Genomic DNA, 56,830 nt, shown 5'->3' with positions numbered 1-56,830 from the left:
ACCTCGGCAGAGCGATTTCACGCATTGCGGCGAGCCGCAATCCGAGCCCTGAAAGGCGCAATGACCTTGCGTAAGGACTGAGGTGACGCTATTGGAGGCGGCCGCGTTTCAGGGCTGCATCATCTCGGCACGACGCCGAGACTTCCGATTCCTCAGAATGGGGCAGGCTTATGGAAGCTGTGCTCGTTACCGGCGGCGCAGGATTCATCGGCTCACACTTCGTCAAACGCCTGCTGCGAGCAGACGACATCGCCAAGGTGACCGTGCTTGACGCCCTCACCTACGCCGGAAACGTCGAGAACCTGGGCGAGGCGTTCTTCGACCCCCGGCTCACGTTCGTCGCCGGCAACATCCTCGACACCGCGCTCGTCGACACCCTCATCTCCGAGCACACCCTTGTCGTGCACTTCGCCGCCGAGTCCCACGTCGACCGGTCGCTGCTGGCCGGAGGGCCGTTCGTGCAGACGAACGTGCTCGGCACGCAGGTCCTGGCGGATGCCGCTTCCCGCCATGGGATCCAGAAGTTCGTCCACGTATCAACGGACGAGGTGTACGGTCCGCTCGCGGAGGGCTCCGCAACGGAGGAGGACCTGCTGCGGCCAACCGTGCCCTACGCGGCGTCCAAGGCGGCCAGCGACCTCGTCGCCCTCAGCTCCTTCCGCACCCACGGGCTGCCTGTGTGCGTGACGCGATCGTCGAACAACTACGGCCCGGCCCAGTACCCGGAGAAACTCATCCCGCGGTTCGTCACCCGCCTCATCAGGGGCGAGAAGGTCACCCTGCACGGCCGTGGCCAGCACGTACGGAACTGGCTCCACGTGGATGACAACTGCCAGGGCATCGAACTCGTCATGCGGGCCGGCGTCCCGGGGGAGGTCTACAACATCGGGGGCGGGAGGGACCTGACCAATCACCAGCTGACCGGCCTTCTGCTGGGTATGTGCGGCGCCGACTGGGACTCGGTGACCTACATCCCCGACCGGCAGGCCAACGACATCCGCTACTCCATGGTCTGGGCGAAGATCGCCGACAGGCTGGGCTACCGGCCCACGCACGAGTTGGAGGAAGAACTCGCCCGGACCGCGGACTGGTACCGGCGCCACCCGGAGCGGTGGGCGCCACTGGTCCGCATCCCGCAGCCCTCTGCAGCATCCCCGGCTTCGCCGGCCGTTGCGGTCGGAGGGTGACGCCATGCCCACCACACGCACACGCCCTTGGCGGATCCTCGTCACCGGGGTCGGGGGAGCGCCCGGCTTCGACCTGGCGCGCAGCTTGATGCGCCACCGCTGCCAGGTCATCGCCGCCGACTGCGACCCGTACGCCATCGGCCTGCGCCTGCCCGAGGTGACACCGCGCATCACCGTTCCCATCCTTGACCCCGGCTACCAGAGCGGCATGCTCCGGCTCTGCGCCGAACTCCGCCCCGACGCCCTGGTCTCCACCGTCGAGCAGGAGCTGCCCCAGCTCCTCACCCTGTGCCGGCCTCTTGCCGAAGTTGGAGTCACCACCTGGCTGCCCGACCCGCCCGCCGTCGAGGCCTGCACAGACAAGGCCCGGTTCGCCGCAGTCCTCACCGAGCACGGCATCCCGACGCCGCACACCGTCCTGCCGGACGAGATCGATCGGGCCCCCGCCGGCCCGCTCGTCATCAAACCCCGGCACGGCCAGGGCGCCAAGGACGTGCACTTCTGCCAGACCCTGGAGCAGGCGCGCGTCCTGTGCGAGCTGGTGCCCAGCCCCGTGGTGCAACAGCGGGTGAAGGGTGCGGAGTTCACCGCCGACTGCCTCGTCGACCGCTCCGGCCGCGCGTCTGTGGTGCTGCGTCACCGGCTCCTGGTCAAGGGCGGTCTCGCCATGGTGAGCGCCACCTTCTACGACCAGGAGGTAGAGCAGCACGTCCGGGCGGCCCTCGCCGCCACCGGCCTCGTCGGCGCCTGCTGCGTCCAGGGCTTCATCTGCGAGGACAGCCCGCAGCGCGTGGTGCTGACCGAAGCCAATGCGCGAGTCGGCGGCGGGTTCCCCGCCGCCGAAGCGGCCGGGGCCGACCTCATCGGCCAGTTCCTGTGCGGCCTGTTCCGCCAGCCCGTCGACCACCACCGGCTCCAGTACAAGCCGGACGTGTGTCTGACCAAGTACTACGAGACGCTCGCCATCAGCGAGAGGACATGGCAATGACCACCACCAACCTCGGCTTCAACCACAACGCTCGCCCCTTCCTCTACGGGCCGGAAGAGGCCGCGCTGTGCGAGGCCCTGCGCAGCGGCTACTACAACCACTCCGCTGTCACGGAACGGTTCGAGGACGAGGTCGCCCGCTTCCTCGGCGTGCCGGACGCAGTCGCCGTCGCCTCCGGGACCGCCGCACTCCACGTGGCTTTACTGGCCGCCGGCATCGGCCCCGGCGACGAGGTGATCCTGCCCTCGTTCACCTTCTGCGCGACCGCCCAGGCCATCCTCGCCACCGGAGCAACGCCCCGCTTCGCCGAAATCGACCAGCGCACCCTGTGCACGGGCAGCACCCAAGTGCTGGACGCCCTCACGCCGCACACTCGCGCGGTCCTGCCCGTGCTCTACGCCGGCCGCGCCGTCGACCTGTCCGATGCACGCCCCGTCCTCACCGCTCGGGGCATCACTGTCATCGAGGACGCAGCGCACGCCTTCGGCTCCTTCAACGGCCACCGGCGCGTCGGCACCACCGGCGACGTGACCTGCTTCTCCTTCGGGCCGATCAAGAACCTCACGTGCGGGCAGGGCGGCATGATCATTCCCCGCACCCCGAAGGAGGCCGACGCCTGCCGCAGGCTGCGCAGCCTCGGCATTGCCGAATCCGCCACCTCCCGCGCGGACTTGACCACCTACACCGTCGGCGGCTTCGGGCTCCGCGTGCAGATGCCCTCACTCAACGCCGCCATCGGCCTCGCCCAACTCGCCCACTTCGCCCAGGCCGAAGCCAAGCGCAAGGAGCTCTGGCGCGCCTACGCCGCCGCTCTGCACGACATCGACGGCGTGGTCCTGACAGACGTCGACGTCGACCACACCGTCCCTCACCTCTGCGCGGTGCGTGTCCTGCGAGGGCGGGACCGGCTGTTTCGTGCTCTGCGCGAGCGCGGCATCGGCGTCGGCACGCACTATCCGCCCAACCACCTGCAACCCGCCTTCGAGCAATGGCACCGGCCCTTGCCAGTGACCGAGCAGATCGGCCGGGAAATCATGACCCTGCCGTTCCACCAGCACATGACCGAGGCCGACACCGACCGCGTCACGAGCGAAGTGCGGCACACTCTCAGCGCGGAGGCAGCCCGGTGACTGCGGCCAGCCCCAGGCGCCTGCTGACTGTGTGCCTGGGCAACCACTGCCGATCCCCGCTGGCCGCCGCCGTCCTCGCCCGGCAAGGCGGTGCCGCGGTCCAGGCGCTCTCGGCCGGCATCCGCGAGAAGCATGTCGGCCGCCCGGCGCACCCCTTGATGATCACGGCCGCCGCGGCCTGCGGCTACGACCTCACCCCCCACCTCGGCGTACAGGTCAGCCGGGAGTTGCTGGACTGGGCCGACACCGTGCTGGCCATGGACCGCAACAACCTTGCCGCACTCCAAGACCTGGCCGACGAGCGCACCGTGCCCAAGCTGCGCCTGTACCTCGGTGATCAGGACGTTCCCGACCCGTGGGGAGGGGACGACGCCGCGTTCGCCACCGTCGTGAAACTGATCGAAGACGGCGCGGCCCGGCACCTGACCTAAGACCGCGCCGGTCAGCCGGATGCGGCGGACAGGATGACGTCCACCAGCCTGTCGGCCGCGTCCGGCTTCCCGTGCGCGCGGGCCTGCTCGGCCAACGTGGCGCGGCGGGCGGGGTCCGTCAGCAGCGGGCCCACCGTGTCGCGCAGCGACTCAGCCGTGACGTCTCCGAGTAGCGCCACAGCCGCCCCGGCATCTTGCAGGTAGCGGGCGTTGTGCGCCTGCTCGTTGCCCGCCGATGTGGCCAGAGGGATGTACACCGCCGCCTTCCCTAGCGCGGTCAGTTCGGCGAGCGTGCCCGCACCACTGCGCGAGATCACCACGTCCGCCAGCGCCAGGACGTCCGGCAGCTCCGGCCCGACGAACCCGGTGAGGTGGTACCGGCGCGCCAACTCGGCCGGGAGCGCCGCGGTATGCCCACGCAAGGCATCAGCGTTGGCGGTGCCGCACTGATGGATGACGTTGGCGTGGCCCAGCAGCCACGGCAGGCTGTCACGTACAACATCGTTGATCTGCCGGGAACCCTGGGCGCCGCCGGTGACGTAGACAGTGGGCAGCCGACGGTCGAAGCCCCGCAGTCTCAGCGCCTCGACAGCCTTGTCCGCGTGCCCCGTCAGCACTTCCGGCCGCACTGGGTTCCCCGTGACGACGGCGATACTCCGGGCTCCCTCAGGCAGCAGAGGGAGGGTGGACTCGGAGGAGACGGCGATGCGGGTCGCCGAATTGGCCAACTTCCGGTTGGCCAGGCCCAGACGCACCGTCTGCTCGTGCAGGACCAGCGGCCGACGGCAGATGCGTGCCGCCAGGCCGGCCGGGACGGCGACATAGCCGCCGGTAGCGAGCACGACGTCGGGCTGGAAGCCGGCGATCGCCTTCCGGGCCTGCGCGACGCCGAGCGGCACGCGCGCCATGTCCTTCACGTTGGCCGGGGACACCAGCTTCAGCGGGTTGCTGGAGCGGCGGATCTTGCCGGTGGCAACCGCGGCGAAGGGGATGCCCTCGGCCGGAGCGACGCGGGCCTCCAGTCCCTCTGCGGTGCCGATCCACAACACCTCCAGCGCCTGACCGGACTCGGCCAGCCGATCCTGGAGAGTACGGATCGCTGTCAGGGCCGGGTAGGTGTGACCACCCGTCCCGCCGCCTGTCACAGCCAAGCGGAAGCCACGAGTCGAACTGCCGTGACGACCATCGGAATGAGCGCTGTTCACCAAGAGGGTTCCCATCTAGGCCGCGTTGGGGCTCGCTACGTACCGTAGCGGATCCCCACGGTGGAGCCTGCCACCGTGCGCCAGTACCGGACGGTCAATCCGGGTGTGGCGGGTCGACGGCGAACTCGTAGGCCACTTCCCAGGTGCGGTCCGGGATGACGATGTCAGCGGTCTCCACCGCGCGGCCGTCGCCGTCGTAGTACGTCCGCTCGATCGCCAGGACCAGGTCGCCGACGTTGATGCCGAGCAGGTCGGCCTGTTCCTGGGTGGCGCGGGCCGGCCGCGGGATTTCCAACCAGGTTTCGATGTGGACGCCGATGGAGCGCATCCGCTCGACGACGCCCTTGCCTGCAAGTGGACCCATCTCGGGCAGCAGGATGGGGGTCTCGCCGGTGATGGCCATGGGCTCCCAACTGACGGAGAGCTGGGCGGGTTTGCTGTCGGCGAGGAACTCATAAGCGGTGCGCACGGTCGAGTCGCCGGGAGCGATGCCGAGGCGCCGGGCGATGTTCTCCGGGGCGGGTGTGCGGGCCTCGGAGGACGCCTCCCAGGTGCCGCTGCGGCCGATCTCGTACATGTCGGCGCGGAAGGGGCTGCCGCCGCGGCGTTCGCGGTGCCGGGAACGGATCATCCGGCGCCGCTCGCGTGGCTGGGCTACGTAGGTTCCTGATCCCGCGCGGCCTTCGAGGAGCCCTTCGACGATGAGGCGTTCCTGTGCTTTCTGCAGCACGTTGGTGCCCACGCCGTAGTGCTGGGCGAGCTGTGCCCGGGAGGGCAATTTCGCGCCGGCCTCCCACTCGCCGTCCGCGAGGCGACGGCGCAGGTCGTTGGCGACCACCTGGTGCGGCGGCTCGTCGTGGCCCATGCGCGGACTCCGTACTGGTCGGCGGCTTCTCGAAGTGCCGGGTAGCGGCGCTCAATTGACAAGTTAATGCATCAGGTTCAAGCTAATGCATCAGATATACGTTACGTGATCATGCGTGTACGGGGGAGATTCGTGAGCTCGCCGACGACCAAGGCCACCGCGATCGCCTCCATGCTCACCACCGCGCTTGGCGCGCCCCTTGACCAAGACGATCCCGAAGCCGTCCGCATCGAGGAGACCGACGCCGCCCTGCGCATCTCGGCACCGGTGCCGCCCACGCTCAGCGAAGCGGTCCGCCTCGGCCTGCTCGACTTCCTGCTCGGCACAGCCGACCGCTTCGGGCACAACGTCCCGCACGACGGGCCCTCCGTCATCTGGGCCGAGATCGAAAAGGCCGACCCCGGGGGAGAGTCACTGTGATTCCGCCCCACGCGCGAGCGTCCGCTCCGCGCCCGTCGGCTGCACCGCGCCGCATGATCGCCTCGAAGGCTCTGGAGCTGAGGCATGACCCACCCGATCCCCATCACTGCCGGACCACCAGTACCGACCGATGGCGCCACTCAGGCCGGCGCCGACATCGCGCTCTACACGACCACCGTCAACTCCCGGATCGCCGTCCACACCCTCGTGACTCTGGCGGACTTCGCCACCCGCCAGGGATGGACCGTCGTGCACGAGGCGTACGACCTGGCACCGCTGCACGTCTCGGCCCGCCTGCGCACCGGCTGGAATTCCGGCCTTCAGGCCGAGTGTCTCGGCTGGGGCACATGGCTGGGAGTACCCCGCCTCGATGTCACCGAGCCTCCCGGCAGCCACTCGATGGTGCCACCCCGGTACGAGGGCGACCTGTGCCCTCCACGCGCCGTGACGCAACTGATCGCAGCGGGCCTGACCCAGCAGGCCGAGACCTCCCAATCCGGCGAGACCGGAGGGCGGCCATGACGGTCACCGTGGAATACGAGAGCACCGAGCACCAGTCTCTGCCCCTGGACACGGCCCTGGTTGGCGCGGCGATCGAGCGCATCCTCAACACTCGTGAGCCGCGCCCTGAGCGGGAGGAAGCCGACCTCCTCGCCCTGCTGCTGCGCGGCCACCTCGCCATGCTCGTTCCCGAGGCGCAGGCGATCGTGGACGCCTTGCCGAACAAGGAAGAGCGCTCCTCCTTCCTGGCCCAGCGCAGCGTCGACCGGGCGAAACGCTTACTCGCAGAGGCACCGACATACACCGCGCGGGACACGGTAGCCGTAGTCCCCCTCGCGGACTGCTGCCGCGAACTTCGCCTGCACCACGCAGCAGGCTCCCCGACACCGAGCTCATCGTGACCAGACGGCCCGCGGAGAGGGACGAACAGACCATGAACATGGGCCAGTTGGCCGGGCCGCACTGGCTGGTGGAGGCACTGCAGAACCCCGCCGACCGGAACTCTGTATGGCGTCAGTGGGAGCGTCTCGGCAGGCCGGCGCTCATCCCGACCGGCGTCCGGTTCGACGGCATCGTGCTGCCCGCGGTCATGGGCCGCGCGGTACTCGACCGGCTCCGCACCCTCGACGGTCCCACCGGCCCGGTGCTCTACGGCGTCCCGCGATACACCTTCCTCGTACCCTCAGGGACCGCAGCGGCCTGGGAGGAAAGGGGCACCACCCGGACGCTGGGCACCGGCAGTTGGATCGTCGCCCCGAAGCCCGGCGAGCCCCAGGACGGGACGGTCTCGGTGCACAGCCCTTCCTGGCCCATCCCGCCGGACGGAAGCGGCCATCTCCACCACCCCGACGTCCTGCGCGCGGCCATGAGAGCCACCCTCGCCGCCCACCAACGGCCCAGCGCGTTCGGGCAGCAGGACACAGAGGAAGGCGGCCGCTCGTGAAGTGCGCCCCGGCGACAGCCCGTACGGACGCGGATCATCGAGGCCGCCATCACTACCGCGCTCTGTTGCGCTCGCGTCATCGCGTTCGGCGTAGCGCTGATCCACACGCTCCGCGCCCCGTGACACCGCACGGACCTGGCCGCCGTCGACGGTACGGCCACGCCCGCCCCCACATCGAGAGACGGAGCTTTGGTGTACGAGATGCGTCCGGCCGCCGAGGACGACCGCACGGCGGTGACTGACCTCCTGCAAGCGCGCGATGACTGGATACGCCAACGCGGCCTGCCGCCGTCGGACGCCGTCGCCGTCCGCGCCCTTATCGGAGACAGCGGCGACGACATGACGCTGATGGTGCTCGCCGAGGACGACGAGATCGTGGGCAGCGTCGTCCTGTACGCCACCACCCCCTCGTGGGGGTGGACCGCGAGCGAACGAGCCGAGCCCTCGCTCGGCCTGGCCACCATGTACACCCACCCCGCCCACCACGGCGGCGGGCTGGGGCGCCTTATGACCCTCTGGGCGCTCGACTACGCCGCCCGGCGCACCGACCTCCAGCTGCAATGGGTGCGCGGCTCCGTCCACGGCGAACGGCTCATGCACCACTTCCGTGACGAACTCGGCTGGGACGACGTACGCCACACCCGGGACAGAAGCCTCCAGCGCACGTTCCAGATGCAGCAGCGCCCCCGTGAACTGCCTGGACTCCGCGCACTGATCACCAGTGACGACCCGCCCCTGGCGACCGACGTGTGTACCACGGAGCTGGCCCCGGACACGTCCCGCTGGGCAGGGCAGGAGCCGACGTGATCGCCACGCCTCCCACGGAAGACTCAACCCCATACCACCGGCTCTTACAGATCAAGACCGGGCGGACGCCGTACCTCTGCGAGAACATCGCGCGCCTGCCGGGCCGCCCGTTGCTCCTGCAGCGGGCCATCGTGGAGACGCCGAACGACGCACTCCTGTGGCTCGTACGCCGCGCGTGCTTCATTGCTGACCTCCTCGAAGACGACGAGGCGCGCGGCATGCTGGTCGACCACGTCTGCGACGGCGCCTTCCAGGCCCAGGCCCTGGCCGCAGTCGCGTCCAGCGAACGGCTCGTGCTCGAAGTCGCAGATCCCGACGCGGTCATCGAGTTGACCGTTCAGCCAGCCGACCGCCTTGACGATCGGCAAACGGGCAGCGGCGCCACCGCAGTTGATCCCGTGCGACGGAGCCGATCCGCCTCCTGAACCTCCGCCCGGTGGCTGTGGTGCCCCTACACCCAACGCCACCGGGCGGAGCTCGTACGGCGCGCGGCCGCCGCTCGAGCGCGGTGGCTGCCGCTCGAGCGCGGTGGCTGCCGCACCCCTTGCGCGTCCATTCCTCGCCGCGATCCGACGCAACCCCACTCTTAGGACCCGGTGCGCCCGTCGACCGGGACTGGCGCCGGACCTACGCCCTGACCCCGGCGAGCCTGCGCCGCCTCCGGGACGCCGCGCGCATGTCCCTGACCGTGCTGGGATGGCCCGGGGACATCCCCACGGCGGTCGAGGTGCTGTCGCGACTAGCGCACAACGCCACCGTCCACACCCACCCCGACGAGGCGGAGGCGGAGATGACCGTACGACTGGCAGTGGCCGAGGACGACGTGCTGCTCGTCGAAGTAGAGGACCCCCGCCCGGAGCTCCCGGACAGCAAGGCCGCCATCGCCGGGGAGAGGGGCAACGGCCTGATGTACGTAGGCCTTCTGGGCGCGAGGGCCACCTGGTTCCTGTCCGAGGACGCCCGCACCAAGACAGTCCAGGCAGGACTGCTGCCGGGAGAGGTGTCGCCGTGAGACCGCCCCCAGGCTCGCGCGGGCAGAAACAGAAAGCCGGGCGCCCGATCCGTTCCACCGCGCCTTCACCGAAGAGAAGATCCAAGCCCTGGGTTCCGGCTGGGTATTCCGGCAGACGTACTCGCTGAACCGGACGCAGAGGGCAGTCGTACTGCGCGGCTACGGCTGACCCCGCCTCCCAACCGTCCCGCCGTCGGCACGGCGGGAAGCAACTCCCGGCGCCGGGCCACGCTCCTTTCCCCGAGGGCGCACCCGGCGCCGGGTCCATGTGTTCGATAAGGGCGTTCCATTTGCGCCGGATGGCGGGTTAAGGTCTCGTTCCGAGAGGATCTTGTACGGAGGTGCCCGGGATGGAGAACAGCGCGCCAGCACGCCGGGGACGTCCCCCGGGCCCCCGGACCGCGGAGGGAGAGCTGACGAGCCGCCAGTCGGCCATCGTCCGCTACATCACGGAGACAGTCGACCGGCAGGGCTACCCGCCGTCGATGCGGGAGATCGGCCAGGCCGTGAAGCTCGCCAGTACATCCTCGGTCGCCCACCAGCTGATGGCCCTGGAACGCAAAGGCGTCCTGTACCGCGACCCGCACCGTCCCCGCGCCTACTGCGTACGCCCCTCCTGGGCGCCTGACCTGGGAGACAAAACCGAGCCTCCGGTGGACGTGCCGCTCGTCGGGCGCATCGCCGCCGGCGCACCCCTGCTCGCCGAGGAAATGGTCGAGGACGTCTACGCACTGCCGCGCCAACTCGTCGGCGAAGGCGAGCTGTTCGCCCTGACCGTGGTCGGCGACAGCATGATCGAGATGGCGATCTGCGACGGCGACATCGTCATCGTCCGCCGCATGGACAGCGCCGACCATGGCGATATCGTCGCCGCGCTCCTCGAGGACGAGGCCACAGTCAAACAGCTGCGCCGGCAGGACGGCCAGGTGTGGCTCATGCCCCGCAACTCCGCGTACGAACCGATCCCTGGCGACCAGGCGCAGATCCTCGGCAAGGTCGTCGGCGTCCTGCGCCAACTCTGACCGGAAAAGCCTGGGTCGGTACGGAGGCGAGTCTCGTGGGCCGCTTCCCATCGGCGATTGCGTCATACTCGGCACGGAGTTCTCCACATCGGGCATAGGAGAGCAACAAATCCGCACAGGCCCGACACTGACGCCCGAAATCCGGTGGAGACCGGGAGTGCCGGCGTGCCAAGCTGGCACCCATCGAAGGGGTGTAGCTCAGAGAGGCCAGAGCGCCGGTCTCCAAAACCGGATGCCGCAGGTTCGACTCCTGCCACCTCTGCCACTGACTGATCACGGCTCCCAGGGCGTCAGGGCCTCCGCCATCGCCGAGGCGACTCACCAACCCGTCCTAACAACCGATCCCCGGCGACCAGGCGCAGATCCTCGGCAAGGTCGTCGGCGTCCTGCGCCTGCTCCAAGCGGCCGACTGAGAAGACATCGGATGCGGGACGACCGACCGATAGCCTGCCCAAAAGCAGCCGAACGCCAATGGGAAGGGAGATCGCGAGTGGTGGGGGGCCCGTGGCCGACAGCCATCGAACGACTCGCGCATCAGCTCAACCGAGCTCAGGCGGCCCACCGGCGCGTGGAAGAAGCGAAGAAGACCGGGAGCCCCACGAGGCCAAACAGTGACGACCTCGAGCCCGCCGAGTACCGACGCCAGCTCCGCGCCTACGTGCAGACACCCCAGTACAAGGCCGCGGCCCACCAACTCCGGGTCGCTGTGGCCCTGAGCAAGGCACACGACGCCGCCTTGCTGCGCTCGGCCAGCAAGCTGCTCGCCCGACGCGCGGGCGGAAAGCGGCCGCCCCATCGCCTGCCGCAGCCGCGCATCCTGCCCGGCGGCCACGTGCCCCAGTGGTGGATCGACACCATCAACACCACGTACGCCGGCATCTGGCGGGCGATCCCGACGCCCGGGCCCGAGCTCCGACTCGGCAGCCCGGACGACCCGCTGGTACAGGAGGTCGCCAAACAGGCGCGGCTGTTGCAGGCCAGCCGCGTGGGCTACCGCGGGCGCGACAGCCTCTACGAGACGTACCACCCCGACGGCACGAGCGAGGGAGGGGAACCGGTGGAGCCAATCCACGATCTCAGCCTGGAGATGAGCCGCCGCGCCAACCTTCTCCTCGGACGCGGCGAGGGCATCCGGATCCCGCCGGCCCGCATGGAGGAGGCCAGCCAGATGCACACCGACTACTTCGCCGTATGGGAACGATCCCGCGCGTACGCGGCAGCCGTCCTCACCTTGCTGCGGGCCCGGTCGTAACGCATCCACTCGAACGAAGTCGCGCCATCCTGCGGCGACTTCACCCGCAGACCGCGCGTGGCGGGGGCGGGTGTGGCACCGTGGACCTCAGGCCTGGTCCGGCACTCCCCCCGTGGTGGCGGACCAGGCCTCATTGCGTGCCCGCTCGCCTGCGCCCGAAGCGCGACGGTCAGCCCCTCGTCCCAGCCTGAGCGGCCTCCAGTCGGCGGAGCCGGGCTAACCCTCACCGCGTCCGCGTGCGCTGCCTGACCTGTTCCGCTGGACTGGGCTCATGGGCAGCGACGAGGTACCTGTACGGCCGCCGGTCGATGTCGTCCGGCCGGTCGCGGCGCGCGAACTGCCCCTAGAGGATCACTGGCCCAGCGGCCCCACCCGCTACGAGATCAAGGCCGATGGATGGCGGGCGGTCGCCGCCGTCCTCGAGGAGCATCGCCCGGTGCTCGTCTCCCGGCAGGGCGGCGCCCTGAGCGCCATGTTCCCCGACGTCCTGGAGGAACTGCGCCAGTTGCCGGTCGGCACCGTGCTGGACGGCGAGCTGTGCGCGGTGGTCGATGACCGGCTGGACTTCGCCGCACTGGCCCACCGGCGCGCCCGTGACCGCCGCCGGTGGCCGCCGGTCGTCTACCTTGCGTTCGATCTACTCGCCACAACGGGCGAGGACTGGCGCCTGCGACACCTGCAGGAACGCCTCGACCGTCTCGGCGAGCTCCTGCCGCCTCAGCCGAGCATTGTGCAGCCGGTCCTGGCGACCACCAGCCGACCCGAGGCCCTGGCCTGGTACGAGGATCTGCGGCCCCACGGCGTGGAGGGGATCGTCGCCAAGGGACTCGGCACCGCGTATGTGCCCGGCCGCACCCGCTGGCTGAAGGTCCGGCACACCGAGACGGTCGACTGCCCGGTCGTCGCGATCGCAGGCCCGCCCACCCGGCCGATCCGGCTCATGGTGCGGCTGCCGGACGGCACCGCGGCCGAGACCGCCCAGCTCGGCAGCGCGCAGCGCGCGATGGTCGGCCAGGCCCTCACGGGCATGCTCGGCGAGGTGTCGCCGGGAGGATGGAAGCAGGTCACGGCCCTGATGGTGGCCGAAGTAGAGGTGGGCACGACCAGGCACCGGACCATGCGCTTCGTCCGCCTCCGCGCAGACCTGCCATGACGGGCATCACAGCAGGTTTCTATCGAAAGCCTGCAAGGCGCTGTCCAGGTCAGGACACGGTCCACTGACCGATGTTGCGGGCAAAGCCGCTGGCCAGCCCGAACTGAATCCTGGTGATCTTCGAATCGGTCGGGACCTCGAACACGATGAAACCGAGTGCGGTGTCGCCGGGGGTAAGCGTGACGCTCCCGCCGAAGCCCGGGCCCGCAGCTGTCTCCCCGAGCGTGGGGCTGAACTGCTGTCCCTGGGCATCCCGGACGTTCGCGCCATTGTCCGGCGAGTCGTCGTAGACCTGGGTGCCGATGTTCTTCAGCCGGAACTGGACGGCTACGAAACGCTTCCCTGAGTCAGGACTGGAGAACTCGTCCTCGGGCTGTGCTGGATCGACGACCTTGACGACGGTGACGGCGACTTTCTCGTCCTCCTCAATGCCGGTCAGGTTGAGCGTGTCGCCCACCGCAGCGACCGAAGGCGTCTCGCTCGGAGTCGGGGTCGGGCTCGGCTGCTGCGGCGCTGTCGTGGTTTCCTCAGGCGTGCTCGTTTCCGGAGTGGTGGAGACCTCTTTGCCGCCGCAGGCCGCCACGCGAGAGCGAGCAACATCGCGAGTGCGAGGGCAAACAGGCGATTCATCTGCACTCTCCTTGGCTGCTAGGCGCTGCTCTTCGGCTTCCTCGGCTCCGTCTTTCCGGTCGCCTTCTTCTGAGCTGCTTTCTTAGCCGGCTGCCTCTTCGCCGCAGTCTTCTTCGGCAACTCGTGCAGCTCGGCCTCGATGTCCTCACCGCGGGAAGCCTTGGCCTGGGCCACGGATTCGTTCAACGCGGCCATGAGGTCCAGCACCTTGCCCGGCATCGCCGCCGGCTGCGGCGCCGCGGGCAGCTCGCGGTCCTCCCGCTTCGCCTCGATCACCCGCTCCAGCGCCTCGGTGTACTCGTCACGGAACTCATCGCCCTCAAGGCCGTCGCGGGTCATGGTGCCCATAAGGGCCAGCGCGCCCTCGATCTCGTCTTCGGACAGCTCCACGGAAGGCGGCAGCAGCTCGGCGGGGTCGCGGATCTCGTCCGGCCAGCGCATCGCGTGCAGCACGATCACGTCGCCCCGCACCCGCAGCAGGCCCAGCCGCTCCCTGCCGCTCCACGCGTACTTGGCGATCGCCACCTTCGACGATCTCTCCAGAGCCTGCCGCAGCAGCTTGTACGGCTTCGCCGCGACCTGCCCGTCCGGCGCGAGGTAGTAGCCCTCACCAATACGGATGGGATCGATCAAGGAGAGCGGAACGAACGCCACGATCTCGATCGCCTTCGCCGTCGGCAGCGGCAACTCCCGCAGCTCCTCATCACTGATGGGGATGACCTGCGTCTTGCTGAGCTCGTAGCCCTTGCCGATCTCATCGTTCGTGACTTCGCGGCCCTCGGCCTCGCAGTACTTCCGGACACGAACCCGGCCCATGTCCTCCAGGTGGTACTGGTGGAACCTCACTGAGTGGTCCTCAGTGGCGCTGACCACCTTGATCGGCAAGGTGACCAGACCGAAAGAAATGGCGCCGCTCCAGATGGTTCGGGGCATGGCAATCCTCCGCGATAACCCCCAGCAGCATCAGCCTACGAGTGGCGTAGCTGCCCCGCATGCGAGGCAGCCAGCACAGGCCGCACCCTGGTGCCCCAGCACGCAGCCCGTCGGGTTACTACCTGCCCGATATGGCCACCTATCGCTGCGAGTCACACAGATCCGGGGTGGCCGCCTTGATTCATTCGAACCTATGTACGAATATCAACCTCATGGATGCAAGACTGGTGGCGAGCGTGCGAGCGGAGGTCGGCGCCGGCGAGTCGGCGTCGTCCTCGCCGCTCCGTGCTCTGTTGCCGGGCGGGCGGATCCGCCCCGGTACGGCCACCAGCGCCGGTGGGGACATGCCGCTGCTGCTGGCGCTGGCGGCGGAAGCGTCCACGGAGGCCGTCGGCTGGGCTGCGGTGGGCTTGCCGCAGATGGGGGCGCTCGCGGCCGAGGCTGCAGGGCTGGACCTGGCGAGCGGCATGCGGATCGACGACCCGGGCCAGCAGTGGGCGCAGGTCCTGGCCACCGTCGCCGAGGCGGTCCCTGTCATCCTGGTCGGCCCGCTCGGCGCGGTGCCCGACCGGATCGCACGGCGGCTGGCCGCCGTACTGCGGCGCAGCGGGACGGTCCTTCTGGCCGCGGGCCCGTGGCAGGGGGCTGAGGCGCGGCTGCAGGTTGTTTCCGCGCGATGGGAGGGCGTGGGCGACGGGCACGGTCTCCTGCGCGGTCGCCGCGTGAGGGTGGCGGCCGCCGGGCGCGGTGCCGGAGCCGCCCCGCGGTATGCCGAGATGTGGCTGCCCGGACCCGACGGTGCCGTCGCGCCGCTGTCCCACGAGAGCGATGCCACCTGCACGCCTGCACCCGCCACAGCGCCGGGTGCTGGGCGCGAGCGGCGTCCGGTCCTGCGCGTGGTGGGGTGACCCGCGGTGGGCAAGGGCCGCGTTGTCGTCGGCTGGATCCCCGACCTCCCGGTGCTCACCATCGGGGCGCAGGCGGCGGAGGCGGTGGCGGTCATGCACGGGGACGCGGTGGTGGCGTGCTCGGCGGCCGCCCGTGCGGCCGGGGTGCGGCGCCGGATGCGGCTACGCGTGGCCCTCTCCCGCTGCCCCCAGCTGCGCGTCGTCGAGCGAGACCTCGCAGCGGAGATGCGCGCTTTCGAGCCGGTGGCGCGGCACCTTGAGGACACGGTGATGCCGCGCCTGGAGGTGATCCGCCCCGGCCTGATCGCCGCCCCTGCCCGGGGGCCGTCCCGGTACTGGGGCGGCGAGCAGCAGTTGGCCGACCGGCTAGTGGCCGCTGTCGCCGAACTCGACTTTCCCGCCCGCGCGGGCATCGCGGATACCGTCTTCACGGCGGCGCTCGCCGCCCGCGCCGGACAGCTCGTCCCCGTAGGGGCGGACGCAGCGTGGCTGGCCCCGTACCCGGTGGGCGTGCTCGGCCTGCCGCGCCTGACGGAACTCCTCAACCGCCTGGGCATCCACACCGTCGGCCAGTTCGCGGCCCTGCCCGAGGACAAAGTGCTGGCCCGCTTCGGCAGCGAGGGCGCAGCCGCGCACCGCTCCGCCCGCGGAGTCGAGGCCCGCCCGCTCACCGCGCGCGCGAGCTGTGACGACCACGTGGTGACGTACGCCTTCGAGCCCGCCGAGCAACTGCTGGAGCCGGTCACCTTCGTCGCCAAGGCCCTCGCCGAGCAACTCCACGAGCGCCTGGCCGCAGCCGGCGTGGTGTGCGCCCGCCTCGAAGCCGGCATCGAACTCGCCGACGGCCGCACCCTGACCCGGATCTTCCGCCATGAAGGACGGCTGTCCGCGCTGGCGATCGCGGAGCGGGTGCGCGGGGTGCTGCAGGCCTGGGCAGATGCCGGCGCTCTCGATGCCGGCGGCGAGCGCGGCATCGTCCGCCTGGTGCTGCGGCCGGAGCAGTTGAGCGCGGCAACGGGCCGCCAGGCCGCGCTGTTCGGCGAGCGGGACACCCCGGAAGAAGTGGAGCGGGCCGCCGCCCGGGTGCAGGCGTTGCTCGGCCACCGATCGGTGGTGCGCGTCGAGCTCGGCGGCGGCCGCGGCCCAGCCGATCGCGTGCGGCTCGTACCGTTCGGCGACCTCGACACGGGCGATCGGCTGCCGACCGGGCCGTGGCCGGGACGGCTGCCCGCCCCGCACCCCGCCACGGTCTACCCGACCTGGCTGCCCGCCCAGCTCACCGACGAGGACCGACAGCCGGTGACCATCTCCGGCCGCCTCGCCCTGTCCGCCGCCCCGTCCCACGTCGCGGTGGAGGGGCACGGCGAGGCCCAGGTCGCGGGATGGGCCGGACCGTGGCCCGTGCTGGAGCAGTGGTGGGATCGCGAACGCTCCCGCCGGATCGCGCGGATGCAGATCGCGGCCGCCGACGGCCGCGCCTGGCTGCTGCTCATCGAGCACGGCCGGTGGTGGGCGGAGGCCCACTATGGATGACCACCGCGCACCCGTCCTGCCCCTGCCGACGGCACACCGACGCCGTACGACCGTGGGGGAGGGGAGCACGGCCGAGCCGGGTTGGGCCGAACTCCACGTCCACAGCGCCTTCAGTTGGCTTCAAGGAGCCGCGCAGCCGCACGAGCTGATCGCTGAGGCGGCCCGGCTGGGCATCACGGTGCTGGCCGTCACCGACCGCGACGGCCTCTACGCCGCCCGGCGCCTAGCCGAAGCCGCCAAGGCGGCCCGGATCGGCACCGTCTACGGCGCCGAACTCACCCTGAACGACCCCGAGCTGGGCACGCCCGTGGTGCTCGCCCGCGACCTGGAGGGATACCGCCGCCTCTCCGCGCAGATCAGCGCCGCGCAACTGGCCGGCGCCAAGGGAGCGCCCCGCTACGACCTGCAGGCGCTGTCCGCGGCCGCGAGCGACGGCCACTGGGCAGTCCTGCCCGGCTGCCCCAGCCCGGACTTCGACCGGCGGGACGTGAACGCGGTCGCCCACCGACTGCAGCGCCTGGTGGAGGTGTTCGGACCCTGCGTGTACGGCGAACTCGTCGACCACCACCTCCCCGAGGACTCCGTCGCCATGGACGTGATGGCCGTGGCCGCGCGCCGCACCGGCTGCCCGCTCATCGCCACCGGCGCCGTCCACTACGCCGCCCCGCACCAGGCCCGCCTCGCCCAGGCCCTCGCCGCCCTGCGTCGCCGCGAGGACCTCGACCACGCCGCCGGCCACCTGATGCCCGCCCCGACCGCACACCTGCGCAGCCACGCGGAAATGCAGCAGGCGCTCGCCCGCCACCCCGGGGTCCTTGAGACCACGATCGAACTCGGCCGCAACCTGGTGATCGACCTCGACGAACTGCGCCCCGAACTACCCGGCGCCCCCACCCCAAGGGGGTTCACCGAGGACGCATGGCTGCGCTATCTCGCCGAACGGGCCTGCGCCGCACGGTACGGAGACCGCGACGATCCATCTGCAGCCGCAGCATGGTCTCAGCTCGACCATGAGCTGGCTGTGATCGCCGAGTTGGGCATGGCCGGGTACTTCTTGATCGTTCACGACATCTGCCAGTTCGCCATCGGCCGCGGCATCTGGTGCCAAGGCCGCGGCTCGGCGGCAAGTTCCCTCGTCTGCTACGTGCTCCGGATCACCTCGGTCGATGTCCTGCGGCATGGCGGCCTGCTGTTCGAACGCTTCCTGTCGATGGAGAAGGCAGGCCCGCCCGACATTGACATCGACTTCGAGAACGCCCGCCGGGAAGAGGTCATCCAGTACGTCTACGAGCGCTACGGCCGCGCACATGCCGCCCAGGTCGCCAACGTGATCACGATGCGGCCGCGGCTTGCAGTGCAAGGGGCGGCGCGGTCGCTGGGCTATCCGATCGGCCGCATCCGCGAGATGACCCGGCACATCCACCACCACGAGCCCCCGGCACCGGACGCCGACGTACCCGCCGACGTACGAGAACTCGCCGCCCAACTCCACAAGCTGCCCCGGCACTTGGGCGTGCACTCCGGCGGCATGGTGCTTACCCGGCAGCCCCTCGGCGAGATCATGCCCGTGGAGTGGGCTACCGCCGAGGGCCGCTCAGTTTTGCAGGGTGACAAGGACGATGTGGCCGCCGCCGGGCTGGTCAAGATCGATTTGCTTGGGCTTGGGATGCTGTCCGCCTTGCACACCGCGTGCGATCTGATCGCCGAACACCACGGCGTGCACCTGGACCTTGCCTCGATCCCGCAGGATGACCCGGACGTCTACCGCATGATCGCGCGCGGCGACACCATCGGCGTCTTCCAAGTCGAGTCCAGGGCCCAGGTCTCGACTTTGCCGCAGCTGCGGCCTGAGACCTTCGACGACCTCGCCATCGCCGCTTCGATCATCAGGCCGGGCCCGATCCAGGCCGGCTCCAAGCATCCCCTGCTGCGGCGCCGCCGCGGCGAAGAGCCGGTGACCTATCCGCACCCGCTCGCCCAGCGCGCCCTGGAAGCGACGATGGGTGTCGCCCTGTGGCAGGAGCAGGCCATGATGCTGGCGATCGACTGCGCTGGCTTCACCCCGGGGGAGGCGGACCGACTGCGCAAGGCGATGGCCGCCAAGCACGCGTCGGAGAAGGTCGCCGAGCTGCGCGGCCACCTCTTGGACGGTATGGCCCGCAAGGGCATTCCGCGTGCGGCAGCCGAGCAGATCACCGGCATGATTGCGGCGTTTTCCGACTATGGTTTTCCACAGAGCCACGCTCAGTCGATGGCCGGCATCATCTACGCCAGCGCCTGGATCAAACACCACTACCCAGCCGCGCTGCTCGCCGGGATCATGGCAAATCTGCCCATGGGCTTCTACGACTCCCAGACCCTGATCCAGGACGCGAAACGCCGCGGCATCACCGTGCACGGCGTCGACATCCAGGCCTCAGGTGTGCACGCGACGCTCGTCCCCGATCCGGCCAGCCCGTCCGCGCAGCCCGCCATCCGGCGCGGCCTGACCAGCGTCACCGGTCTCAGCAAGGACGCCGCCCGAACGATCGTGACCGCCCGCACGGAGCGGCCGTTCCAGGACCTGGAGGACGTTGCCCGCCGCACCCGACTGTCCGCGCGGCTGATGGAACACCTCGCCACGGCCGGGGCGTTCGACAGCTTCGGCGAGCACCGCCGCACCGCCTTGTGGACGGCCGGTGCCTTCCCTCGCAGCCACCAGCCCTACCTGCCCGGGCTCGGCGCCCTCGCGCCCGCCCCCGATCTGCCTGCGATGACACCAGCGGAGACCACGGCCGCGGACCTGGCTACCACCGGGGCCAGCGCCGCCACCCACCCCATCGAGCACGTACGCGCCTACCTGCAGCAGTGCGGCGCTCTGCCCGCGGCCGCGGCACGCGCCATGGCGGACCAGACCCGGGTACGGCTCGGCGGACTCGCCAAGTACCTGCAGCGCCCGCCCACCGCCAACGGCGTCGCCTTCGGCGCGCTCGAAGACGAAACCGGCATGATCAACCTGGTGTTCGCGCCACCCGTCTGGGACCGCTTCGCGCGCACCCTCCTCGAAGCCCCTGCCGTCCTCATCGACGGCCACACCGAACGCTCGCACGGCGCGTTCAACGTCATCGTGCACCGGGCGGAAGCAGTGTCGGTGCCAGCAGCAGGCCGCCGTCACCGCAGGTGACGCATGCCGCGCTCGGGACGCGACTGAGTGCGCCTCAAGGCCTCACCGACAGGAGGAAGTTGTCTGGCCCCGAGCTGCGGGCGGGTGTCACTGGAATGGGGTACTTGCTCGCCCTGGCCCGGGCACAGGGAGCTCGTCAGGCGGCCCGCTCGACGTCGTCCTGGTCGAGGGCGGGTTCGTCCTTCTTGGGTGCGGGGACGGCGCCCTCGGCGTTCTTGAGGGCCTGCCGGGCAGCGACCAAGTCGGCGCCCTCGACGCCGTACTGCTTGCAGATCTTCCAGTGGTTGTGTCCCTGCACGGCCGCGGCCGCCTTTCGGAGGTCCTCCCACAGCCGGTCGTACGTCTCGGCGGCGGCTGCCTCCCAGCCAGTCGTCTCCGGGCGCCCGGGTCGGTGCCATCGCTCCGGCTCGTCCGGCCATCCGTCGTCTGCCTCACGGGACCAGGGAAGGCGGGCCTGGTGGGCGTGGAGCGCGGCGTACAGCTCGGCGAGTTTGAGCTGAGCGGCGAGCAGGTCCTTCGGGAAGTCCTTCGGATCGAACGGCTTGTCCTCGGCTGCGGAGGCGGGAGTGCTCATGCCTTGGATGCTAGTTCGACTCGCTGACAGCGATGCGCACCCATGTCTCCGGAGCCCGGCTTCGGACCCTGTGGCTGGTCCGCCGTGGACGGCACGCCCTACGTCATCACCCGGGACATCCGATCCTCGAACTCCCGGACTGGATCGCGGACCGGCTCACCATCCCCCGGCGTGGAACTCGCGCCAGGGTCCTGCTCACCGCCGCTCTGCTCAACCGGGCCACGACGCAGTCGTGGCCCGGTTGTCAGTGCTGCCCGGTACGGTGGTTCCCGTAGAAAACGGCATGCCGCGAACCGCCGTTTCCGCTGTTGCCCCGCGCCCACGCCGCACCGGGGCAGCGCCGCCGGACAAGGACCGAAGTTGGGTCCCGCGCAGCACCACCCGAAGGATCCGTCTGTCCGGCTGCGCCCATTCACGCGACGTCCGGCGGGGAGCGTGGGATCCCGCTTGGAGACGACCGTGACCAAATCAGGCAGCGACTACCTCAAGCGCCAGGCCCGGGAGATCGCCAACGCCACCGGCCGCCGGTTCCCCGACGTCCTCGCCGAACTACGCCGCGTACCCCGTACGGCACCGCGGCAGCCCTCTAAGGAACTCGTCCTCGTCTGCAACGGGATGGCCCACCCCATCGACGGCGGCCGATGCGCCCGCGCGGCCGGCCACCAGAGCCTCGACGGCGGCTGGGGCTGGTGCAGCTGGGGACCCAACGACGCCGTGAACGTCTGGGCTGGCTACTACGACGCCCAGAGCCAGGCGCAGCGGGAGCAGGAGGACGCCCGCCGCGCCGCGCTCACCCCGGAGGAGCGGGCCGCCGAGGACGCCGAGTCGGAGGCCGCTTACTGGGCGGACATGGCCGACGCGGCCCGGGAGCCGTACGACCCATACGACGACAAGTACCAGGAGATGGTCTGGGAAGCGCAGGACGAAGAGCGCGGGGAGGCCGAGGCCGACCGCGACGACGTCGGGGCCCCGTACGTCGTCTCGTACCTGGAGGCCTGACGTGACCACCACCACCGCCGCCGCGCTCAAGTCGTACGGCCCCCTGCAGTTCCCCGACCGCGCCGGTCTGGCGCTGTGGCAGTTCACCCGCGCCCAGCGCCTCGGGCTCATCCCCGGCCCCGACGTGGCCGGCGACCGATGGTCGGCCGCCGTCTTCGATGACGCCGTCGCCCGCATCGACGCCATCCGGCAGGCCGTCGGCACGATGCCCGACGTCGGCGCCACCCGCGCCGAGGAACACCTCACTGAACGCTTCAACATGACCGTGCACCCCGGCACCGCCGCCGAACTCGCCCGCCGCGGCCACCTGCCCGTGGTCGGCGACCACAAGGGCCACCCTCTGTACTGCGGGCTCACCCTCGAACGCTTCAAGGACCGGCGGAAGGTCACGCGCGCCTCGAGCGCCGGGCAACTCCACATGCGCGACGCCGCTGCACGCGTTCTCGGCCTCCGGGCATCGGACTTCGACCACCTGGTCCGGGCAGGGCTCCTGACCTACGCGGCCACCGCCCGCTCCGGCTGGAACAAGCACGACGTCGTCATGCTCTACCGCCAGGCCGACCTGGACCGGCTCACCCGAAGCCGCCGTGTTGACTGGGCAGCTGTCCGCGCGACCCCCAAGGGCCACCGATCCCCGCTCGCGGCCCTCCCGACCCAGCCGCAGGCGGCCGGGCGGTGACGGCGGCCGAACCGGGCACCGACTGGTACGCCGAGCTCGCAGCGGGCTGGGCGGCACGGCAGCGCGCCGAGGACGAGAAGTGGCGCATCCCCGCGGGCGGCCTGTTCGTCACCCACTGCGGGCGGTGGATCGACGGAGCCGGCCGTGCCTGTCCCCAGACGATCGCGCACTCCGGGCCGTGCGGACTCCCGCCGGACAACGAGGACGACGGGTGCCGCCACAACTGCCCCGAGGGCGAGTGCTTCTGCCCGATTCCCGGCGAAAGCCCGATCAATGCGGCCTGCGGGCACCTCCAGTCGTCGATGTGCAACTACGGGTGCGGCTGCTGCACCCTGTGCGTCGGATGCCACTGCTGGGAGTAGTCCCGCTCTTGCGACCGGGCCTTCGCGATCCCCGGCGCTGCCCCCTGGTGCCCTGTGGCCATCGGTTCCCGGGCCCGATCGCCGAGCGGTAGGGTGCGGGCAGGGGCCGACACATCGGCCCAAGCCCGCCCCTTGGCCCATGACCAGGGGGGCACCACGGCAAAGGTGCCCGCGGACCCCACACGAGGGTCTGGCCTGTGAGCATCAATGTGAGAGGCACAGCAACTTTTTGGCGGCCGTATAGCCGTTGAGCCTTCCGCATGCTGCTCTTCATCGCGCGCATCGGGTCATGGGGCCGGGCGCGGGAATGCGAGAGCCGTATGACCAAGAGCCACGGCCGCAAGAGCCGGGCGAGAAAGACGAGCCGGAACCGGGGCGCCGCATACGCCGCCGCCAACGCCGGCACCCTCCACCAGCACGACGGCGGCCCGTCGAACAAGGACCTCCAGCCGGCCGTCCCCGCCCGGTGGGGACTGGAGACCGCGCCGGACATGCGAACTGCGTCCGGGCTGATCGGCGCGTGCATCGAGCGGTGCGCTCCGTGCCAGGAGTCCCTCACGGCGAAGCTCCTCGACGACGAGGACCCGATCGTGCTCGCGGTGACAGCCGGGTCCGTCTACAACCTGCACGTGATCCACGAGCCGGACGCGAAAAGTCCCGCCGCCAAGCCCATCCGGATCTTCTGTCAAACACGCCCGTCTCCACGCAGGCGACGCACGGCTGTTGGCGGCCACGGTCGAGAGGATGCCCCGCGCGGACCGCGCGTCGCTCCTGGAGGCCGCGCTGGAACTGTGGACGTACTACGGGCCCAAGCTCCTCGGCCCTATGCCCGGCCAGCGGAGCTTGTCGGACCTCATCACCATCAGTGATCCGGCTGCGGCGCACCCCGGTACGTGTCCGACTACCGGGGCGAGCCGCTCGATGAGGTGCTCGAGCGCTTCAGCCAGTCGTCCGGCAGGGCGCGGGACCTCGCGGGTGACCTGCACAGCAACTTGAGCAGGGCCTACTCCGCCGTCGGGTACGTCGCGTACAAGGAGACGCCCGAAGAGCAGGAGTCGGCAGCGGGCATCTGAGCCTGCCTGTTCGGCGAGATGTGATCGTCTGCGGACGGAGTGAGCGAAGGCCGGGGCCAGGTGATGGCTCCGGCCTTTGTCTTGTCGTGCAGCTGCTCGTCGGTGCCGGGCTGCGAATGCCAAAGCCGTCAACTCATCCCGAAGAGCTTCACGAGTGAGTGTATATCCCATAGAAGTGTGTGACTCGCACCAGTAAAATGAGTTGATTCTGATATCATGATGGTGAGTTGAGTGTTCTAGGAGGGTGAATGAGTCAGTCGCACGAAGATGCCGCGATGAACGCGACCGAAGCCCGTACAGAGCTCTTCTCTCTGGTGAAGCGCGCCGAGTTGGAAGGACGTACCACGCTGATCCACAAGCATCGGGAGCGCGTTCTACTGGCGCCGCTCGACCGGCTTCCGGCAGCCCGGAAGGCCGATGCATTCCCGTCCCACGCGCTGAGTGCGGCGCAGAAGGACTTCGGCGACCTCATCACGCTGGCCGCCCAGGGCCAGCCGCAGGTACTCCGGCGCAGCCGTACCCCGGTCGCGGTGCTGCTCCCCGTCGATACCCCGTCAAGTGCCCCTTCGTCCGACACGACCGCGCACGCTGGCGCGGTGCCCGCAGGAGGTGCGGTGAACAGCCAGGGAACACAGGATCGCGGCAGCGCGCCGCGTAGGCTCGCCACGCTGGGCGACACCATCGGTTCCGTGCTCAGCTCCGGCCCGGTCGGCGGCCCCACGTTCGGGCTGCCCGGCCTGGATGCCGCGACGGGCGGTCTGCAGCCGGGCCTGCTGACACTCGTCGCGGCTCCCCCGGCCGGCGGCGGAAGTCTGCTGGGTCTGGCTGCCGCCAGGAAGACCGGGCTCATCGACAGCCGCAAGGTTCTGTACGCGGCGTCGGGACCGAATCGGGCCGACATCTTCCGCCGGATCCTCGCCGCCGAGACCGGCGGCGACTACCCACGCCTGAAGCAGGGCCGTCTCACCGAGCACGAGCAGCAGTTCGCCGAGCAGCTCCGCCAAAAGGCCTCCGTGCTGCTCATCGATGACGGCAGCGACCTGACTGCCGAGGCGATCGCGGAGACCGCCCCGCATGTCGAGGACCTGGCTCTCGTGGTCGTGGACCGGCTCCAAGCCGCCCACAACGCCCGGCTTCCCCTGTCCGGTGACCTCCTCCCGAATGCCTCGCAGGTCCTGGCCTCCCTCGCGCGCACCCTCCACGTGCCGGTGCTCGCCATCGTGGACAGCGCCGATCCCACACTCCTGGATCTCCTGGACGCCGACGTCATGTTGACGCTCGCACCGACTCAGGACCCCTCCAAGGTTCAAGTGACGGTCTCGGAGCGCGATTTCGGCGCGATCGGCTCGGCGTATCTGCGCCCCGATCTGCTGCACGCCCGCTTCCTCGATGCCGGCACACCCGCCGTCGGCCGTACGGACAGTGGAGAACCCGCGCGTGGTCTGGGCAGCGCGATGGAGCGGGAGTTGGCCGAAGCGGCGCTCCCCTACACGTCCGGCGCCCGGCAAGGGCTGCCAGCCTCCGTCACCCACGTGCTGGCCGCGCTGCGCACCGCGCTGGCCAACGGTGACGAGGAAGCCCTTGACGAACTCGGGCCGTCCCTGGCCGAGACGGCTGCGGCGCCGCAGCAACTGCCGAACGACGCCGAGGGGCGCCGCCTCGCCGCCGCGCTGAACGCCTACACCACCGCCGGGACCACCGGCGCCCCCGGGCAGCCCACCGCTACCGGGCCCGCCGCGGGCAGCGGACACGTCCCGGACGACGAAGACGACGCAGAAGTGGAACTACAGCCTGGGGACGAGGAGGACGAGCCGGAAGACGCGCCCTTCCCCGCGCTGAAGCTCCTCAAGGACGCGGTCGGCCGCTCGAAGATGCACCCGATCAGGGTCATCCGCCTCGAGGAGCGGGAGAGCGGGCCGTGGCCGCTGATCAGTGAGCACATGGACGGCGAACCGCGCTGGGTCCACCCCGACGTCACCAGCACGCGCGTGCCCTTCATCCGGGAGAACGGGAAGCGGGTACGGCGGGATCAGCTCGATGTGCCCGACTCGTTCGGCGACGGGGTGCTGTGCCTGATCGACCGCAACGGCAGCTACCCGTCCGCCTGTTCAGCCGTCCCCCTCGCCCCGAACCGACTGCTGCACACCGGGCCCCTTGAGGCGTTCGACAAGGCCAGCGCCGGCATCTACCTCATCGACATCCCGGAGTGGAACCGCACGGACATGCCGCACCCGCTCGGGCGGATCATCGACCGGCCCGACGAGCAGGGCCGAGTGTGGGTCACCACCCCACACATCAAGCAGTTGATGAAGCTCGTCCGCGAAGACCACCTCGCCGCCATGCCGGCCATCCACGACTCCTGGACGGGGAAGGCCAACGAGTCCCTGTTCAAGCCCTTCTACGAAGCGGCCCGGAAAGCGCGTATCGAGCTCGTCCAGACCGGCGGCGAGCCGTACAAGGAGTACAAGACCCGGCTGTCCATCGCGCTGCGGCTGCTGTGGCCCAAGCGCAAGGAACAGAAGTCCCCGTTCTGGCGGCCGGACTGGCGCATGAGCATGGTCGCCGAGGCCTCCGTCCGCCACTGGACCGTGGCCTTCAAAGCGGTCCAGGAGGGCCACACCCTCATCGCCCTGCGCAACGTCGACGCGGCCGTCTTCTGGACACCCGCGGCCACGCCGCCCGCCACGTACCGCATCGGGACCGGCTTCGGCGAGGTCAAGGCCAAGTTCATCCAGCCCGGCGAGATCATCCCCGAAGGTGACGACTAATGGCTGGCCCCACAGGCCGCGGCGACTCCCTGGGCGCCGCCCTCAACGACCTCCTGCGCTCCCAGGTCACCCCCCGCCACCGGCTGTCGTCGTACAACGCCAAGCATTGGCACGCCCAGCTCAGCCAGCTCACCGCAACCCACCGCGGGCAGCAGGCCCTGGAGGACGCAGGCCTCCACGTAACGACCAAGACTCTGGTCAACTGGCTGTCCGACTCCGAGTACAACGTCCGCCGGAGCTACCTGGACATCATCCACACCGCGTACGAGAACGTCGCCATCGTTCCCGCCGACCCGATCCCCGACCACATCAGACGGGGCCAGTACGAGATCAGCGGCGTCGTCAAAACCGGCGACGACGAACGTACGCGCGGCACCGTGGACGCCGCGCCCCTGCGCATCGACGGCAGCCGGGGCAACTGGGACGAGATCGAGGAACTCTGGCTCGCCGGCGAACTCACCGACGACGAGTTCGAGGACCACTTCATCGACGACGTCATCGTCGAGGACATCGGCGAAGGAACCGACGGATGGGAGTTCCCCGGCGCCTCGTACTCCGTCGAAGTCCGGTAACAGCACGCACGAGCAGCCGAACCACCCACCGCAGCAAGGGAATCCACGCATGAGCCACCACAACGGCGGAAGTTACCGCTGATCGCCGTGTACGGAGAAACAGCCGCGAACGCCAAGCAGCGTGTGATCGAGCTCCTCGACGCCGCGGGCGCGAGCCCGGCTGAGGTACACACCCTCATCGCGGCCATCCAGGCCGGCGCCGTGGAAGGCGCTCAAGGCGAAGTCATCGAGCTGGACACCCAGTCCCCCTCCGACAGCAACGACCAAGTCCACGAAGGCTGGCTTCGCGCTGTCGAGGCGATCACCGACAGGCTCGCCCATATCGCCGACCGCACCGTCCGCCAGGCCCGAGCGAAGGCCGTAGCCGAGCACCGTGGCGGGACGAGGGTGCTCTGGGTGTCACCAAACTCGGACGCGGTTTCCGGTCGCACTGGGAGGCGGCCGAGGCGATGAGGGGGACCCGCCCCGTTGCCTGTGTCTCTTGATTCCGGATCGTGGTGGCATCGGGTGCCTGAATAGGCTTGAGTGATCTCTCAAGTGGCTGTGGATCAGTGGGGAGTTGATGGTGAACGCTGCGGTGCGGGGGACGGTGCTTGCGACGCTACTGGTGGTGGCGATGACCGGATGCGGGGGAGGTAGTGAAGAGAGCGGGCCGGCTGGTGGACAGAACGGTGACTCCTTAGAGGGGCACGAGGGCAAGGCGCCGGTCGCGCTGACTTCGGACCAGGTGCGTATGGCGCTGCCCAGTACCGGCAGTCTCCCCGAGGGGTGGAGGGTGGCGGTCGGTGGCAGCGCCGAGGCGAAAGCCGGGCAGGAAGCGGCGAGCGACTGCGAGAACGACACCCAGTCGAACTGCGGCGGACTGGTCACCATGGGGCGGGCGATGCTTGAAGCGGTGGGCGCGTCCCAGTGGGACAACACGGTGTTCGTAAAGGTCCACTCCTTCGACTCTGTCGAGAACGCGGGCGTGGCCATGAAGAGTCTGGTGGCGGCGGCACGCAAGCAAGCAGGTACCGACGCAGAGCCGATGAAGGTCTCGGCGGGCGCGGAAGAGACTGACGCGTTCTCCGAAGAGATCAGCGACTACTACAGTGCCGACGTGACGATGCGCGTCGGCACGGTCGTCGTTCACCTGTCGGGAACGGACCTGGCCAAGACGGACGGCATAGACGCGCTCGCCAAGTTCCAAATCGACCGGATCAAGCAGGCGGCTTCGGGTAAGAACCCGGACGCGTGACAGCGCTTCGGAGCCGATGAGCCTGGATGAAGAAGACCACCCTGGTGGTCGCCGGGGAGAACGCCGGATCCAGGCGGGCCAAGGCCGAAGACCTCGGCATACACCTGGCCACCCCCGACGAGTTCGCCATCCTGGTCGCCGACCACCTGGCCTGACCCGACATGCTCCCGGCGCCTTCAAGGTACTGACCGGCGGCTGCCACTCGTGATCGTTCCCGTCGGCGTCCGCAGGAACAAGCCTCATGGTGGCGGCCAACTCGTCGGTCAGCCGCGTGACTTCGTCGGCGTCCTGCATGTTCCACCACCTGACCGAGGCAACGCTCAGGCTGTTCAGCCCGGGAGGGAATACGGCGTACTTGATGAGACCGGCGGTCCGTCCGCGGCCGAGTCCCAGGCGCCTGCTCTTGTTCTTCACATCGGCTCGAACGCGAACCGCGGGACCGACAGCCAGATCCAGATACCGGACGTCAGGCTCGCCGACGATCTCCGCATCGGCGAGGTCCAGGAGCAGCGGCACCACCTCGGCCGGCGACGGCCGCGGCGTCTCCTCCTCGCCGTAGGTATCGAGCCTGAAGTCCGCGAGAGCCCGCCCTTCGGGTGTGTAATAAGCGGCTGCGAGATTCGACTCGTCCCTGTTCAGAGCAAGGGCGCGTTTCCTCAAGTCCCTGACCAGCGTGCGGTTTTTGACCGTGACCTTGGCGGAGTCGAACTGCGTTGCCGCGGCCACGGTGGCCGACGCCCAGGCTTCGACCCAGTCCAGGTCGTCCAGCGTCAGGTCGACCCAACCCGGCTGGAAGTCGAGCCGGTACACGTGGTCGTCCACCGGCTCGCCGGCCTCAGGAGCGTTCAACACCATGCCCTCTCAGTCTCGCGGGCTTCCGCGATCACGGTCTCCCGAAGCGCCACGAGCCCCGGTTGCCCACCGTCTCCGCGCGCAACCTCATCTCTCCAGGGGGCCATGCGGCGTGGACGGTTGGGGTTGTTCGTCCCGCGAGTCACCGTTCCCACGGGGCGGGGCGCTGCGCGGGGTGTCACGGGTACGAGGGTATGCGGTGTCTTCGAAGCTCCCGCCGCCGGTCGTCGCCCCCCGGTTCCGGCGGGACCACCGGGTCAGTCGGCGTCTGCCCCGATGTCGGTGCGCATTGCCGCCCGAAGGCGCGTCAGCGCGTCCTCGTACCGGCCCCTTCCCTGCGCGTAGTCGTCGCTGTCCGACAGGGCGCCTTCGGCCGCCAAGTTCCGGACATCCCGAAGTCGGCGGAAGGCGTCCTCTGAGGCCTCCACCACGGCGTGCGGGGCGGTGATCGTCATTTGGTAGCGGAGCCCGTAGCACGGGGCGAAGCAGCCGCGTGCGGCAACGGCGCGATCCTGTAGTGGAAGGGATGTGTCGCGGGCCAGGCTGCGGAATCCGTTGCGCGCCTCGGATAAGCACGCCAGATACTCCCCGTAAAGGACCCTCCGTGCGGCCGTCTCGCGCTCCCGGCTCTCGCGGCGCCAGCGGCCGCGCTCGAGAACAGCCGCGGAGGCGGTGGCGATGATGGCACCCACGCCTGCACTGACTAAGGTCATCCACTCCATGGCCCAAGTCTGGCCACCGTGCGAGGCATCGACACCGCCGGGCAGTGCCCAGCGCCGCCCCGGAGGTAGACGCACGATGACGCCCGAGCCCGAACCTGCCGAGAACGGCCTCGCCGCGGCCTCAACGGGCTGCCCCGCCCCCCTGACACGCGCGACGCTGGCCGAGCGCGGCTTCGTCGGCTTCGTGCCGTTCGCCGGCCTCCCGCACAGCACCGTCCCCGCCGGGGAGGGCATCTACGTCGTGCTGCGCCCCGCCGCCTCACCCCCGGTCTTCCTCGCACGCAGCCCCGCCGGCCACCGCAAGGGCCACGACCCCACCACGACGGCCGCTACCCTGAACAGCGCCTGGGTGCCCGGTGCCACAGTGGTGTACGTCGGCAAGGCCGCTGGCCGCCAAGGGCTGAGTAAACGGCTGAACGCCTACCGCCGCCAGGGCCAGGGCCGCAACGCCGGCCACAGCGGCGGCGAGTACATCTGGCAGCTTGCCGACTCCGACACGCTCCTGGTCGCCTGGCGCACCGTGGCCGATCCGCCCGCCGGCCAGGCCGAGGCGAAGCTGATCGCGGAGTTCACCGCGCTTCACGGAGCGCTCCCCTTCGCCAACCGCAACCGGGGGCTCCTCGATCTAAGGAACCGTAAGCACCCCTCCGGAGCATGATCGTTCTCAGTGCCAACGGCTATGCAGTGAGGCCACTAAAAGAGCGGTCTGTCCCGGCGGAACCATGAGGTCGATCATCGCGAGGTGGATTATGGCCTCGGAGCGGTGGGGGTGAGTTTCGTAGTCGCGGGCGAGACGGCGTGGTGCATGAGCCAGCCAAAGGTCCACTCGACGACCCGGCGTCGCGGGATCACCTTGAAGCCCTTAACGGCAGGCTTGCGGCGCGCGCAGTCTCGGCGAGTCTGTCCACCCCCGTCCGGCAGGCCGCGAATACCCGGGAGGCGCTGCGGTCGCTCGTCTCCAGCCGTTGCGGTCAGTGCCGCCGGGCACCGCGATCACCCTCCTCGCCGGGACGGCGACCTTGCCCAAGCCTGGGCGAACTGCTCGTGCAGCGGGAGCGGGGAGATCAGGCGGCAGAACGGGCCGTATACGTGCGTGCCGTTGGAGTTGGGGGCGCCGTACGGGGTGAGTTTGGCCGTCTCCAGGGGGAGGTGCGGGGCCTTGAGGTCGGTCCAGGGGCCAGGGACGAAGGCGGTGCGGCCCGCGCGGGGGCGTTTGGCGGTCTCGGTGAGGCCGGTGGCGGCGAGGGCGGACTGCGCGGCCTTGTGGCGGGCCGGAGACCAGGCGTTCCAGCGGCGGATGTTGCGGTCTGTGGGGTGGGCGAGGGTGAGGAGCTGGAGATGGAGGGCCGCGGCGTCCTCGTCGAGGGAGAGGGTGGTGGCGACCTCGCCGACCAGGGACGGGACGCTGAGGAGGGGATTGGCTTCGTACGAACCGGGCGGCACCGGGGTGGTGGCGGCGCGCTCAATCATGCGGGCCAGGCCGCCGTCCGGGGTGTAGAGCTGCGTTGCGTCCGGGACGGAAGCGCGGAGGAAGACGTTGCCGTTCGGGACGGTGACGACGAGGCTGCCGTTGTCGTACGCCGACGGGAGCGTGGGGCCGCCCGGTTGGTAGGGCCTGCTGCGCAGGTGGAACCGGCCTTCGTACGGCTTGAAGGACGGGTCCGTCGCCACGGACGCAGCCAGGTCCGGGCGGAGGGCCAGGGGGACGAGGTAGGTGGGGGAGTCCAACAGAGTGCGGAGTTCTCCGTAGAGGCCGGTGGTCCAGGCGATGGACGGGTCGCCCACGGGGCGTTCGGTGAGCGCCCAGGCCAGGGCCGTCGCCGGGACTACGTGCGGCAGGTCGTCGGGGTTGATCCAGGAGCCGGTCGTGCCGTCGGACTCGTCGCGGCGCAGGGAGAAGTGGCCCGAAACGCTGCCCTCGACCAGCGCGAAGTCCTTGTCCTGGGCGGGGATCGCCTCGCCCGTCGCGAGGCGGTGGGCCCAGTCGCCGGTGATGGCGAGGTCGGTCTCCAGGCCATCGGCGAGGTCCTCGTCGACGTAGGGGGTCCGCCCGACGCGCCCGGTCCAGGCGTCCGCCATGCGCTCGGCGGCGGCGACCATGCCGTCCTCCGTCCAGAGGCCGGGCAGTTCGGCCGGGTCGTCGGGCAGGCCCGCCGCGAGGACGGCCAGTCTGCCGGAGGACCCGAGCCGGTATTCGCCGTATGCCCAGGCCAGGCTCTGGCTCGCGTTGTACGGCGCCGACCGCAGCAGTTTGTCGTACTCCTTCCCGGCGCCGTAGGGCAGGCCGCCCAGCGCGAGGGCGGCGATGGCCCGCCGGACTCCCGTACGGCGGGAGAACGCCTCCACCGCGGCAGGGGAGAGGGGCAAGGGGCCCCGTGCCGCGAGGAGTTCGAGCAGTCGGCCGAGACGGGCGCAGTCGTCACGGGTGAGTGTGACGGTCGTGCACCCGGTGGCCTCCGCGCATGCCGGATCGGCGGCCCGCTGCACGAAGCGCTCCCCGGCATCACCCTTGACACCCGGGTCGTCCGGTGGACCGGATGCGATCACCCATCCCTCCGCCCGGTGCGCGGCGAGCGAGGACGCCGGTGCCTGCCCCGTGCGCCAACTGCTGCCGCGCTCCGCGAAGGGCTGTTCGCGCCAGGTCTCCAGCAGGGCCAGCAGACAGGCCCGTTCGGAATCGGCGGTCGTGGACATGAGCGCTCGCCAGGCCACCGCCTCGATCGAGCCGAGCAGCACGGTCCAGTCGACGGGCCGGGCCGGAGGCGCGAGACGGCGGGTCTCGTCGTCGATCTCGCCACGCAGATGGCGGCCGTCAGCGGCCAGGGCGGTGAGCATGGCGGGCTGCGGCTGGGGCCTGGGAGCCTTGTAGTGAACAGGTTCGTCCCGCAGGCCGCGCAGCGCGGTGGTCAGCTCCGTGTCCGGTACGGGGTTCTTCAGCGTGACCGCGGGTCCGGACCGCATGACGCCGACGCGCCGGGAGAGCTCCTCGCGGCGGCGCCGCACGTCGGCGGCCAGGCGGACCGCGCGCCGCACGCCCTCACGGATGTGGGGACTGGTCAACTCCGGTATCACCGCGGGCAGCACGTCGGTGAGGCCGGCAGGGGAGTCGAGGAGACTGCGTACGGTCTCGTCGCCGACCGCACGCAGCGCGGCCGAGGCCGCCGGGTCCCGGGGGACGAGGAAGTGCCAGTACGCGGGCGGGGGGAACGGCAAGGGGCCGGCGGCGGCCGACGGCCTGTGCCACGGGTGCTTGGGGTCCGGGAACCCGCGGACCTCCCACAGCAGCGAACCGTCTTCGACTGCGACGCATCGGACGTTGATCTGCTCCGCGAGCACGCCGTCCTCGCCGCCCTGGGGCAGCCGCAGTATGCCCCACGGGTCCTGGCCCTGCCGGGAGACCTGGTAGGTCCCCTCGCGCCCGTCGATTCCCTCCAGGACGAAGCGGTCGGGTGCGTTGTTCCGGTACTTCGTGCGGCACAGCACCCGGAAACCGACCAGGGAACCGGCCTGTCCCAGCGGGGACTCGGGGGCGCCCGGCGGCATGGGTGCCAGGGAGAGGGTGTCCGTGAAGACCGCTGTGCCCGGGGGCAGGTCGCCCGTGCCGGGGAAGTCCGGCAGGGCGGTGTCGTCGGTGCGGGCGCCGGTCAGCGGGTCGACGCGGGCCCAGCTGTCCCCGTACACCTCCGCGCTCCACACCCGCTTGCCGTCCGACATCTGCAGTTCGTGGGCGTCGATGCCCTCGCGGCCGCCGGGGCGCAGCACCCGCTTGCCGTCGTGCCGGCCGTCGCCGTCGGAGGTCTCGAACTGGAAGCCGAGGGCGCCGTCGATGGATCCGCCGTACGGCACCATGCCGCTGGCGTTCTGCGGATGGAAGACCTCGTCGGGGGCGTCCGCCCAGAAGGCGGTGTCGCTGCAGTAGGGGTTCGCGTCCGTCGTCCAGCCGACCAGGAACTTCCCGCCCACGTAGTGCACGGTGTGCAGGGTCGCGTCGTCCGGGACGCGGAAGGTGCAGGAGGTGCGGCGGCCGGCGTGGTCGACGGCGATGGCCCGGTCGCGGGAGTAGAGCGTGAGCACGGGCCAGGTGCAGGTCACGGCCGTGATCTCGGCGAGAGGCAGTTCGGTGAGGGCCTCCTCCAGCGCAGGCCAGCCCAGTTCCTCCGGCAGCCCGGCGCGCAGGGCGCGCAGCAGCGGGCCGGTCAGGTCGAGGGAGGCGAGGGCCTCCTCGATGCCGTCCAGCGCGGTGGCGGTAGGGCGGTCCAGGAGAGTGGTCAGCTCGTCGACCGCCTCGTGCGCGGCGCCGAGCCCGCCGCCGCGCAGGGCGTCGAGCAGGCCGTTGATCCGGGTCAGGACCTCGGCCGCGATGCCCTCGTTGCCCGGCAGCCGGGTGATCGCCGTACCGCCTCCGCCTCCGCCCCATTCACGGCTGTGCAGGCCCTCGTGGACCGTGCCCTCCAAGCGGCGGCCGAAGACCGGATGCGCGGCGACCGCCTTCAGATCGCGGCGCGAGCGGTCGCCCCAGAACTGCAGCAGGACCGTCTCGCCCGGGTCGTACACCTCGATGCCCTCGGCCAGGCAGGCGTCCAGCAAATCCGCGTCAATGTCGGTGTGGTGCGCCCACTTGGTCTCGTGCAGCCGCACCGGCTCGCCCGCCGCGCGCAGGCGCGGGGCGAACAGCGCCAGCAGCTCGAACAGCTCGGGCGGCATGGGCTGACGGGAGACACCGCCGTACGGAACCTGGAGGTACGCGTACTCCCGGGCGAACCGGCTCAGCCAGGTGGGCAGCCCGCCCTCCGGGGTGGCGCGCCCCGCCGCCACCGACTCGGCCGCTCCGGAGCCCCGCAGCAGACGCACCCAGGGGGCGGCGTCCGCCCGCGTCGGCGGGAACAGGTCCAGCAGCACCGCGTTCACGGCGTCACCCTGCGGGTGCTGGGCCAGTACGACCGCCGCCGCGTCCAGCAGGGCATTCGGCACCGCCTTGCCGCGTGCCCCGCGCAGCGCCACGCCCAGCAACCGGGCCTCCTCGTCCGTGCCCAGCCCGGCAGCCCGGGCGGAAGCACGGATCAGCTTGGCCAGGTCGGCGGGGAGGTCACCGGGGGAGGCCGCCCAGGCCTCCAGCAGCCGTACGATCTCCTGGTGCGCCCGCTCCGGCGGCAGCGTCGCCGCCAGCCGGCGCTGCTGCGACGTCAACTCCTTGGCGGGCAACGCACCGGCCCGCGCGAACAGCAGCACGTTCTCCCGGTGCCGGTCCGTGTCCACGGGCAGCGCGTGGTCCTGCTCAGCCTTCCGGGCGAGGGCGTAGGCGCGGCTCGCCTGCTTGGGGAACGAAAGGCTCATGCGGTGGGCGACGGAGTCCCAGAACGGCGGCAGGTGTGCCGGGGGCAAGCGCCGTGCCTGCCAGGTCATGTCGTCCAGAAACCGGCCCGGCTTCTCGTACGCCCGGAACAGGCCCGACTCGACCGCCTCCATCAACTCGCGCGCGGCCGGCTCGGCGCCCGCATCGTGAGCGAGGACCCAATCGACGTACGGCACCAGGGAGTTGGGCTTCGGAGGCAGCGTGACGGTCATGCGGACGATCCTGACACGCACCACTGACAGGCAGGCACGATCCCTCGTGGCCGAACTGCAGGGTCGGCGACTCAACGCACCTTAGGTGTGCGCCGGGGGCGTGGTAAATGCCGTGGCGTGCGCCGAAGTACTTTCGTGTCTGCCCTGACGTGGGCTGATGCCGGTCCGGGACGCTGGTGGGGTTCGTTCCGACCGAAGCCGATTGCGAGTGACGTGATCGGGGCCGGGGTGATCGACGCCGGGCACCATGGGGTTCTCGTAGTCGAACTCCACCTTCCCAAAGGAATCGCTCGTGATGGGTGGGGGGCGTTGGCGGCGGTGATCAGTAGGCGTTCGCCGTATGCGTCAGCCAGGGTCGTGGGCTTCGTAGTTGAGAGCGATCTCGAATGGGCCGCGGGTGCCGGCCCGCGAGGATGGGCAGGGTGAAGTCGGCGCGCGATCCCGGGGGTGTGACCCGGCCCGGGTGGGCCGTGCCGACCATCCTGGGGAGGGGACCGTATGAGGTTCACACGGAGCACACCGGACGGCGACAACGACGGCGTGGGGCAATGGCTCCGGCACGCGGCGGTCGGGGAAAGCGTCTTTGACAGGGCGGAGTTCGTCGACGGCTACGCGGTGCTGCGGTGGGAGACCGGCCGGGGCGGCGTCGGCTTAGTGCACTCACTTATCGACGGCAACGCCAGCCCCGGGGCGGTCATCCGCGCCCTGGGTCGACGTCACGGTGAGCGTCTCGCTGACAGGTACGCATGCGTGGTAGTGGCGCAGACCGGCACACAGGTGACACAGCCGTATGTGCCCAAGCTCCTCGCTTACGACGTCGACGGGTCCGGCAAGCAGTACGAGACGACCTGGGCCCAGCTGGCGGCCGCGCTCGGGCAGCCAGCGCCGTACTGGTTTCACACGCTGCGCGACCGCGACGCGATCGCCGCCTGGCGCCCGGGTACACCACCGGCGGTTGTGCCCGCACGCGACATCGTCACCCCGGTCACGGCGCTCGTAGAGCTCGCCGCCGACGAGCCGGACGGGTCACCGGCCGCCGAGCTGTGCTGGTACCTCGCCCGGGAAGTCCGCCGCCGCGGCCACGCCTCGGCCACCCGCAACATCGCCGAGCTGCGCAAGAACGCGGCCGACGGCGGTGATGGTGCCCACCTTGCCCTCGGCGCCGTGCCAGCACCCTTCACCCGGCCCGCCCCGCAAGAGCCGCCGGAGATGGTCCGCCGCGCCGGCTGGCTGACCATCACCGAACGCCGCGACGTCCTCGCGCACCGAGTCGCGGACTTCGCCCAGCGCTGGGACGGCGGCCAGGACTGGCACACCGGCGCCGTGACCAGCGTGTATCCAAGCTCCTGCACCACCGCCCAGGAGTGGGCCCAGCGCCTGGTCCCCGCCGCTTCCGGCCATCCCCCCACCGTCCTGGAGAAAGTCCTGCTGGACAACGGCCGCGACACCGACACAGACGTCCTCCTCCACGACCCCGTCGCCGGCATCCCCGTACTGCACCGCGCCCCGCGCACGCGCAACGCGAACCTCTTCACCTATGCCCTGCAGCGCCTGCCCACCCGCTCGCAGCTCGCCGCCCTCATCCTCAGCAGCAGCACGTGCTGGATCCGCACCCAGGACGACACCCTGTGGTTCGCGCCCGAGCGGGAAGGCTGGGGAGTTGGCTTCGGCTACTCGGGCAACGGCTGCCAAACCCTCGCCCGCCTCGTCGACGTCCTCCTCGACGACATCTCCGCCCCCGCGGCCCACCCACAGGACCCTGCAGCCCCACGCGGCCTGTTCGAACTGCTGCGTGACACCCCTAGGGACGGCACGACCACCTACACCCGGGCCCAGTTACTGGCCGCCCGCGCCGACTGACGGCACCCGGTCAGCCGCAGTCGTTGCGGTTGATCTTCAGGGAGCGTGTCTGGTCATTGAGGTTGTAGGAGCGCAGATCGTGGATGGAGCCGCCGCTGCGGGTCACGCATACCCAGCGCCCCGGCGTGGTGGCAGTCCCAGCAGACAGGGCTGGTGATCGGAATTCACCTGCGGGTGAGTTCTCGGCTTGGGAGGCTGTGTGCTCACGTTGGAGCACTGGAGAGACGGGGCCATCTGCCTTGATCATCTTGGATACGAACATCTTGTGGGGTGTCACGCCGGACAACGCGAGCACGGACCTCTTGAAGACCATCCGGGCGGCTGGGGTGGAGGGGGTCGCCGTGCCGTGGATGGTGATGGAGGAGCTTGCGGCGCAAAGGGCGCTGAGGCACCGGGAGAAGTTCGACGCTGCTTATTCGGCTCTCCAAGCGCTACGGCAGAACACGCCATGGCCCCTGGCGACGCGGCTGCCGGATTACGAGCCGGAGCGGCTGAGGCAGCACTGGAGGGACGCTTACGCCGCCGTTGTTGACGTGCTGCCGCTCAGCGAGTCCGCGCTGCGAGAGGCTGCTTTCCGGGAGGCGAACGTCCTCCCGCCATGCAAACGACTGGAAGTCAAGGGGTCCACGAAGCCGGTCAAGACCGGGTCACGTGACGCCACCATCTGGCTGAGCGCCGTGGAGTACGCGCGCGAACACCCGGACGAGACGGTGTACTTCGTCAGCAAGAACACGGATGACTTCGGCGACGGCACCTCGTACCAGCCGCCCATGAGTACGGACTTGCAGGGCGTCGAGGATCGGTTCGTGCACTACACCTCCCTGGCTGAGGTCGTGTCCCGGTTCACCGAGTCCACGGACATCGACGAGGACGCGATCCGGGCGCAACTGGCCGGAGAGCCTGCAACGGAAGCGATTGCCCAAGAGGCCTGGGCCAAGTGGAAGTTCGACATCGACAAGCGGGTGATTCCCCAGATCGTCGAGCCTGCGACGTTCGAGGTATCGGTACGGGCGCTGGTGAGCAGTGACGGCGTGACCGTGGGCGGAGGCCGGCAGCGGGCCGTGGGCTGGCTCCAGCCGCCGACCGTCAGGTTCGCTGGTGTCGGTGATGTGAGTACATACCGGATTGGCGAGCACGTGTGGTGCACCGCTACCGCGAGCTGGCTGGTGGGCGGTTTGGTCATGCTGTCAGGCTTGCGGGCCGCGATGGCGGGTTGCGCCTGGGAAACCCGGCTGTTGATGAGCCCTTCCAACAGGGAGGCACAGCTCACTGTCCTGCGTAGCCAATCGCCGACGAGTATCTCCGCGGAGGAATTGGCGACGCTCCCCGAGTTCCCCTCGCCGCGCCTGCACCTCGCGGGGGACGAGGGCCCCGCCACCGCGACGGGCTGGCGGTCTCAAGGGTCCGTCTTGGAGCTGCTGCTTCAGTCGCTCACCGCCTGGCAGTACTACCGGAACACGTCCCCGGTGGAGGACGCGTAACGGCTCGGTCTGACGGGCCAGACCGGCCGCCGGCTGAGTCGTAGCGTCAAGGCAGGCTCGGTTGTCGGAAACGACCTCCGGGGGCGTCGACACCTTGGGACGATTCCGGCATGCAGACCGTGCAGCCTTACCCGCCTGGCACCCGCTGGTTCTTCAAGGGGCGGGCCGGGCACGAGCAGACGGAGTGTCATCTGGTTCGAGCATCGCCGCTGACCGGAGCTGTGGGACCCGAAGGACCATCGCCTTCGGGGCCCACCTCCGTCCCCGTCCCCGTGTTCGGCCTCGCCCGCGCGGTATGAGGCAGGGCGGGACCAGCGGGCTGGCGGGAGCCGCTGGCGGCTCGGTGCGTGCCCAACCACAGGCGCTCACGCTGCCCTCGCTTTTCACGACTGTCCTCACAAACGAGAGGCGACCGTCCCATGTCGCAGAACGGTGGGGGCCGTGTAAATACCCGCCCAGCCGACCCGCACGACGACCCAGACACACCGGTTCAGCGGCTGGACATCACGCCGCGGGTCCAGCGCAGGCTGTTTCTGCTGAGCGGGAACGAATGCGCCTTTGCGGACTGCCGGGAGGTACTGGCCCCCGAGAGCGGCGGCTACTTCGGCGAGATCGCCCACATCCGTGCCGCGGAGAAGGGCGGGCCCCGCTTCGATCCGGCGATGACCAACAACCAGCGGCGGCACATCGACAACCTCGTCCTGCTCTGCGTCAAGCACCATCAGCTGATCGACGACGCCGAGACAACCGCCCGGTTCGACCGGGCCGCCCTTGAAGACATCAAGCGCCGGCACGAGGACCGGATCCGCCGTGTCCTGCAGGCGATGGAGCGCGCCGAGCAGCAGTACGTCGATCGCACCCGCACCCAGACTGTCGTTCACTGCTCCACCCTGGAGCGCATGTACGGCAGCGAGCTCGACGAGGACGACCGCCGGGGCACCGCCGAGAGCGTCAACAAGATCGCCGACCAGATGCGCCGGGCCGCCTTGGCCGCCCGACAGCTGCTGTGCCAGGTCCTGGAGGAGGGCGGTGAGCTCAGCGTCGGCGAGGCCGCCCACCGCGGAGGCCTTTCAAAAACTCAGGTTTACGAACTCGGTCTGCAACTTGAGCGGTTGTGGCTGGCCCGTCTCGAAGAGGCAGAGTGGGACGACCCTGGGTACCGGCCGGAGCGCATCACCCTGCCTGATCCCATCCACGACCACAACGAGCTGCTCGACTACGACTTCTTCAACGACCTGCTCCGTCACGCCGCCAGCCGCGACGACGATGTCCTGAACGATGTTGTCGTCGGGCTCGACTTCTCGGTACTGGACTAGAAGAGCCCCGGCAGGCAGCGCTTCATGCCGTGCCGGCTGACGCCGGTACTGTTGGAGTACGAGGCGTTGTCGGTGGCGACCATCTCCGGCTTCACCTTGAGCCCGGTATGTGTAGGTGCGTACATTCGGCTGGTCACCCCATGGTCAGGTTCATGTGCGGATGGTTACGCTGTCGCGATGGATCACGAGGGGGCGAGCCGGGAGTCGGTTGATCCGGTGACCAGCCGAGAGCAGGACGCGGTGCGTCTGCTGCTGCTGATCGACGGGGCGTGCGAGCCGCTGACCGAGGCGGAGAAAGCCGTGCCCGCGCTCGTGCCAGCGTTGGGTGTCATGCGGACGCAGGTCAAGCTGCAGAAGCTGGACTTCTGGCTGCGTAATCCGGACTACCTGGCCAACGAGCTGCTGACCGAGTACGAGGCCGACCGCGAAGAGGCGCTGCTGGACATCGCGGGCCGCATCTTGGATTCCGAGGAGCCTGAGGTGCGGCGCTATCCGATGCTGCGCCATCACTTCGGCGCCTACGAGTGGCTCGACGATGCTCTGGCGGTGCTGCGCAGTGCCGGGCTGCTGGTCCGCAGACGTCGAGGAACAGTCAACCGGGTGCGCCAGCACGACTACTTCCTGCTGGAACACGGCCGTCACGTCGCCCGGGAGATCATCCGCCAGGCGCCGGCATTCGACTACTACGTGCAGCGCGTCGAACTGGTGATGCGGCTCGCGGGGGAGAAGAGCGGCAGTGAACTCAAAAAGCAGCAGTACCTGACGCGTGAGTACGCCGAAACGCCGCGGGGGAGCCGGATCGGAGCGATCAGTGAGCAGGCACGCCGGCGGCTGGCGGCCTTCCGGCAGCAGTTGCAGGAACAGGGAGCGGGGGGAGCATGAGCACAGTGAAGGCAGAGGCTCTGCTGGAGGCACGCGTCGCGGACAAGGCGGGCGTGACGGTCGACAGCGTCCGTGACGTGTTCACCGAGTACGGGCTGCCGCTGGTCATCTCTCCGGCGCGGCAAAGGTCCCTGCACGTGCACCGGCTGCGGGTGGCCGGTGAGCGCACCGGTGACGTCGAACCGGGCCCCTTCAACACCCCACTGCCGTTCTCTGCTGGGCTGACGGCACTTGTTGCCTCGAACTTTCGGGGCAAGACGTCCGTTCTGGAATTGCTGACGTGGTGTCTTCGCGGCACGCCCCGCAGTGAGATGCAAAGCCGTGTCCGCGGCTGGCTGCACCAGGTGGACCTGGACGCAACCGTTGCAGGCGAACCCATGGCGTTCCGCCTCGACCTCACGGACGGTGAGATCACGTCAGCCGTCGTCCTGACCGGCGGCGACATCGCCACGCTGACCGACGTACGGTCCCCTGACCCGGGCCTGGGCATCACTGCGCTGCTGCGGGCTTCCAGCACCGACAGCTACGCGGAGCAGATCGCCGGACTGATGCTGGGCCGGATGGACCTCCAGCCGCTCGTCAACAGCTTCAAGGAAACCAGCACCCAAACCCACGGTTGGCCCGCCTACTTCGGAGCGGTCTATCTTCCGGCCGGCGGCGACAAGGCCCTGCTGGGCGAGGTCACCTCCAACGGACTGCCAGGCCGGCTGCTGCAGGTATTCCTCGACCTGCCTGCCGCGGCCGCCCTCACTCGCGTCAAAACCGTCCACGACGTGCGGGTCGCCGAAGACAAAGCACGCCGCACAGCTGCGGCCGCCGAAGCGGAGGAACGCGCCGCCGAGCGCGAACGTCTCGCAGCGGACCTCGCCCAGGCCCGTGAACGCCTGGCACGTCTGCTGCCGGGGGACGAAGACGATGCTTCGCTGGTCGACTTGGCCAACGAAGCTGTGCAACTCGCCCGGGCCCTTGCCGACGCACAAGACGAATGGGACGAGGCCTCCCGGGTTTTCCGCCGGGCCCGCACCGAGCGTCAGCACGCTGCCAAGCTCCTCAACGACGTCGCCGAAAGCGCAACCGCACGTTTGCTCTTCCATGGTCTGAACCCGGCCAGCTGCCCTCGCTGCGACCAGGACATCGACGACGTACGGCGCCAACAAGAGCAGCACGCCCGCACCTGTGCGGTCTGCGCACGAGAGGTGACGGGAGACGACGAGAATCCGCAGGAAGTCACCGCCGAGGCCCAGGAGCGGTTGAAGACGAGCACCACCGTCGAAGCAGCCGCGAAAGAGGCTTTGGAACAGGCCGAGGCCGCCGTCGACCGCTTGACCCGCCAGATGGAGACCGCTCAGGCACAGCTGCGGCGCGCCCAGTCCGCCGCCGACCTGCCCGCGCGTCTTGCCGCCCAGGAGAACGTGCTGCGGCTGGAAGGCGCGCTCAGCGTGTTCCGTGAACCGGATGAACCGGCCACTGACGCGACCGAAGCAAAGACCATCAAGATCCTCGCAGCCGCCGCCGACCTGCTGGAGAAAGACAGCAAATCGGCCGCCGAGGCGCTGTTCGAGGAGGTCAACAAGGAGATCGCCGAGCTGGCGACCCTGTTCGGCGTACCTTCCCTGGAGTCGGTGTCCATCGACCGCAGCGCCCGCTTGAAGATCTACCCCCTGGGCAGCAAGCAGGAATGGTTCAAGGACCAGACAGCGGGCGCGCGACTGCGACTGCGCATCGCGGTCGTCATCGCCCTGCTGCGTGTCGGCCGCCGTTACGGCGTGTCCACCCACCCAGGACTTCTCCTCATCGACAGCCCCAAGTCCGAGGAAATGCAGTCCGCCGACGCCCGTAAGCTCTTCACGGAACTGGCCACCGTTGCCGCTGAGAGCGACCTGCAGGTGGTCATCACCACCGCGGACTTCGATCTCGCCCGCGCCACGCTGCCCGCAGACACCATCCGACAGGCCGAGGCCGGCGCCTCCCTGTGGTGACTCCACGCTCAACATCGGGCAGGAAAGGACGGCTGTCGTGCCGCAACTCGCCGACCGGCTCACCGAACTGGCCGCAGACGGACAGGCCATCACCTTTACTGCCATCGGCCTCACCCCCGACACGGTGGCCAGCCAAGCAATCGACGTCGCCGCCAGCCCCTTCGCCCCCTACCTGGCCGAAGCCGTCGCCGACGCATACAACCGCAGCGACACGCAATGGCAGCCCGCCGCCACCGCATTCCCCCAGGGACTGGCCTCACAGCCCAGCGTCCTGCACCTCACCGCGTCTCTGGACGCCCTGCTGCACAGCCCCGCAGCCGCCAAGGCACTGGGCAAGTCCCTGACCACAGCCCTGCTGGACGGCCTGCTCGCACACATCGAACGCGCACCGCTACTGGCCGCTGCCCGCCTCGAAGGCGCCGTCCGCCTGGCCGTCGCCGATGCCGTCACCCCCTTCAAGGTCTGGCAGGCCCTCGAAGACGTCCCGAGCGACGGCCCTGAGGACTTCCTCGAGCGTCTGCCACGCCTGTTGGGGCTCACCCTCGACCGATGGGCAGACGAGGACACCATCGCCGACACCGTGCGCGCGCTGCTCCAGCAGCTCACCCACGACGAAGCAGCCGACGTGGACGCCATGTTCGAGCTCGGCTGCGACCTGCTGCGCCGTGCACTGTCCTCCCAGGACATGGGCTCCGTCACTACTCACCTCGTGCAGGCCCGCAAGCAGTTCGAGACTGCGGCTCACGCCGAGGAAGCCCGCGACGATGCGCGTACCTTCGCCGCTGTCTGCGACGCCATCCTCGCATTCGGCCGAAACGATGCCGCAGCCATCGTCCGCGCCGCGGACCAGATCGCCGACGCCCTCGACCAGCGCGAGGCCTGGCTCCACCGCACGCACCAACCAGACTGGCTCCAGCCACGCCGCTCAGCAGAGATTGCCTGGCATCACCTCATCCTCCAGCTGCGGGCCGCCGCTACAGCCCTCCAGGAAGACGCCTGGATGCACGCCTGGCAGGCCCTGGACACCGTCCTCAGCGCCTACAACGCCGCCCGCACGGTCTGCCCCGTGGCCGGCGACACGAGTCATGGCCTGGCCCACTTGGTCCAGCCCGCGATCGAAGACCGCTTCCTGCGCCAACAGGCCTTCCTGGCACAACTACGCCGCGCAACTCAGGAGACCGGCCAGCACGCCGCCCGCGGCTTCGACATCGCCACCGCCAACGCCTTGCTCCAGGCCGTCGAAACCGCCACCCAGCGCGAAACGAACACAGCCGCCGCCCCTTCGGCAACCGCAAGCGGGACCGACGACGACGACCCTGGCGGGGCGGCGATCGCCCGCCTGCAGCGACTGGCACCAACCCTGCTGCACCAGCTGAGAGATCAAGCCCGCAGCATCGGCAACGCACTGGACGACCAACAGCTGCGCCTCATCGAGGGCCTCGCCTATGACAGCGACGTCGCCCGTCTCAAAGCCACCGACCCGCTCATCGTGCCCAAGCTCGACGAACTCACAGCCGAACTGTCCACGCATCCCTCCTACACGGGGGAGATCAAACTGACGTTCTCCGTTTTGGTCGAGCAGACGCTCCTCTTCCTCAAGAGCCGCTCCGACATCACACGCACGAACCTCCTCGGCACGACGAAGAAGGGCGAGCCGCCTCCATTCGACTACCGGCGCAAACCTGAGGGGGAGCGCAAGCCCGTCGAGGCTGACCTGCAACGCGACTTCCACCAGTGGCTCCAGAAGGGCCCCCTGCACAACGTCGTTCTCGTCGAGCCCGACGACGTAGGCATGGGCCGCGCGGACGTCATGACGCACTTCGGCGCCCTGCGCTACCTGACCGAGATCAAACAGGACGCCACCGACAACCACCCTGCGTACCTCGAGAGCCGCTACCTCACCCAGGCTGCCGAGTACAGCAACACCAACGCCCCGTTCGGGCAACTCCTCGTCCTCGATCTCACACCCAAGGACGACACCCAGGGCAATCTGCGTGTCGACGAGGTCGCGTGGACCACGATCCACCGGCCCAAGGGGGCCACGACAGACCGTGCGGTCGTCGTCGGTATCGTCGCCGGCAATCGAACAACGCCCTCGGCCTACTCACGCAAATGAACAGCGACGATCTGCGCCCGAGACTCAGGCGGCGTTCGAGTGGAGAGTGACCCAGTCACCAGAGCGTGACGATCGCCCATGCAGCGCGCCGTAGTCGATCTCGTCGAGCCGCCCGCCCAGCAGGCTCTCCAGCCTGCCCAGTCGCGTCACCATGCCCAGACCCTACGTTCGGCTCTCTGAAAGTCGTACGGCAGTGTGCATCTGGCGGCGACACGATAGATCGATGACCGCGGCACGGGGCTGGGCAAGCTCCTCGAGGGCTTTGCGGAAGGGGGGCATACCGGAGCGTTCCGGCGGGCTGGCCTTCCGCTGCCCGAAGCGCGATCGACGGCTGCCCTGGGCAAAGTAAGACTGCCGCCGACGATGGATGTCGTAGACGCTCGGGGCCAGGCGCCGCTGGACGGCGGAGGGGACTGGTTCATGTAGGCCGGCGGCGAGCGTCGTGACGGACACCCGCGGCTGATCTCGTACCCCGAGGACCGCTTTCACGGCCTCGCGCCGTGCGCTCACGAAGTCGAGCTCGGGGAAGTACTCGCTGCGAGGCGTCGACGAGGGAGACAACGCGCGGCAGGCCGCAAGGGTGCGTGACTCGCTGGCCTGATACTCCGGGTGTGCAGGCGAGAGCCAGGCCCGGGACACGGTTGACCCGACACGGTGTGCCTCACTACGCAGGGCTTCGAAGCGGGCACGTGGTCCTGCGGTGGCGCCCACCTTCACGTAGGACACCGCACCGGTGATCGCGAGGACATAGATGAAACCCGTGCCCTTCACGGCCCGGTCGGGGACCGGTCGCTTCTTGATGTAGTGCCGCAGCCAACTACGAGGGTCCTCGTACACCAGGTGCAACATCCCTGCCCTTTCACTGTGTTGCTGTCCAGTGAATCGGAGGAATGTGACAACGGCCCTGCCCTCCAGCTCCCGCCGTTCCCGATTGCCTGAGGCTCAGTCGCTTCAGTCGCTTGGGTCGCTGTATTCGGCATAGGGCAGCGACTGAACAGCCAGCGACCGGGCGACTCTTCGGTCGCTCCCCGGCGAAGCCGGTAGAGCTGCAGGTCAGCGCGTTCTCCTCAGGTTGAAAGCGACTCAAGCGACTCGGACTTGGCATATATGAGCTCCACAGAGTGTGCGCGTGTGCGTTATATACAGAGAGCTTCAGTCGCTTCAGTCGCTGTTCAGGCTCCTTACGTCGTCTGACCTGGCTGTTTGCCGTTGCCAGCCAGGAGCGACCGAACGGTCATGGGTCGCTGTGCCCTCCGCTCCGTCGCTGGACGGCTGCTCGCCGGTCGCATCATCGACACGGCGTCACCGTTGTTCCGCATGTGCTCCACGACCCCACCGGCCCCGTTCGCTAGTCTGTGTCCGTCGTTGAGTCGCTTCGGTCGCTGATAGGGGGTGCAGATGCCTGCTGAGCTGCAGTTTTCCCGCAGCGACTCAAGGGACCCTGTCAACCCCGCTTCTTCAGTCGCTCCGTCCCTTGCCACCGCACAGGTGTGCGCCCGCCGAGGCTGGCCCGTGCACCCTCTCGCCCCAGGCCGGAAGACACCAGCCGCGAACTGCAGCGAGTGCCGCACCAGCGCCCACGCAACAACCAACTGCCCCTGCCTCCGCGCAGGCCGCTGGTGCCACAGCTTCCACGCGGCCACCCTCAACCAGGACCGCATCCAGCAGTGGTGGGGGCAGCACCCGGAGTTCGGCATCGGCGTCTCCTGCGGCCCGGCCGGCCTAGTGGTCATCGACATCGACGCTCATGGCACCGAGCCCCCCGCGCGTGACCGGATCCTGCCCGGCATCCCCATCGGCGACCACGTCGACCTCGCCGGCCTCGCCAACGGCTTCCACACCCTCGCCGTCCTCGCCGCCCTCCGCGGCCAGCAGAGCCCCGCCGACGACACCACTACCCTGCGCGTATGCACCCCCTCCGGGGGCCTCCACGTCTGGTACCGGGCCACCGGCAACCGCCAATGGAAGTCCTCCGCCGGCTCCAGCCCCGGCCGCGCCCTGGCCTGGCAGGTCGACATCCGCGCCCACGGCAGCTACATCATCGCCCCCGGCACCACCACCCGCCACGGCGCTTACACCCCTCTCGGCGAGGTCCGCGAGCCCGCGGCTCTTCCCCTGTGGCTTGCCCAGGAACTCGACCGCACCGGGCACCTGCCCGCGCCCACCGTTCCCGCTCCGCGCCCCGTCCCACCGCGCGCCCAGCAGGCGGTCCTCGCGGCCGGCGGCCGCGGCCCAGCCGAGCGCACCCTCGCCGCGGTCCTGGCCCCGGTCGAGGCCTGCGGTCAAGTCGCTCAGGGCGCGGGCTTCTCCGACGCCCTCAACCGGGCCGCCTTCACCCTCGGCGGCCTCATCGCCGCCGGTCGCCTTTCCCGGCAGGAAGCCGAGCAGGCGCTCAAGGACACCGCGGCCGCGGCCCGTCCGGGTCAGGAGCTGCGCATCGAGCAGATCATCCGCAGCGGCCTCGCCGCAGGCCTGAAAAAGCCCCTTCATGCCACGGGGAGGCGCCCGTGACGTCCTCCGGCAACGTGCCCCTCTTCGAGTTTGACGCCGAAGCTGTGGCCGCCCAGATCCGTAACCAGGCCACTGCGCAACTGCCTGCCCAGGCCGCCGCCGAGCGGCCCGCTGGCGAAGCAACCGCCAACGGTCTCCTACCGGACACGCTGACGGACCGGGGCAATGCCAAGCTGTTCGTCAAGCTCTACGCCAACGACTACCGGCACGTCCCCAAGATCGGCTGGTACCGGTGGGACACCACCCGCTGGCAGATCGACGAGGACGACACCGTCCTGTGGGCCGCCGGCGACCTCACAGAAAACATCGCCACCCACGATCCACGGGGCCTGTTCACCACCACCGCCCTGCACAAGCACCGCACCCGCGCCATGTCGACCTCCGGCATCAACGCCATGCTCGCCCAAGCCAGGTCCGCGCCCGGCATGGTGCTCAACGCCGACCGCCTGGACGCCGACCCCTACGCCCTGTGCACCCCCCAGGGCGTCGTCGACCTACGCACCGGGCTGCTGACGGCCCCCGACCCGAACAAGGACTTCCACTCCCGCTCCACCACCGTCGGCCCCCAACCGACGCCCATCCCGCGCTGGCTGCGCTTCCTGACCGACACCTTCGGCGACGACGCCGAAGGCCTGGAAATGATCGACTACCTGCAATTGCTACTCGGGTACTCGATCACCGGCGACGTCGGAGCCCAGATCCTCCCCTTCCTCTGGGGAACGGGCAAGAACGGCAAGTCCGTCCTCCTGGACGTCATGATGAAGCTGCTCGGCGACTACGCGGACGCGGCTCCCCCCGGCTTTCTGATGGCCAAGCCGTTCGAAGGCCACCCCACCGACCTCGCCGAACTCCACGGCCGGCGCGTCTACGTCTGCTCGGAGATCAAGCCCGGCGACAAGTTTGACGAAGCGAGGGTCAAACTGCTGACCGGCGGCGACCGCATCAAGGCGCGCCGCATGAGGCAGGACCCCTTCAGCTTCGAACCCACCCACAAACTATGGCTGCTGGGCAACCACCGCCCAGAAGTCGGCACCGGGGGGTTCGCCTTCTGGCGCCGCATGCGCCTGATCCCGTTCGAGCGCGTCGTCCCCGACGACCGCAAGATCGACAATCTGGCGGACATCCTCGTCATGGAGGAGGGCCCCGGCATCCTCGGCTGGCTCATCGACGGCGCCCGCCGCTACCTCGGCGGCGACCGCGACCTCACCGGACCCGAGCGCGTGCGGATCGCCACGACCGCGTACGCGGAGACCGAGGACCACACCGGCCGGTTCTACGAGGAGTGCTGCCAGCTGGGCCCCGACCTGCGTGCCGAGCAGACGGCGCTCTACGCCGCCTACACCACCTGGTGCCACAATGAAGGCGCACTGGTCATGTCCTCACGCGCGTTCGCCTCCCGCACCCGGGAACTGGTCGGGCTGGCCTCGCCCAAGGGGATGATCCTTTCCAACCAGCGCAAGTACTACCCGGGCATCGGACTGCTCACCGACGAGGAGAGGGAAGCCAGCGCATGAGTTCCCTGATCGATGCGGACGAGATCAGCCGCGAAGCCGACATCGTGTGGCTGGAGGACATCGACGACCTCGACTACGTCCGCCAGAGCCTGGACCGGCTGCCGACCCGCAAGGGCCGCCCCGCCTACCACCGGCCCGGCCGCATGGTCGGCTACGCCCTCCTCGACACCAAGGCCAAAGCCTCCCGCGCTTCTGGCACGTTCCGCCGCCGCGTCTTCTGGCTCCTACCCCACGACCGCGACACCGAGCCCGACGGCCTTTACGCCAAGAGCGCCCCCGCCGAAGCCGTCGACCCGCGCACCCTCGAACCCCGCGTCAAGGGCTACAAGACCGAACGCTCCGAAGGCGGCCCACCCTCCCTCGCCATGCAGGAACTCGGCATACAACTCCCGCTGTAACTCCCGCGCCGACCGCGATGACTCAAGTCCTGACCAGCCTCATCGCGGTCGCTGGCACCCTGCTCGGCGGCTGCCTGGGCTACCTCCTACAACGCCACGCGGGCAACCGCGCCGAGCGCCGAGCAGCCGTGCTGGCCTACACCGCAGCCATCACCGAGTTCCTACGTGCCCAGCAGGACTGGTGGTGGCGCAAACACGAACAGCCCGACGGCCCCGAGCACAAGGCCGCACGGCTTGAAGGGCAACGCCTGCGCGGCGTGGCCCGCCAGGCGGTCAACGGCCTGCTGTTCTCGGTCGGGGACGCCGAGCTCGTCGCCGAGGCCTGCCGGATCCTCGAAGAGGCCAACACCGTGCATCGCGCCGCCGACGGGCCGAGATGAGCGCCCGCGCGGCCGCCGTACGAGACGTCCTCGACCACTTCATCCAGCACGCCGCACAACGAGTTCCCTGACACCTAGCTGCTTCCCAAGCGGATGACCCCGGCCCCGCTGACAGGTGTGAGTTGTGCGGCTGCGTAGTACTGCTGCGTTCTACCGTTATCAGCAGTTTTGGCTATTTTTGGCCTACGTCTTGTGCGTGGGGGGTGCCGCGCCCACGGTTGGAGCACTGCCGTCGCTTGGCGCTAGCAGAGGGGGTCCTACATGGACACATCGCATGCGAGGAGCGGGTCGTTCCTGCTCTCGGTAGATCCGGTATTGAGCGGTCAGATCGTCATCAAGGAGGCCGAGCGCTCCGCAGAGATTGATCCCAACATCCGGTGGGCCACGGAGCAGGTGACCGCACGCTTCGAGGAGCTTTCCAAGGACGAGGTAGCCGATGTCGTATCGGTGATGTGGCTGAGCTTGAGCCACTACCTGTTGGGCCCGTGCTGGTGGGGACCCCCGTTCGTCACCTCGACCGTGCCGCTTATCGGCGCGGGCAGCCTGGCGCCCCATCTGCAGGTCGTTCGTACCGGGCTGAGCTTCGGCGACTCGATTCGGCGAATCACCGAGGATGCGCTCAAGACCACGCTGACCGTGGACGCTTTGCGGTACGCCGCCCAGGAGACCGCAGAGTGGTCGGCTGGGCAGGACAACTCGGCGTACGTGCAGGACCTTCTGAAGGCGCGTGAGGACCTGACACGGCTGGGGGGCGACGGATCGCAGAATGTCCTTCCGGTGATCGGCGTCGTGGCCATCGGGGTTGGGATATTCCTGGCTGGCGCCGCCGTCGCGGTTGCTGTAGAAGAAGTGATCCACCACCATGGCGGTCACCGCTGACCTTCCACGCCCCCTCAACCGCAGCCCCTCGCATCTCGCGAGGGGCCGCGTCTGTGTGATGCCTCTCCTTAGGGCGCCCCTATTTGGCGTCCGTGGCCGCGTCGTTCTTCGCCTTCTCGCAGGACCTCGCTGCCCGGGTAGCGCTTGGACGCGGTTTCAGCGGTGGGCGTGAACACGACCTTGCCGCTGGTGGCCACCACTTCCCCTTGCGGGCGGTTGGCCCGAGCTGCGCAGGGTGCACATGCCATGTCACTCAACATCGTCGACAACGACGCCAAATGGCGGGCGCTGGGCAGCGGCACCCTCTACACCGCATTTCGCCGCATAGTCTCTTACGCCTCCTCTGAGCCACCGGCGCATCGATCACGCCACAGTCGTGGCGGCATGTCTGAGAGACGCAGGTGGGTGGGTAGCCACACGCGAGAGCGAGGGGGAGAAGGTGGCTACTACCGCACGCGAGCTGCACGAGCAGCACCAGGCCAGGCTCAGGGAGCTCGGTAACCGGCACGCACGTATCAAGCAACTCGACCCGGATGAGGATGCCGCGTCGTTCGAGAGTCAGTACGGAGAACTGGTGGCGTGTGCCGCGCAGTTGCTTGAGTTTGAGCGGGCGCTTCCGGCCCGGCTGGCCGAACCGCAACGAGAACGCACCGAGCAGATCGTGAAGTGGTCATGGCGCGGTGAGAGCGCAGTGGCCGTGGCACTCATGGTGGCGATGGTGGTCCTTGGGCACACCATCTGGTGGCTGGTGCTGCTGATACCGCATCTGCTCGCCACGCTGGCGGGCTGGTCGGTCACCGTGACCGCGGTCCGTCACAGGAAGCAGCGCGCGGTTGCGATCGGTCTGCATGCGCTGTGCCTGCTAGTGGGGCTGGTGACGCTGGGAGTGCTCTCCCCCTGGTGGATCACCGCCATCCTGCTCGCCTGGTTGGCCATCGGCGTGGCCTCGGAGGGCACCACGCAGCAGGGGGCGAAGTGATCGAGGACGCCGACCGCCGGATGCGGGATGCCGACCGGCGGATCCGGGACTTGGACAGCCGACTCGACGACCTGGAGAGCGATCATCAGCGCCTGAGTGACAAGTTCGGCTACACCGAGGACCTGGACCACGAGCTACGCAGCCTGCGCAGCGACATCAGCAGCTGCGAGGGCAAGATCGAGGAACTTGACGAAGAGCTCCGCGACAGCGTCACCGAGACCGACCAGGCCGTGAAGCGGCTCGTGCAGCACGTGCGGCTCCTGGAAGGCCAGCTCATGGCATCAGGCGGAGCCCAGCTCGCGGATCTGGACACCTTCACCACAGCCCAGCGCGGCCTCGCCCGCAGCATGGAGCGCGGCTGGCAGGCCCGCAGCCTACTGCTCAGCGACCACGAGCGCTCCACATTCCAGCATCGGCTCCGATACCAGGGCGAGACCGCCGAACAGCACCAGCAACACCGCACCACGGTGATCGACACGGTGGGCACGATGGCCACTACCCGCTACGGTTCCAGCGCCCACACCCAGGCCGCCAACAAACTCCGCGAGGCACTCGCACGCGAGCAGAATCTTCGCGAAAGCCTGGACCGGCAGACCCTCCTCGCCAAGGAGGCACAAGACGCACTGGCTGCCGATACGAAAACCCGCACCGACAAGCAGTCGGTGATGTCCGCAGGCACAAAGGCCGAGAGGCAACTCACCACGGCGCTGAGCAACCGGCTGGCCGACGCCGTCAGCGCCCGCGCCGTGCTGCCCACCTGGTTCGTCACCGTCCTCGGATCAGCACCGCCGGCCAGCGGGACACAGAAGTGGCTCGAGACCGCCACCCAGGTCCTGCTGTACCGCCTCACCTACAACGTCACCGACCAAGTAGTCGCCCTCGGCAGCAAGCCCTCCGACGCTGACCGGCACCGGCGGGAATGGTACGACCGACTGATCAAGGACCTGCGCCGTTGGTGAGCACGTGTTCCCTTCGACCTGCCCGGCCGAGGGGAGCGATGCGCCGGATGCCGCGGCGCAGACGGAGTGTTCACGGGCTCTCAAAGGGAGAAGGCGCCGCTGCAGAAGGTGTCGTCGAGGGCGAGGGTCCGGTAGGTCACGCCTTCCCGGCCGTTGAGGCGGTGGGCGAGGCGTGTTGCGGCTTCGTCGGTGAGGTAGGCGCGGCCCAGTTCCCTGCCGCCTGCCGCCAGGCGGACGCGGAAGTGCTGCGCGGTGCGGCCGAGGAACTGCGTGCCGGCATCGCCAACCAGTTCGGGCTGGAGTGAGAGGCAAAGGACGGTGGCTGTCTGAACGCTTTCGGGGGATGCCCGGTGAAGCTCGCCGTAGTCCTGTCTGGTGGGGGCTAGGGTGCGCGGGAACGGCGGTCGGGTGAGGGGATGTGGCAGGTCATGGGGCGTCAGCAGTGGTGGGGGCGGTGTCTGGCGGGCGTGGCCGTTGTCGCGGTGGCCGGGTGCACGGCGTTGGACGAGGGGACTTCCGTTGCGCCGCCCGACGACAAGGCGTCGGAGTCGAGTTCGGGGGCGTCGCGGTCGCCTGCTGGTGATGGCCCGGCGGGCCCGGGTGACGGGACGCTGCCGGGCGTGCCGACCGCTGAGGCGGCGCGCACTGAGCTGGCCGGGCTGAAGGTGGCCGCTCACGGTTCGATGGCCGGCTACAGCCGTGACCGCTTCTCCCACTGGTCAGCACAGGGGGAGAACTGCGATACCCGGGAGACGGTGCTGGAGCGGGACGGCACCGGCGTGAAGCGGGACGACGAATGCCGTGCGGTATCCGGCAAGTGGGTCAGCGTCTACGACGACAAGACACTCAGCGACGCGTCAGAGCTCGACATCGACCACATGGTGCCGCTGGCCAACGCCTGGCGCTCCGGCGCCGACACCTGGGGTGACGACGAACGCAAGGCGTTCGCCAACGACCTGACCCACCCGCAGCTGCTCGCGGTCACGGCCTCCTCCAACCGGTCCAAGGGCGACCAGGGCCCGGATGAGTGGCAGCCGCCGGCCAAGACGTACTGGTGCACCTACGGGCGGGCCTGGACGTCGGTGAAGGACACCTACGAGCTGACGGTCACCGAAGCGGAGAAGGACATGCTGACCGAGATGCTGGATACCTGCACGTCATGACCGGCCACGACACCACGCCCGCGCCCGAGCGGCTGCAGAGCGAGGTGACCGCGGGCCGAGGGGGCGCGATGACCGATGAAGTCGGCGTCATCACCGGCGACCTCACTATCGCCACCACAGCGCTGCCCGGCGGGCGCGCCGCCGTCACGGTCCAGTACACCGGTGCTGCGGAGTGGTACACCCTGACCGGCAGTCCCGTCCCGCTGCCGCCCGGCCAACTGGCCGTGCTCCACGCCGACGTTGTCGAGCGTGTCCGGCAGGGAGGCGGAGCCGAAGCCCCGCACTGAATGCGGCTCTTGCTCTATGGATGTTGCTCTCTGGTGGCGGCCGGTCTCGCCGTGTAGCGTCGCTGTCAGATGTCGTGGTTCGCATTACCTGCCCGCGCTCCGGCGTGGGCTCTTTGCTGTGCAGTGCCGGACCCGGGGCGATCACCCCGGGTCCGCGCAGTGCGGACCCGACAGCGACTGAGAGGCACGAGCATGGCACGCGGAACCGTCAAGTGGTTCAACTCGGAAAAGGGCTTCGGCTTCATCGAGCAGGAAGGCGGCGGCCCGGACGTCTTCGCGCACTACTCCAACATCAACGCCTCCGGCTTCCGCGAGTTGCTGGAAGGCCAGGCCGTGACCTTCGACGTGACGCAGGGCCAGAAGGGCCCGCAGGCGGAGAACATCACGCCCGCCTGACTCTCGGCCTAGACGTCATCGAGGCCCCGGAGCACGAGCACGCGCTCCGGGGCCCTGATGCATCCTGCGCCGACGGGCCCGCGACGGGCATGTCCGGCCTGCCGGTACTGCGTCCAGGCCCGGACTGCGTCCGCCGTTCCTCAAGGTGTCTTCACGAGGTTTTGAGGAAAGCGTTCCCGGACCCTACGGCGTCACTCCGGCCAGCAACTGCTGCGTCATGAACTCGGTCGCGTATTGACCCGAGTAGTGCGCATGCGAGCACGTGAGCCCAGCGCCGAAGAGTTCGAACAGCCCCTCAGGGCTGCACTTTTCCATGGAGTCGGCCCATTCTGGTCCGCTGAGCACGTCGTCGTTCCGAGGATCGGGTGGAGTTGCGCAAACAGGGTCCACGGGGCTCCCGCCAGGGGTGACAGGACTCCCGAAGCAGTAGGACTGCGATCGGTTTTCCAGTGCCTCGGGGAGGTAATCTTCCCGAGGGCCGTTCACATAGGCTGCCAGGCCGACGGTGTCCCTCGGGCCGGCCCCTGGCCCAGTCTGGCCGGGCAATGTCCTTTGTGCTGCGGGCGAGTTGGGGTCGAACATGGGATCACCGAATAGCAGCACCGTGTCGATCCGATCGTAGAATGGTTCCAGCCTCGAATCGGCCAAAGCATCGCCCAGCACCCACGCCCCCTGGGAGTAGCCAGCGAGGACGAAACGCTGCTCGGGGCACCGGATGGCCTGGTTATAGATCTCTGCGACTGCCCGGGGGACACCCTCTCTCTGGGTTGCCACCAGCTCATCCGGCAGTCTCTTCCTGAGGGGCCTGTTGTTTTGAGCGTCTGAAATTGCCTCTTCCACCAAGGGGTCGGCGAAAACGCTCGTTTCAGCTGGAGTGTAGTTCACGTACCGCACACTCACGTTCTCTGCTCCACGCAATTGTAGTTGTGCAATTGCGTTGTCGAACGCTCCCCCTTGACCAGGTAGGCCGAGAGGGATTTGAGGCGGACCGAAAGGTAGGCCGTTGCCGACCCCCTTTACTCCGATGAACGCCACGCTTGTGCACGGTGTTGCCGTACTGGGAGGGTCGATGGGAGGTCCGGGCGGCGTGCCCTGCGGCGCAACAGTGAACGAAGCGCTGACAGCACCTCCGTTTCCGAGGATGGCATCGATACTAACGGTGCCAGGCGGTGTGGAATCCGGGATCGTCACGGTGGTCGTGAATGTCCCTTCGACGTTTGGATAGGCTGTGCCCAGCCGTGTCAGCCCCATGTTGATAGGGACGTCCAAACGGCGACTGCCGTGTTCCTGCCATCCGGTGCCGAATATGGTCACTCGTGTTCCAGCTGGGCCACTCGCGGGGCTGATGCTGATCTCTTCAGTTTGGGCGGATGCCGAGCCTGGCGAGAGCAGTGAGAGGGCTACTGCGAGGACAGCGGTCAATGCTATTCGGGCCGTGGGGCGTGATCGAGCTTTGGCACGGAGGGTCGATCTTCGGCGCATGATCCGCCTTTCGATGAGGTTGAGAAGTTACTTCCTGCCTGGGACGTTAGGTCGATCAAATCGGGCACGCGCGCGGTGATAGGCCACGCAGACCAATGGGTGGGGCAAGCGGTGGTTACCTGCTGTACGAGGGACCAACCACTGGGTGGTGAGGTACGTGTGCTCGGTCGCCTGTCGCGAGCGCAACAGCAGGGGAGATCCGCATGCCGTCGGCGTGCGGCGAAGGCGGCTTGCCTCAGGCCTGTACTTGGCTTTCATCCAGCGCCGGCTCCGGCGGCGTGAACTTACAGGAGCGGCTCTCTCCGAGGGCGAAGCGACCGCAACCGCGAGCGCGTGTGGGCGGTCCAAGGGTCGGGCCTGCTCCGGCGTGTCTGGTGTCGGGACCTGGGTTCCTGTCAGGTCGGTCTTCCGGGGTATGTCTGCTCCTGTCTCCTCCTCGGTCTGTCTGTCTCCCTGAAGGGATGTCAGTCCTGCCGGAGGCAGGCACACCCCCTCTTCAGGAACTGACCCAACGTCCCTCGCCCCGGAAGGGGGTTGGGCCCCGGAGGGGCCCCCTTTTCCTTTCCCGGTATTCCGTGGTTTACTTATCTCACACGGAATACCAATCCAATTCCCCCCCGCTTTCAAGGGAATCGGAGATTCCCCCAAAACCTTCCCCGCACAACACCCATGACACCCCCTCAACTCACCCCCCAACTCAAACCCCAACTCCCCACCCATAAAACAAAACCAGCGCTTTTACGCTTTCCGTGCCGGAGGCAC

Annotated in this window: 54 protein-coding genes, 1 tRNA gene and 2 pseudogenes; 45 read left to right on the top strand and 12 right to left on the bottom strand. The window is 69.3% G+C overall.

The features are described 5' to 3' along the window. Nucleotides 1–170: 170 nt before the first annotated feature. From FE633_RS12985 to FE633_RS12970, 4 genes are read left to right on the top strand one after another with little or no spacing between them, the layout of a single operon-like run. The gene (locus FE633_RS12985; protein WP_138045274.1) at nt 171–1,187 is read left to right on the top strand and encodes a dTDP-glucose 4,6-dehydratase; all 1,017 of its coding nucleotides are present in this window, start codon (nt 171–173) and stop codon (nt 1,185–1,187) included. A gap of 4 nt (nt 1,188–1,191) precedes the next feature. Further along, nucleotides 1,192–2,175, top strand: a complete 984-nt coding sequence (locus tag FE633_RS12980) for an ATP-grasp domain-containing protein (protein WP_138045273.1) — start codon at nt 1,192–1,194, stop codon at nt 2,173–2,175. Next, nucleotides 2,172–3,305, top strand: a complete 1,134-nt coding sequence (locus tag FE633_RS12975; protein ID WP_138045272.1) for a DegT/DnrJ/EryC1/StrS family aminotransferase — start codon at nt 2,172–2,174, stop codon at nt 3,303–3,305. The genes FE633_RS12980 and FE633_RS12975 overlap by 4 nt, the downstream gene beginning before the upstream one ends. Further along, on the top strand, nt 3,302–3,736 hold the full coding sequence (locus tag FE633_RS12970; RefSeq protein ID WP_138045271.1) for a low molecular weight protein-tyrosine-phosphatase: 435 nt from the start codon (nt 3,302–3,304) through the stop codon (nt 3,734–3,736). Before FE633_RS12975 ends, FE633_RS12970 begins: the two co-directional genes overlap by 4 nt. Nucleotides 3,737–3,747: 11 nt before the next feature. On the opposite strand, the gene FE633_RS12965 is transcribed toward FE633_RS12970, so the two are convergent. Beyond that, complete coding sequence (locus FE633_RS12965; protein WP_138045270.1) at nt 3,748–4,956, bottom strand: UDP-N-acetylglucosamine--N-acetylmuramyl-(pentapeptide) pyrophosphoryl-undecaprenol N-acetylglucosamine transferase; 1,209 nt, start codon at nt 4,954–4,956, stop codon at nt 3,748–3,750. Between the two features lie 79 nt (nt 4,957–5,035). Next, nucleotides 5,036–5,806: a GntR family transcriptional regulator gene (locus tag FE633_RS12960; RefSeq protein WP_138045269.1), complete on the bottom strand. Its 771-nt coding sequence runs from the start codon at nt 5,804–5,806 to the stop codon at nt 5,036–5,038. Between the two features lie 132 nt (nt 5,807–5,938). Between FE633_RS12960 and FE633_RS12955 the strand changes: the two genes are divergently transcribed. From FE633_RS12955 to FE633_RS12905, 11 genes are all read left to right on the top strand, one after another. Next, complete coding sequence (locus FE633_RS12955; protein WP_138045268.1) at nt 5,939–6,226, top strand: hypothetical protein; 288 nt, start codon at nt 5,939–5,941, stop codon at nt 6,224–6,226. An 84-nt stretch (nt 6,227–6,310) separates the two neighbouring features. Continuing rightward, the gene (locus FE633_RS12950; protein ID WP_138045267.1) at nt 6,311–6,748 is read left to right on the top strand and encodes a hypothetical protein; all 438 of its coding nucleotides are present in this window, start codon (nt 6,311–6,313) and stop codon (nt 6,746–6,748) included. Next, nucleotides 6,745–7,128, top strand: a complete 384-nt coding sequence (locus FE633_RS12945) for a DUF6415 family natural product biosynthesis protein (protein WP_138045266.1) — start codon at nt 6,745–6,747, stop codon at nt 7,126–7,128. Before FE633_RS12950 ends, FE633_RS12945 begins: the two co-directional genes overlap by 4 nt. Beyond that, nucleotides 7,125–7,670, top strand: a complete 546-nt coding sequence (locus tag FE633_RS12940) for a hypothetical protein (protein WP_138045265.1) — start codon at nt 7,125–7,127, stop codon at nt 7,668–7,670. The genes FE633_RS12945 and FE633_RS12940 overlap by 4 nt, the downstream gene beginning before the upstream one ends. A 201-nt stretch (nt 7,671–7,871) precedes the next feature. Then, nucleotides 7,872–8,477, top strand: coding sequence for a GNAT family N-acetyltransferase (locus FE633_RS12935; protein ID WP_342791169.1), 606 nt, complete (start codon nt 7,872–7,874; stop codon nt 8,475–8,477). Then, nucleotides 8,474–8,902: a hypothetical protein gene (locus FE633_RS12930; RefSeq protein WP_138045263.1), complete on the top strand. Its 429-nt coding sequence runs from the start codon at nt 8,474–8,476 to the stop codon at nt 8,900–8,902. Before FE633_RS12935 ends, FE633_RS12930 begins: the two co-directional genes overlap by 4 nt. Before the next feature lie 251 nt (nt 8,903–9,153). Further along, the gene (locus FE633_RS12925) at nt 9,154–9,489 is read left to right on the top strand and encodes a hypothetical protein (protein WP_138045262.1); all 336 of its coding nucleotides are present in this window, start codon (nt 9,154–9,156) and stop codon (nt 9,487–9,489) included. 350 nt (nt 9,490–9,839) lie between these two features. Further along, nucleotides 9,840–10,511: a transcriptional repressor LexA gene (lexA, locus tag FE633_RS12920; RefSeq protein WP_138045261.1), complete on the top strand. Its 672-nt coding sequence runs from the start codon at nt 9,840–9,842 to the stop codon at nt 10,509–10,511. Nucleotides 10,512–10,698: 187 nt separating this feature from the next. Continuing rightward, a tRNA-Trp gene (locus FE633_RS12915) sits at nt 10,699–10,776 on the top strand. Between the two features lie 303 nt (nt 10,777–11,079). Then, complete coding sequence (locus FE633_RS12910) at nt 11,080–11,763, top strand: hypothetical protein (protein WP_246113590.1); 684 nt, start codon at nt 11,080–11,082, stop codon at nt 11,761–11,763. A gap of 271 nt (nt 11,764–12,034) precedes the next feature. Beyond that, entirely contained in the window at nt 12,035–12,916 is an 882-nt protein-coding gene (locus tag FE633_RS12905; RefSeq protein ID WP_138045259.1) for an ATP-dependent DNA ligase, read from the top strand. A gap of 49 nt (nt 12,917–12,965) precedes the next feature. Here FE633_RS12905 and FE633_RS12900 read toward each other — a convergent pair whose 3' ends face one another. Then, nucleotides 12,966–13,373: a DUF4352 domain-containing protein gene (locus tag FE633_RS12900; protein ID WP_246113589.1), complete on the bottom strand. Its 408-nt coding sequence runs from the start codon at nt 13,371–13,373 to the stop codon at nt 12,966–12,968. Between the two features lie 191 nt (nt 13,374–13,564). Continuing rightward, nucleotides 13,565–14,479 carry a non-homologous end joining protein Ku gene (gene ku / locus FE633_RS12895; RefSeq protein WP_138045257.1) on the bottom strand — a complete coding sequence of 305 codons (915 nt, stop codon included), beginning with the start codon at nt 14,477–14,479 and terminating at the stop codon, nt 13,565–13,567. Between the two features lie 212 nt (nt 14,480–14,691). Here ku and FE633_RS12890 point away from each other — a divergent pair, with 212 nt between their 5' ends. From FE633_RS12890 to FE633_RS12880, 3 genes are read left to right on the top strand one after another with little or no spacing between them, the layout of a single operon-like run. Then, entirely contained in the window at nt 14,692–15,387 is a 696-nt protein-coding gene (locus FE633_RS12890; protein WP_246113588.1) for a hypothetical protein, read from the top strand. 6 nt (nt 15,388–15,393) lie between these two features. Continuing rightward, the gene (locus FE633_RS12885) at nt 15,394–16,920 is read left to right on the top strand and encodes a DNA polymerase Y family protein (protein ID WP_246113587.1); all 1,527 of its coding nucleotides are present in this window, start codon (nt 15,394–15,396) and stop codon (nt 16,918–16,920) included. Continuing rightward, on the top strand, nt 16,913–20,083 hold the full coding sequence (locus tag FE633_RS12880; protein ID WP_138045256.1) for an error-prone DNA polymerase: 3,171 nt from the start codon (nt 16,913–16,915) through the stop codon (nt 20,081–20,083). Before FE633_RS12885 ends, FE633_RS12880 begins: the two co-directional genes overlap by 8 nt. A gap of 136 nt (nt 20,084–20,219) precedes the next feature. Here FE633_RS12880 and FE633_RS12875 read toward each other — a convergent pair whose 3' ends face one another. Continuing rightward, on the bottom strand, nt 20,220–20,657 hold the full coding sequence (locus FE633_RS12875; protein WP_138045255.1) for a hypothetical protein: 438 nt from the start codon (nt 20,655–20,657) through the stop codon (nt 20,220–20,222). A 459-nt stretch (nt 20,658–21,116) separates the two neighbouring features. On the opposite strand from FE633_RS12875, the gene FE633_RS12870 reads away from it, so the two are divergent. From FE633_RS12870 to FE633_RS49215, 9 genes are all read left to right on the top strand, one after another. After that, nucleotides 21,117–21,656 carry a hypothetical protein gene (locus tag FE633_RS12870; protein ID WP_138045254.1) on the top strand — a complete coding sequence of 180 codons (540 nt, stop codon included), beginning with the start codon at nt 21,117–21,119 and terminating at the stop codon, nt 21,654–21,656. Between the two features lies 1 nt (nt 21,657). After that, the gene (locus FE633_RS12865) at nt 21,658–22,335 is read left to right on the top strand and encodes a hypothetical protein (RefSeq protein WP_246113586.1); all 678 of its coding nucleotides are present in this window, start codon (nt 21,658–21,660) and stop codon (nt 22,333–22,335) included. Further along, a complete protein-coding gene (locus FE633_RS48310; RefSeq protein WP_246113585.1) occupies nt 22,332–22,697 on the top strand; it encodes a hypothetical protein in 366 nt (121 codons plus the stop codon). The genes FE633_RS12865 and FE633_RS48310 overlap by 4 nt, the downstream gene beginning before the upstream one ends. An 893-nt stretch (nt 22,698–23,590) precedes the next feature. Next, entirely contained in the window at nt 23,591–23,770 is a 180-nt protein-coding gene (locus tag FE633_RS12860; RefSeq protein ID WP_138045253.1) for a hypothetical protein, read from the top strand. A 248-nt stretch (nt 23,771–24,018) separates the two neighbouring features. Beyond that, a complete protein-coding gene (locus FE633_RS12855) occupies nt 24,019–26,538 on the top strand; it encodes a DnaB helicase C-terminal domain-containing protein (RefSeq protein WP_246113584.1) in 2,520 nt (839 codons plus the stop codon). Further along, a complete protein-coding gene (locus FE633_RS12850) occupies nt 26,538–27,110 on the top strand; it encodes a hypothetical protein (protein ID WP_138045252.1) in 573 nt (190 codons plus the stop codon). Before FE633_RS12855 ends, FE633_RS12850 begins: the two co-directional genes overlap by 1 nt. A gap of 87 nt (nt 27,111–27,197) precedes the next feature. Beyond that, nucleotides 27,198–27,563, top strand: a complete 366-nt coding sequence (locus FE633_RS12845; protein ID WP_138045251.1) for a hypothetical protein — start codon at nt 27,198–27,200, stop codon at nt 27,561–27,563. A 109-nt stretch (nt 27,564–27,672) separates the two neighbouring features. Continuing rightward, nucleotides 27,673–28,347, top strand: coding sequence for a hypothetical protein (locus FE633_RS12840; protein WP_138045250.1), 675 nt, complete (start codon nt 27,673–27,675; stop codon nt 28,345–28,347). 26 nt (nt 28,348–28,373) lie between these two features. Next, nucleotides 28,374–28,502 (top strand): hypothetical protein, encoded by a 129-nt coding sequence (locus FE633_RS49215; protein ID WP_281291180.1) that lies wholly within the window; start codon nt 28,374–28,376, stop codon nt 28,500–28,502. A gap of 792 nt (nt 28,503–29,294) precedes the next feature. On the opposite strand, the pseudogene FE633_RS49745 reads toward FE633_RS49215, so the two are convergent. After that, nucleotides 29,295–29,381: pseudogene (locus FE633_RS49745) on the bottom strand (class I SAM-dependent methyltransferase); the annotation flags it as partial. Between the two features lie 75 nt (nt 29,382–29,456). Continuing rightward, nucleotides 29,457–29,921, bottom strand: coding sequence for a hypothetical protein (locus FE633_RS12830; RefSeq protein WP_138045248.1), 465 nt, complete (start codon nt 29,919–29,921; stop codon nt 29,457–29,459). 76 nt (nt 29,922–29,997) lie between these two features. On the opposite strand from FE633_RS12830, the gene FE633_RS12825 reads away from it, so the two are divergent. Then, nucleotides 29,998–30,579 carry a GIY-YIG nuclease family protein gene (locus tag FE633_RS12825; protein ID WP_138045247.1) on the top strand — a complete coding sequence of 194 codons (582 nt, stop codon included), beginning with the start codon at nt 29,998–30,000 and terminating at the stop codon, nt 30,577–30,579. Nucleotides 30,580–30,585: 6 nt separating this feature from the next. Here the strand turns inward: FE633_RS12825 and FE633_RS48305 are convergent. Together FE633_RS48305 and FE633_RS12815 are read right to left on the bottom strand one after the other, a co-directional pair. Further along, nucleotides 30,586–30,803, bottom strand: a pseudogene (locus FE633_RS48305) (hypothetical protein); the annotation flags it as partial. A 111-nt stretch (nt 30,804–30,914) separates the two neighbouring features. Next, on the bottom strand, nt 30,915–35,486 hold the full coding sequence (locus FE633_RS12815; protein WP_138045246.1) for a hypothetical protein: 4,572 nt from the start codon (nt 35,484–35,486) through the stop codon (nt 30,915–30,917). 498 nt (nt 35,487–35,984) lie between these two features. Here FE633_RS12815 and FE633_RS12810 point away from each other — a divergent pair, with 498 nt between their 5' ends. From FE633_RS12810 to FE633_RS12795, 3 genes are all read left to right on the top strand, one after another. Next, nucleotides 35,985–37,346, top strand: a complete 1,362-nt coding sequence (locus tag FE633_RS12810) for a hypothetical protein (protein ID WP_138045245.1) — start codon at nt 35,985–35,987, stop codon at nt 37,344–37,346. An 83-nt stretch (nt 37,347–37,429) separates the two neighbouring features. Next, on the top strand, nt 37,430–38,827 hold the full coding sequence (locus tag FE633_RS12800) for a PIN domain-containing protein (protein WP_246113583.1): 1,398 nt from the start codon (nt 37,430–37,432) through the stop codon (nt 38,825–38,827). Between the two features lie 419 nt (nt 38,828–39,246). After that, complete coding sequence (locus tag FE633_RS12795) at nt 39,247–40,143, top strand: hypothetical protein (RefSeq protein ID WP_138045242.1); 897 nt, start codon at nt 39,247–39,249, stop codon at nt 40,141–40,143. On the opposite strand, the gene FE633_RS47745 is transcribed toward FE633_RS12795, so the two are convergent. Continuing rightward, a complete protein-coding gene (locus tag FE633_RS47745; protein ID WP_212747211.1) occupies nt 40,140–40,280 on the bottom strand; it encodes a hypothetical protein in 141 nt (46 codons plus the stop codon). The two genes, FE633_RS12795 and FE633_RS47745, sit on opposite strands and share 4 nt — an antisense overlap. 40 nt (nt 40,281–40,320) lie before the next feature. Here FE633_RS47745 and FE633_RS12790 point away from each other — a divergent pair, with 40 nt between their 5' ends. The 3 genes from FE633_RS12790 (at nt 40,321) to FE633_RS12780 (ending at nt 45,120) form a co-directional block, all read left to right on the top strand. Beyond that, nucleotides 40,321–41,025, top strand: a complete 705-nt coding sequence (locus tag FE633_RS12790; protein WP_138045241.1) for a hypothetical protein — start codon at nt 40,321–40,323, stop codon at nt 41,023–41,025. Nucleotides 41,026–41,177: 152 nt separating this feature from the next. Next, nucleotides 41,178–43,004 carry a coiled-coil domain-containing protein gene (locus FE633_RS12785; RefSeq protein ID WP_138045240.1) on the top strand — a complete coding sequence of 609 codons (1,827 nt, stop codon included), beginning with the start codon at nt 41,178–41,180 and terminating at the stop codon, nt 43,002–43,004. 37 nt (nt 43,005–43,041) lie between these two features. Further along, complete coding sequence (locus tag FE633_RS12780; protein WP_138045239.1) at nt 43,042–45,120, top strand: hypothetical protein; 2,079 nt, start codon at nt 43,042–43,044, stop codon at nt 45,118–45,120. Between the two features lie 24 nt (nt 45,121–45,144). Here the strand turns inward: FE633_RS12780 and FE633_RS49210 are convergent, their stop codons facing one another. After that, nucleotides 45,145–45,273: a hypothetical protein gene (locus FE633_RS49210; RefSeq protein ID WP_281291176.1), complete on the bottom strand. Its 129-nt coding sequence runs from the start codon at nt 45,271–45,273 to the stop codon at nt 45,145–45,147. A 1,359-nt stretch (nt 45,274–46,632) separates the two neighbouring features. Here FE633_RS49210 and FE633_RS12775 point away from each other — a divergent pair. The 11 genes from FE633_RS12775 to FE633_RS12730 all read left to right on the top strand — a co-directional run bounded on the left by FE633_RS12775 (nt 46,633) and on the right by FE633_RS12730 (nt 54,586). Further along, nucleotides 46,633–47,631 carry a bifunctional DNA primase/polymerase gene (locus FE633_RS12775; protein ID WP_246113582.1) on the top strand — a complete coding sequence of 333 codons (999 nt, stop codon included), beginning with the start codon at nt 46,633–46,635 and terminating at the stop codon, nt 47,629–47,631. Further along, entirely contained in the window at nt 47,628–49,145 is a 1,518-nt protein-coding gene (locus FE633_RS12770) for a DNA primase family protein (protein WP_138045237.1), read from the top strand. The genes FE633_RS12775 and FE633_RS12770 overlap by 4 nt, the downstream gene beginning before the upstream one ends. Continuing rightward, the gene (locus FE633_RS12765; protein ID WP_138045236.1) at nt 49,142–49,543 is read left to right on the top strand and encodes a DUF6009 family protein; all 402 of its coding nucleotides are present in this window, start codon (nt 49,142–49,144) and stop codon (nt 49,541–49,543) included. The genes FE633_RS12770 and FE633_RS12765 overlap by 4 nt, the downstream gene beginning before the upstream one ends. Nucleotides 49,544–49,560: 17 nt before the next feature. Continuing rightward, nucleotides 49,561–49,923 carry a hypothetical protein gene (locus FE633_RS12760; RefSeq protein ID WP_138045235.1) on the top strand — a complete coding sequence of 121 codons (363 nt, stop codon included), beginning with the start codon at nt 49,561–49,563 and terminating at the stop codon, nt 49,921–49,923. Nucleotides 49,924–50,184: 261 nt separating this feature from the next. Next, a complete protein-coding gene (locus tag FE633_RS12755; protein WP_138045234.1) occupies nt 50,185–50,802 on the top strand; it encodes a hypothetical protein in 618 nt (205 codons plus the stop codon). A gap of 439 nt (nt 50,803–51,241) precedes the next feature. Next, nucleotides 51,242–51,781, top strand: coding sequence for a UbiA prenyltransferase family protein (locus tag FE633_RS12750; RefSeq protein WP_138045233.1), 540 nt, complete (start codon nt 51,242–51,244; stop codon nt 51,779–51,781). Continuing rightward, nucleotides 51,778–52,740 carry a coiled-coil domain-containing protein gene (locus tag FE633_RS48300; RefSeq protein ID WP_246113581.1) on the top strand — a complete coding sequence of 321 codons (963 nt, stop codon included), beginning with the start codon at nt 51,778–51,780 and terminating at the stop codon, nt 52,738–52,740. Before FE633_RS12750 ends, FE633_RS48300 begins: the two co-directional genes overlap by 4 nt. Before the next feature lie 161 nt (nt 52,741–52,901). Next, nucleotides 52,902–53,045: a hypothetical protein gene (locus FE633_RS47145; RefSeq protein ID WP_171059919.1), complete on the top strand. Its 144-nt coding sequence runs from the start codon at nt 52,902–52,904 to the stop codon at nt 53,043–53,045. A gap of 123 nt (nt 53,046–53,168) precedes the next feature. After that, entirely contained in the window at nt 53,169–53,903 is a 735-nt protein-coding gene (locus tag FE633_RS12740) for an HNH endonuclease family protein (protein WP_246113580.1), read from the top strand. Further along, a complete protein-coding gene (locus FE633_RS12735) occupies nt 53,900–54,190 on the top strand; it encodes a hypothetical protein (protein WP_138045231.1) in 291 nt (96 codons plus the stop codon). Before FE633_RS12740 ends, FE633_RS12735 begins: the two co-directional genes overlap by 4 nt. 192 nt (nt 54,191–54,382) lie before the next feature. Further along, nucleotides 54,383–54,586: a cold-shock protein gene (locus tag FE633_RS12730; protein WP_138045230.1), complete on the top strand. Its 204-nt coding sequence runs from the start codon at nt 54,383–54,385 to the stop codon at nt 54,584–54,586. 183 nt (nt 54,587–54,769) lie between these two features. On the opposite strand, the gene FE633_RS12725 is transcribed toward FE633_RS12730, so the two are convergent. After that, a complete protein-coding gene (locus tag FE633_RS12725; protein ID WP_212747210.1) occupies nt 54,770–55,471 on the bottom strand; it encodes a cutinase family protein in 702 nt (233 codons plus the stop codon). Nucleotides 55,472–56,830: the final 1,359 nt, after the last annotated feature.

The sequence above is a fragment of the Streptomyces montanus genome, assembly GCF_005786655.1.
Classification (GTDB): domain Bacteria; phylum Actinomycetota; class Actinomycetes; order Streptomycetales; family Streptomycetaceae; genus Streptomyces; species Streptomyces sporangiiformans.
This window is presented reverse-complemented; position numbering and strand designations above follow the sequence as displayed.

What these genes read in the sequence shown, in the direction of transcription:
- FE633_RS12985 (WP_138045274.1), top strand. Translation starts at nt 171, where the DNA reads ATGGAAGCTGTGCTCGTTACCGGCGGCGCAGGATTCATCGGCTCACAC.
- FE633_RS12980 (WP_138045273.1), top strand. Translation starts at nt 1,192, where the DNA reads ATGCCCACCACACGCACACGCCCTTGGCGGATCCTCGTCACCGGGGTC.
- FE633_RS12975 (WP_138045272.1), top strand. Translation starts at nt 2,172, where the DNA reads ATGACCACCACCAACCTCGGCTTCAACCACAACGCTCGCCCCTTCCTC.
- FE633_RS12965 (WP_138045270.1), bottom strand. Translation starts at nt 4,956, where the DNA reads ATGGGAACCCTCTTGGTGAACAGCGCTCATTCCGATGGTCGTCACGGC.
- FE633_RS12960 (WP_138045269.1), bottom strand. Translation starts at nt 5,806, where the DNA reads ATGGGCCACGACGAGCCGCCGCACCAGGTGGTCGCCAACGACCTGCGC.
- FE633_RS12950 (WP_138045267.1), top strand. Translation starts at nt 6,311, where the DNA reads ATGACCCACCCGATCCCCATCACTGCCGGACCACCAGTACCGACCGAT.
- FE633_RS12945 (WP_138045266.1), top strand. Translation starts at nt 6,745, where the DNA reads ATGACGGTCACCGTGGAATACGAGAGCACCGAGCACCAGTCTCTGCCC.
- FE633_RS12935 (WP_342791169.1), top strand. Translation starts at nt 7,872, where the DNA reads ATGCGTCCGGCCGCCGAGGACGACCGCACGGCGGTGACTGACCTCCTG.
- FE633_RS12925 (WP_138045262.1), top strand. Translation starts at nt 9,154, where the DNA reads ATGTCCCTGACCGTGCTGGGATGGCCCGGGGACATCCCCACGGCGGTC.
- lexA (WP_138045261.1), top strand. Translation starts at nt 9,840, where the DNA reads ATGGAGAACAGCGCGCCAGCACGCCGGGGACGTCCCCCGGGCCCCCGG.
- FE633_RS12905 (WP_138045259.1), top strand. Translation starts at nt 12,035, where the DNA reads ATGGGCAGCGACGAGGTACCTGTACGGCCGCCGGTCGATGTCGTCCGG.
- ku (WP_138045257.1), bottom strand. Translation starts at nt 14,479, where the DNA reads ATGCCCCGAACCATCTGGAGCGGCGCCATTTCTTTCGGTCTGGTCACC.
- FE633_RS12890 (WP_246113588.1), top strand. Translation starts at nt 14,692, where the DNA reads ATGGATGCAAGACTGGTGGCGAGCGTGCGAGCGGAGGTCGGCGCCGGC.
- FE633_RS12880 (WP_138045256.1), top strand. Translation starts at nt 16,913, where the DNA reads ATGGATGACCACCGCGCACCCGTCCTGCCCCTGCCGACGGCACACCGA.
- FE633_RS12875 (WP_138045255.1), bottom strand. Translation starts at nt 20,657, where the DNA reads ATGAGCACTCCCGCCTCCGCAGCCGAGGACAAGCCGTTCGATCCGAAG.
- FE633_RS12855 (WP_246113584.1), top strand. Translation starts at nt 24,019, where the DNA reads ATGAGTCAGTCGCACGAAGATGCCGCGATGAACGCGACCGAAGCCCGT.
- FE633_RS12850 (WP_138045252.1), top strand. Translation starts at nt 26,538, where the DNA reads ATGGCTGGCCCCACAGGCCGCGGCGACTCCCTGGGCGCCGCCCTCAAC.
- FE633_RS12840 (WP_138045250.1), top strand. Translation starts at nt 27,673, where the DNA reads ATGGTGAACGCTGCGGTGCGGGGGACGGTGCTTGCGACGCTACTGGTG.
- FE633_RS49215 (WP_281291180.1), top strand. Translation starts at nt 28,374, where the DNA reads ATGAAGAAGACCACCCTGGTGGTCGCCGGGGAGAACGCCGGATCCAGG.
- FE633_RS12830 (WP_138045248.1), bottom strand. Translation starts at nt 29,921, where the DNA reads ATGGAGTGGATGACCTTAGTCAGTGCAGGCGTGGGTGCCATCATCGCC.
- FE633_RS12825 (WP_138045247.1), top strand. Translation starts at nt 29,998, where the DNA reads ATGACGCCCGAGCCCGAACCTGCCGAGAACGGCCTCGCCGCGGCCTCA.
- FE633_RS12815 (WP_138045246.1), bottom strand. Translation starts at nt 35,486, where the DNA reads ATGACCGTCACGCTGCCTCCGAAGCCCAACTCCCTGGTGCCGTACGTC.
- FE633_RS12810 (WP_138045245.1), top strand. Translation starts at nt 35,985, where the DNA reads ATGAGGTTCACACGGAGCACACCGGACGGCGACAACGACGGCGTGGGG.
- FE633_RS12800 (WP_246113583.1), top strand. Translation starts at nt 37,430, where the DNA reads ATGGAGCCGCCGCTGCGGGTCACGCATACCCAGCGCCCCGGCGTGGTG.
- FE633_RS12795 (WP_138045242.1), top strand. Translation starts at nt 39,247, where the DNA reads ATGTCGCAGAACGGTGGGGGCCGTGTAAATACCCGCCCAGCCGACCCG.
- FE633_RS12790 (WP_138045241.1), top strand. Translation starts at nt 40,321, where the DNA reads ATGGATCACGAGGGGGCGAGCCGGGAGTCGGTTGATCCGGTGACCAGC.
- FE633_RS49210 (WP_281291176.1), bottom strand. Translation starts at nt 45,273, where the DNA reads ATGGTGACGCGACTGGGCAGGCTGGAGAGCCTGCTGGGCGGGCGGCTC.
- FE633_RS12765 (WP_138045236.1), top strand. Translation starts at nt 49,142, where the DNA reads ATGAGTTCCCTGATCGATGCGGACGAGATCAGCCGCGAAGCCGACATC.
- FE633_RS12760 (WP_138045235.1), top strand. Translation starts at nt 49,561, where the DNA reads ATGACTCAAGTCCTGACCAGCCTCATCGCGGTCGCTGGCACCCTGCTC.
- FE633_RS12755 (WP_138045234.1), top strand. Translation starts at nt 50,185, where the DNA reads ATGGACACATCGCATGCGAGGAGCGGGTCGTTCCTGCTCTCGGTAGAT.
- FE633_RS12740 (WP_246113580.1), top strand. Translation starts at nt 53,169, where the DNA reads ATGGGGCGTCAGCAGTGGTGGGGGCGGTGTCTGGCGGGCGTGGCCGTT.
- FE633_RS12735 (WP_138045231.1), top strand. Translation starts at nt 53,900, where the DNA reads ATGACCGGCCACGACACCACGCCCGCGCCCGAGCGGCTGCAGAGCGAG.
- FE633_RS12730 (WP_138045230.1), top strand. Translation starts at nt 54,383, where the DNA reads ATGGCACGCGGAACCGTCAAGTGGTTCAACTCGGAAAAGGGCTTCGGC.